Genomic DNA, 52,176 nt, shown 5'->3' on the forward strand with positions numbered 1-52,176 from the left:
CGAGGCGCGCACGATCAGCGAGGCCGTTCTGGCCCTGCCGGATGCCGCCGATCTTGCAGGGCTCACACAGGCGCTGACCAAGGCTTTCGCACCAGAACAGGAGACCGCAAGATGCCGCTGAAACCACCCGTTCCCTTTCACGAGCTTGACAATGAAACCGGCTGGGAACCCGTTCCGGGCGGCGCCCCCGGGGTCCAGCAGAAGATGCTGTCCGGCGCGCTTGACGAAGAGGCGAAGACAGGTGTGCGGACGCGGCTTATCCGGTTCCTGCCCGGCACCGTCGCGCCTGCCATCTTCGTTCATGACTATTGGGAAGAGGTCTATCTGATTTCGGGACGGCTGGTGAACGGTTGCGACGCTGCGGGCCATGGCGGCATCGCATACAACGCCCCGTCCTATGCCTGCCGCCCGCCGGGCACGGAGCATGGCCCCTTCACATCGGCGCAAGGCTGCGTGTTCTTCGAAATCCAATACTACATCGGGGCGGCGTGATGGATCTGGGTCTGGGCGGCAAGACTGTACTGATTACCGGCGGCTCAAAAGGGATCGGGCGCGCCATTGCGGCCGCGTTGCTGGCCGAGGGCGCGCAGGTGACGCTCGCGGCAAGGGATGCCGACCAGCTTGCGACGACACAGGCCGCGCTGTCGCAAGAGGCCGCGGGCCGCGTGCATGTCGTGCCTGCGGATCTTGGCACGGATGCGGGACGTATCGCGCTGATCGAAACCGTCGGCACCCCGGATATCCTGATCAACAATGCCGGTGCGATCCGCGCGGGCCGGCTGGGGGATCTGGGCATCGACGATTGGCGGCAGGATTGGGAACTGAAGGTTTTCGGCTATATCCATCTGTGCCAACTTCTGCTTCCCGCCATGGCCGCGCGCGGATCGGGCAGCATCCTCAACATCATCGGCATGGCAGGCCGTGCCAATCGTGCGGCCTATATCTCGGGCTCGTCCGCCAATGCCGCCCTCATCGCCTTTACCCAGGCGCTTGGCGCCCAGGCGCAGGCACAAGGGCTGCGGGTCCTGGGCATCAACCCCTCCCCCACCCTGACCGACCGGATGACCAGCTTCATGAAGCGCAAGGCGCAGGCCGAGCTTGGCGACGAAAGCCGTTGGCAGGACATGGTCGAGCCGGCCCGCTTTCCCTATGGCCGTCCGGCTCTTCCCGACGAAATAGCGGCGCTGGCAACCATGCTTCTGTCGCAGAAGGTGGGTTATCTCAACGGAACAGTGGTCGATATCGACGGAGGCGGGCAATGGGTGGGAACATGAGCACACTGGCAGAACATGCGGGCGGCAGGCTTCTTCTGGAGCGCAAGGATGGTGTGGCGCGGATTATCCTGAACGCACCTGACAAGTTGAACGCGATGAACCTTGCCATGTGGCTTGCGCTTGGCGATGTCTGCCTTGCGCTGGCCGCCGATGACAGCCTGCGCGTGGTCACGATAGAAGGCGCGGGCGACCGGGCCTTCGCCGTCGGCGCGGACATCTCGGAGTTCGGAACAACCCGCAACAGTGCCGAGGCCGCAGCCACCTACAACGCGGCAGTATCGCGCGCCGAGGAAGCCATCGAAGCGATGCCGGTGCCGACGATCGCCCTGATCCGCGGCTTTTGCATTGGCGGCGGGCTGGAGATTGCCATGCGCTGCGATCTTCGCCTGGCGCGCGACGACGCGCAGTTTGCCATTACCCCCGCGAAGCTGAGCCTTGGCTATGGCTATGACGGGATCGCCTTGCTGGAGCGGCGGCTTGGCCATGCGACAACGGCGGATCTGCTGTTCTCGGCCCGCAGGATGAAGGCCGACGAAGCCCTGGCCAAGGGTATCTGCGACCGTGTCTTCCCGGCCGATCGTTTTACCGACGAAGCGCGGGCCTATGTCACGACGCTGGCCGGGAATGCACCGCTGTCGATCCGTGCGGTCAAGGCGGCGCTGGTGGATCTGGCCAAGCCCCAAGCCGCGCGCGACCCAAGCCAGGCGCGCGCGCTTGCCCTGGCCTGTTTCGACAGCGCCGACTACCAGGAGGGCCAGGCCGCCTTCGCAGAAAAGCGCCCCCCGCGCTTCGAAGGGCGCTAGGCCGATGCAAGCGACCGCCCCACATGACGCCATCGGCCGCAGCGAACGCGCAACCGATACGCTTGATCTGCGGCAGGCGCGGCTCATGCAGTTGACACTTGACCGGCCCGCGACGCTTGGGGCCGGCGATCCGCTGCCGCCCTTCTGGCATTACCTCTATTTCAACCCGCAGATCCGGGCCTCGGATCTGGGCCCCGACGGGCATGAACGATTGGGCCGCTTCATCCCGGACTTCGGACTGCCGCGCCGGATGTGGGCCGGGGGCCGCGTGACCATCGACGCCCCCCTGCGCCTGGGGGAAACAGTCGAGAAAGTCTCGACCATCCGGGCCATCGACGAAAAGACCGGCCGCTCGGGCAGGTTGGTCTTCGTGACGGTGGATCACGATTTCAGCGTCAATGGCCAGCACCGGATGCGCGAGACCCAAAACATCGTCTATCGCGAACCGCAGGGGCCGGGGGCAACGCCGCCTCCCGGACAGGCCGCCCCCACGGACGCGGAATTCTCGCGCGTGGTGACGCCGGACCAGGTGATGCTGTTCCGGTATTCGGCGTTGATATTCTACGGTCATCGCATCCATTACGATGCCGATTACACCCGCCAGGTCGAGGGGTATCCGGGCCTTCTGGTGCATGGGCCGCTGACGGCAACGCTGCTTGTGGATCTGGGGCTTGCCCATCTTGCAGGCCGCAGGCTTGCCGCCTTCGACATCCGCGCGATGCAGCCGCTTTTCGCCCCCACACCCTTTACGGTCGAAGGCCGCAAGACCCAGACCGGCGCGACCCTCTGGGCCCGCACACCAGACGGGGGCACGGCGATGACCGTGATCCTCCATGCCGCAGACTGAATTGTCAGGAGAGTGCCATGAACAACCCCTTGTATGACAGGCTGATCGGACATCGCCGGGACAGCGACGCCGTTCTGCTGCATATGCCCCAGGGTGGCATCATCACCTATGCCGATATGGCGGCCCGCGCCGACCGGATTGCGGGGCTCTTGCGCGATTGCGGCGTGGTCAAGGGTGACCGGCTGGCGATGCAATGCCCGAAATCACCCGAGGCTTTGGCGCTCTATCTTGCCTGTCTTCAGTCTGGCGTGATCTTTCTGCCGCTCAACACCGCCTATACCCCGGACGAGATCGCCTATTTCCTGGGCAACGCGACACCGAAGATCGTTGTCACCGACCCCAAGGCCGAGCCCGCCCTTCTGCCGGTGGCCGAAAAGGTCGGCGCCATTCTTCTGACACTGGATGCGGCCGAGCAGGGAAGCTTTGCCGCGGCTGTCGCTGCGGCAGAACCGGTGGCGGATGTCTGCGCCTGCGACACCGACGATCTGGCCTGCTTTCTCTATACGTCGGGCACCACGGGCCGCTCGAAAGGGGCCATGCTGACCCAGGGTAATCTTCTGTCGAACGCCGAGGTCCTGACCGAAACCTGGCGCTTTACCGCCGATGACGTGCTGATCCACGCCCTTCCGATCTTTCATGCCCACGGGCTTTTCGTGGCCTGCAACGTGATCATGCTGGCCGGCGGGTCGATGATCTGGTTGCCCGGCTTCTCGGTCGAGGCGGTTCTGGCCGCCTTGCCGCAGGCAACGACGATGATGGGCGTGCCCACCTTCTACACGCGGCTTCTGGACAGTCCCGAATTCAACCGCGCCCGGGCAGGCCACATGCGGCTTTTCACCTCGGGCAGCGCGCCGCTTCTGGCCGAAACCCATGCCGCGCTGCACGCCCGCACCGGCCACGCGATCCTTGAACGCTACGGCATGACCGAAACCGGCATGAACACATCGAACCCTTATGACGGTGAACGGCGTGGCGGCACGGTGGGCTTTCCCCTCAAGGGTACGGAACTGCGTATCATGGGCGAAGACGGGCGCGAACTGCCCGCCGGCCAGACCGGGATGATCGAAGTGCGCGGGCCCAATGTCTTCAAGGGCTACTGGCAAATGCCCGACAAGACCGCGGAAGAGCTGCGCGCGGACGGCTTCTTCATGACCGGCGATCTGGGGATGATCGACAGCGACGGCTATGTGACCATCGTCGGGCGCGAAAAGGATCTGATCATCACCGGCGGCTACAACGTCTATCCGAAAGAGGTCGAGCAGCTGCTTGACCAACAGCCCGCCATCAAGGAAAGCGCCGTCATCGGTGTGCCGCATGCGGATTTCGGCGAGGGCGTTGTGGCGGTTCTCGTGCCCGAGGCGGGTGCCGCGCCGGATCTTGATGCCATTGCCGCCGAGGTGGCCCGCAAACTTGCCAATTACAAGCGCCCCAAAGCCTATGTCCTGCTGGACGAGATGCCCCGCAATACCATGGGCAAGGTTCAGAAGAACATTCTGCGGGCCGATTATGCCGAACTGCTGGAACCGGCGCCGGGTAAGAAAAAGGTCGGCGAAAAGACCCGCTAAAGCGCTGCGGCAAGCCTGTCGGCCAGCGCAAGAAGCGCGCGCTCGGATCCTTTCGGCCCGACCAGTTGCACCGCGATCGGCGGGATTGCGCCCGGGGCCGGGACCGACAGGGCCGGCAACCCTGCGATATTGGCCTGCACGGTGAAATCCGCCTGACCGACCGGGGGGCGCGCGCCATGGGCAAAGGCCGGTTCCGCGACGCAGGGCAGAAGCGCCACGCAGGACGGCGTCAGCGCCCCGGTCAGCAGGCGCGCGGCCTCGGCCAGCCGGGTCCGCACCGCTTGCGCCTTGGCCTCGGACACCTGCGCGCCGTAGTCCAGCAGCTTGCGCAAACCCGGGCTCAGCCCCGGCTCTGCCCCCAGGCATTGCGCGCCTTCAATTTCGGTCAGCAGAAAGGCATCCGCGCGCAGCGCATCAAGATCAAGCTCCGGCAGCATCCCTGGCGCGCCCATCATCGCCGCAAGCGCGCTGGCACAACGGGCATGAAAGGCCCTGACCTCGGGTGTGCAACGGCGGCACCATTCGGGGTCTATCATGCGCCATCCCGTCAATTCAGCGGATTGGCAATCGGGCGACAGCACCTGCAGCACCTCGGCAATGCCCGCGGGCGTCCGCGCGAAAATCCCAAGGGCATCGAGGCTGGGCGCAAGCGGCACCACACCGTCCAGCGGCAAGACCCCCTGCCCGACCTTCAGACCGTATACACCGCAATAGGCCGCGGGGATCCGTACCGATCCCATGGTGTCGCTGCCCAACGCGGCATCGACAAGACCGGCCGCCACCGCCGCCGCTGACCCGCCCGAGGACCCTCCGGCGCTATGGCCGGGATATGCGGGGTTCTCGCAGCGGCCGAAATGCGGATTGTCGGTCGCAGCACCAAGCGCCGCCTCGTCCATGGCAAGGCGACTGACCAGGATGGCCCCCGCATCCCGCAGCGCGGCCACAACCGGCGCGTCTGTGGCCGCGATCCGGCTTGCCCGGGCGCCGATCCCCGCGGTCCATGCCTGTCCGGCCACGGCGATATTCGCCTTGAGCCCGATCACGCGCCCCGCAAGCGGCCCTGTCTGCACGACCTGGGCCCGGTCGATCGGACCCGAGGCGGCGTAATCCTCGCAGGTATGCAAGGCCGCATCGAACCCGGCGATCCGATCGAAGACCGCGTCACGGCCGCTCATGGTTCTTGCGACGCCTTGGCTTGCTGCAGGCGCGCCGCCACACGGTGGGCGCCCGCAAGCAGATGGGCGGACATCACGCTGGATGCCCATTTCGGCGCGCGCGCCTCGATGGCTTCAATGATCTCGGCATGATGGTTCAGGCTGCGGAAAAGATCCTGTTCCGAGAACATCGAATAGGTCCGCACCACCATGCTGACGTCAAGCGCGGTGGTCATCAAGGCCGTCAATCGCGGCGACCGGGCGGCTGTCACGATCGCGCGGTGAAAGGCTTCATTCGCCTCTGTCAGCCGCTGAGAGGCGGCCTCGTCCCTGGGTGGGGTGTCGGCCTTCATTGCGGCGTGGATCCGGCGCATCTCGGCAATGTCCTCTTCGGTTGCCAGCCGCGCGGCCCGCTCGACCGAGTAGCACTCCATCAGGCGGCGGATCTCGTAGATCTGCTGCGCCTCATCCTGGGGAAAATGCGCCACCCGTGTGGTATAGCCGCTCTGCCGTTCGATGAAGCCTTCCAGAACCAGCCGTCCGATCGCCTCGCGGATCGGCGTGCGCGACAGGCCCAGATCGTCAGACAGGCGTGTCTCGGTCAGGCGCTCGCCCTCTTTGAGCTTGCCTGTCAGGATGTTCTTGCGGATGATCTGATAGGCTTGCTCGGTGGCGTTCACCCTTGAAGTGCCAGAAGATTGCATCGACATGCGCCTTTGGTATGGGTCCGGCCGAGGCCCGGACAAGATGCGTTGCACCAGTTTGGCTATTTTGTATGCGAAATGACGCGGCGGGTCAAAACCAAAGCGCCTGCTCTCGCGGCTCCCAGGCACACAAAAACTGCCAATAAAATTGACATATTCGCCCCATAACGCATGAAATCCGGCAATTCCCAAAGCCTCTGAGCCAACAGGACGTCGCCGCCATTTTTCTGGAAATGTATCCAGAAAACAGGGTATCTACGAAGGTAAGGGCGGCAATTCAAGATTCGTTGCCGGGTCTGTCAGGCCATGCCGGCCGAACCGACCCGCACAGGACTGATGATGCGCCGCCCAGATGCAGCCCCCCTTGAAGGGGCAAAGGCCTGCGCGAGGTTGACCTTGACTGGCACCCTGCAACCCGCCCTAATGCGGTCGTTTACGCGGCCTTCATGGGGTGCAGTGGCAGTCAGCCGATGCCCGCTGGACGCAAACAAACTTCTTCGACCAACGCGAGAAGAAACAGGGAGACAACAAGATGACGACTTTCACCAAATTCAAGACGCTTGCGGCGGTGTCCGCCGCAGTTCTCACGCTCGGGCATTCCGCCCCGGCCTTCGCCCAGACAGCATGGGACATGGCAACGCCATATCCCGATGCGGAATTCCATACCCGCAACATCGCCCAATTCGCGCAGGATATCACCGATGCGACCTCGGGGGGGCTGAACATCACCGTTCATTCCGGGTCGTCCCTGTTCAAGCATCCTGAAATCAAGCGCGCGGTGCAGAACCAGTTCGTACCCATTGGCGAGGTGCTGATGGCCAACCTCTTCAATGATGATCCGATTTTCGGCGCTGACAACATACCGTTCATCGCCTCGAACTATGCGGATGCCAAGACGCTGTGGGATGCACAGCGCCCGCTGGTTGAAGCCAAATTGGCCGAGGACGGCATCCGCCTTCTCTATGCGGTGCCATGGCCGGGCCAGGGCTTTTACACGAACAAGGAACTGACCGCGGGCGCTGATTTGCAGGGCATGCGGTTCCGTACCTACAACGCCACAACCGCGCGGATGGCCGAGCTTCTTGGCGCGGCGCCGACCACCATCGAAGCGGTGGAGATCCCGCAGGCATTCTCGACCGGGATCGTGGATGCGATGGTGACCTCCGGGGCGACCGGAGCCCGCACCAAGGCGTGGGACTTCACGACCCATTTCTACGACTTGCAGGCATGGCTTCCCAAGAACATGATCATCGTGAACGAAGCCGCGTTCTCGGGCCTGCCCGAAGATCAGCAGAAGGCGATCCTTGACGCGGCCGCAGCAGCCGAGACCCGTGGCTGGATGATGAGCGAGGAGGTTTCGACCGAGTCGGTGAAAGAGCTTGCGGCAAACATGACCGTACACCAGCCAAGCCAGGCGCTGAGCGCCGATCTTGCCGTGGTTGGCAATACGATGGCAACCGAATGGGCGGCAAGCGTCGGCGACGCGGGCAAGATGATCCTTGATGCCTTGAAGTGATCCATTGACCATGGCGGGCCTGGGGCTGCCCCCGGCCCGCCATGCTTTTCTTGGCCAGTGTTGCAGGACCGATGCGGGTCAGTCGGACGCATGCAAGAGGAAGACCACAGATGCTCACGCGCGCTCTTGACGCAATCTACCGGGCTGCCGGCATATTGGCAGGTGTATTCCTTGTGGCGATCTGCGTGATCGTCTCGGCGCAGATCGTGGCACGACAACTGGGCACGATCATCCCCTCCGCCGACGAATTTGCAGGCTTCTGCCTGGCCGCGACCTCTTTCCTGGGCCTTGCCTACAGCTTTCGCCACGGCAGCCACATTCGCGTGACGCTTTTCGTGCGCGGCTTCAAGGGCCTGGCCGGGCAGGCTTTGCTTTCCCTGGCGCTTGCGACCGCTGCGGGGATCACGCTGCTGCTTGCCTGGCATACCTTGGCCATGGTCTTCGAGAACTTCACCCGCGCAGAGGTGACGTCAGGTCTTGTCCCGGTGCCGCTATGGCTGCCGCAATTGGGCATGGCCGTCGGCGTCAGCCTGTTCGGAATTGCCCTTGTCGAAGACCTGATCCGCGCAGTTGCCGGCCGCAAACCCACCTTCAGCCAGTCCGAACTTCGCAACGAGGCACAAGTGATTGCCGACGACGATCCGGCACATCCAGGATGAGGGCGGCAGATCTTTCCGCGCCACACTGGCCGCCTGTCATCGCGGCAAGCCCCCGCCAGGCGACACGGGGCTTGCCCTGCAGATCCATCGCCTTTGACATCACCCTACCGGAGATATGCGCCCCATGGACCCGAATCTCGTAACTCTTTTCCTGATCGGGACCATGCTCGTGCTGCTCGCGCTGGGTATCTGGGTGGCGCTGGCGCTGATGATCGTGGGTTTTCTCGGCATTGCATTGTTTTCCGGCGCGCCTGCCGGGGCCATCATGGCAACGACGATCTGGGGCCAATCCTATTCATGGGCGCTGACCGCGCTGCCACTATTCATCTGGATGGGCGAGATACTGTATCGCACCAGCCTTGCCTCCAACATGTTCAAAGGGCTTGCCCCATGGCTGAGCGCGCTGCCGGGCAGCCTGCTGCACGTCAACGTGGCAAGCTGCGGTCTGTTTGCGGCGGTTTCGGGGTCCTCCGCAGCGACCACGGCGACAATCGGGCGGATCACCATCCCCGAACTCGAAAAGCGCAACTACGATCAAAGCATGATCGTCGGCAGCCTTGCAGGTTCTGCCACGCTGGGCTTTCTGATCCCCCCTTCGATCATCCTGATCGTCTATGGCGTGGCCGCCGAAGTCTCGATCAGCCGGCTGTTCATCGCGGGTGTTCTGCCGGGGCTGATGCTCATGCTGCTGTTCATGGGCTACATCATGGCCTGGTCGCTGTTCCACCCGGACCGCACACCACCGCCCGAGCCACGCATGCCAATCATGGAGCGTATCCGCGCGACGGCCGGCCTGTTCCCGATGCTGGGGCTGATCGTGGCTGTCATCGGCTCGATCTACGCGGGCTTTGCCACGCCCACCGAGGCGGCGGCCGTGGGCGTTGTGGGCGCGCTGATCCTGTCGGGGCTGTCAGGCTCGCTGACGCGAACCTCGTTCATCGAAAGCGTGGCGGGGGCAACACGATCAAGCTGCATGATCACGCTCATTCTGGCTGGTGCGGCCTTTCTTTCGGTTGCGATGGGGTTCACCGGGATTCCGCGCACATTGGCGGCCTGGGTCGGCTCGTTCGATCTCAGCCAAGCCGAGCTTCTGCTGGCGCTCACCCTTCTCTTCATCGTGCTGGGATGCTTTCTGGACGGGATTTCGATCGTGGTCCTTACCGCATCCGTGATCATGCCGATGGTGCAGGCCGCAGGGATCGATCTGATCTGGTTCGGGGTCTACCTCGTCGTCGTGATCGAGATGTCACAGATCACGCCGCCCGTAGGGATCAACCTGTTCATCCTGCAAGCGATGACACGCCATGACCTGCTGACGGTGGCCAAGATGGCCTTTCCCTTCTTCCTGGTTCTCGTGCTGGCAACGCTGCTCCTGATCCTTTTCCCGCAGATCGCGACCTTTCTGCCCTCGCTCATGACGCGCGGGTGATCCGCAAGGGGACATGACTGCGGTCAATTGGTCGGCCTTTTGTGCCCAGGGACACTGCCGCGCGCGGCTTTAGTCTGGACATGCCCCTTGCGGACCTCGACCCGGCACATGCTATGCACCGCAGTCACCCAAAAGGTTCAGGGTCTGAGGTCCAGCGCCTCGGTCACCTTGTGATAGGGCAAGCCCGCCCTGTCGTTCAGCGCACTGACCTGATCGGCGCTCTCGCCCTCGAAAAAGCACATGCAGCGGCCATCACCCGGCACGAAGGACGAGTGCAGATATGAAACCGGCACACCTTCGGTTCGCATGGCTTCTGCGGTGGCGATCGCAGCCTTCTGCGCGCCTGCCAGATCGCTCATGGCTATTCCCTTCAGGTCGCGTTCAACCATGTAGACAGTCATCTTTCCCTCCATGGATATGTGTGACGATACCGCGATGAGAACAGTTTTCGCCGCGGAACAGAAATGGCGATTGGTCATGGAATAATAACCGACGGTTTGGAACGAAAATGGTATTCTGGGAAGGCCACGGACAATTTTGAAAGGGTTTGGCACATGGAAATGGCGCAGATCCGATACGTTCTGGCTGCGGCAAAGCATCTGAACTTCACGCGCGCCGCAACCGAATGCAACGTCACGCAACCTGCCCTGACCAAGGGGATCAAGGCGCTGGAAGAAGAGCTTGGCGCCACGTTGTTTCACCGCGAGGGGCGGCGCATCCTGTTAAGCGAATTCGGCGGCTCGATGTTGCCGCATCTTCAGCAAATCGCAGACGAGGTGGACACCGCCCGCACGATTGCCCAGAACTTTCGTCTATTGGAAAAAGTGCCTGTTCGTCTGGGCGTCATGTCCACCTTGGGTCACTTGCGTCTGGCGCGGTTCTTGGCGCGGTTCGAAAAGATGCACAAGGGGCTGGAGTTGTCGGTCTCGGAAGGCTCGATCACGGATCTGACCGACCGGCTGAATGACGGCGAGATCGACATCGCCATCATGACCTGGACCGCCCCCCTGGCCGAGGCTTTCCGCACCCATGTCCTTTATGCGGAACGATATGTCGTCGTGTTTCCACCGGAACACAGGCTGGGCAAGCTGAACGCCGTGGGGCTGCGCGATCTGTCGGGAGAGCCTTATGTAGATCGCCTGGCCTGCGAGATGCGAGAGATGGTGATGGCGGTTTGCGAGGATCTTGATGTTGCCCTCTACGCCCGTTTCCGCTCGGAACGCGAGGACTGGGTGCAGGCGATGGTGCTGGCGGGCATCGGATTTGCCTTCATGCCTGAATATTCGGTCACCCTGCCCGGCCTGTTGCAACGCCCCCTGACCGAACCTTCTGTCGAAAGACAAGTCTGCACGGTCACTGTGCCGGGCCGTCGCCATTCCCCCGCGGTCGATGCTTTCCTGCGCGCGACACGCAGCTTTGCCTGGCCCGGATGAAAAGCGGAACCGCCAGGGAATAGCTGACCGGACAACGCCCCTGCATGTGTCAGGTCATTGCGATGCACCGACAGGACTGGTCAAGCGCGGGCATGCGCCCCTCTGCCCTGCGGCGCGATCAATCCGGCGGCTGGGCCTTTGGCATTCCAGCCTCTATCCAGCGGACAATCAGATCAATCTGGCTTGGCGGCAACGGGGTTGCAAGAAATGGCATGCGCGGGGCGCTATCGCCGCGCAACCTCTTGATCAGCTCGCTGCCGAACGGGTCACCGGCCAGGACCACAAGACCATCGACACCGCCCGCCAGGACCGCGTCGTAGCTGTCCAGACGAAGCCCCTTTGCAGCACCATGCGAAGAATGGCAGTTGATACAATTGGTTGAGAAGATTTGACTGACCTCTTCCCACCTTGCTTCTGTCAGGTCTTCGGCAAGGTCTTCGGCAAGGGCCGCCCGTATCGAAGCGGTCCAGATCGTGAGCGCTACAAGAATGAAAATGCGTGTCATGGGATGCGATCACGAACCATTTGGCCATTTGAAAAACAATAGCACATTTTGGTCCTGAAATTGTAACGCACTCAATCACGCCCGGCGGATCAGGTCATATGACCGCCCTTTTCACATCTGAATTTCCCTTAAAAGGGATAGATTCAGCGACTCAACAGGAACCATGCTATAGTCGCCTTCAGGTGTCGGACACAAAACACCGGCCCGACCAACATGGAAGGAAATATCATGAACCGTATGGTGACTTTTGCTTTTGCAGCAACTGTATTTCCGATGAGCCTTGCGGCAGCAGATGTGGATCTTGATCAGCTGCGCGAAACCATGTCGAAATACAAGGATGTAAAAGTCGCATTGGCAGAGGGCTATATCTCTCCCGACAACCACTGTGTTTCAGCCGAGGGCGAAGGTCTTCCGGCCGAATTGGGCGCGATGGGTATTCACTTCATCCAGCCTGCACTTCTTCAGATCACGGCAACCACACCCCGCGTTGACGGCAACTCTACCTATACGGACTGGATGCAGCCGTCGATCCTGATCTACGAGCCGCAAGCCGATGGATCGCTTGAACTGGTTGCGGTGGAAAACCTGGTGTTCGAAGCTGCCTGGAATGCCTCCGGCAATGGCGAACGGCCTGTTTTGAACGGCAGAAACTGGGATCACATGGCGGATGACCCGGCAACTTCGGGCGACGAGGCACATGGTTTCATGCCCCATTACGATCAGCATGTCTGGCTGTTCCGGGACAACCCGATGGGCGCGCTGATGCCGTTCAACCCGAACGTGACCTGTGAACACCACAAGATGTGACGGTCTTTGCCCATGAAAATTCCGTGCTGGCCGCCCGGATCCGGACGGCCGGCAGAGGCGGATCAACGGTCTGTGTGACCGACATGCGTGACGGCCCTGCACTGTCCTGACGGTCGCTGTGGTCTTGGCGGGACCGGCGCTGTGCATCCGCTATTTCCGCGGATTACCCATGGCCTGCTGCCAGTCGCGCGGACAGCGGGTACATTTCGCATGGCGCCGGTATTGAACGCCAAGGGGCTGACGCTGCCAGATCCTGATGGGTGTCTGCGCGGATTGAAACCGCCTTCAATCCCGACGAAGACCTCAGGTGGATATCACTTTTTCAAAACAGATATTTAAGTGATTTTCGACCTGGGAAATATCTGCTTTCCTCTTGGGAAAATTGAGAATTCTCAAACGCCTTTCCAGACTGATCGAGGCTGACAGCGGACGCATGTCCCTGAACGCGGGACTCGATTGCAAATCGAGGATTCGTCCTTTTTTAAGGGGACACAAAATCGCAACGTGTTGGATCAATCACCGCCTAAATCGTTGAATAAAGAAAAAGCGGCGCAAAACCTGTGAATGGTTTTCCGCAACTGACCGAATAGGGCCGATGCCCAGGGCGAAAGACCGGGCCTGGCTGCAGCCAAGCCCGGTTCAGCGGATCAACCCTGGGGACACAGGTCTTTGTAATCTTCCTTTTTGTTGATCATGGCAGGGCCCAAGCGAGACGTGCCTGACCCCGGTAATGGTCGTTCAACCCGTCGCTGGCTTGTAGCTTGCGCGCCCGGCTTGCGCCTTTTTCATGGCCGACATTGCCTGTTTCGCGGTCATCAGCTTCGTTGTGGCGCCGCCCGAAAACGCACCCGAACCGCCAATGATGAATGACGCCGCCGCCATGGTTTCGTCATCCGGCGCTTCGATGATTGCGACCACATCGTCCTGCCCCATGCAGAAAAACAGGTTGTGCAGCTTGGCGCCCATGGCTTCGACAAGCGGGCGTGCGCCCGCTTCGCGATCCTGGGGGGTGTCGATCATAGCCTTGATCGCCTCTGACGTGTAACGGGCCTGGAACATGTAAAACGGCATGGCATGTCCTTTCAGAAAAGTCCCAGCGGTCCAAATTGGAACGCCTGTTCTACAATAGCACATTTTTTGATTTAAATCTTATCGCAACACGTCCCGAAGCCGTCAGCCTGTTCCGGCAGCGCAGGACGCCCTGTTCCCTTCGGCGACGCGGCAGGTGTGCGCGCGCATGCAGCAGAGCATCGATTGCCCGCAATGACGGCGCAAGCGGGATGCAGTGCATCACAGCCAATGGGTGATCGCGAGCGACGCTTGGAGATGGCGAAACGGGGATCGGCTTGGCATCTTGCCAAGCGACAGAACGATCCCGCCCCTTTCAAACCGACGTGACAAACCGGCGTGATCTGACACTGCACAGGTGCAGATGCATAGGCGGTACAGATACAGGGGTGATATGGCGGTGGTGTCAGACAAATGCGAACCAGTCTCTGCAAGGACAGTGAGGCTGTCCCTTATGCCACGCCCAACTGACGCCACTCGGCCAGAGCGGCGGTTCGGTTGAGTTTGAAATTGGGTCGACTTGAGAGGCTGCGTTCATGATTGAAGTGATTGTAGACAGAAGCATGAACAGCGGCGAATTTCTGCAGACTTCGCATGCGCCGGAAGCGGAGCATGGCCCGTTCTCGTCGTCGAAAAGGCAGGTGCGAATTCTCTGCTCGATTGTTCAGCCAACGACCGGTTTCTTGCCTGTGTGCTGCGCCAATCTCCTTCAGCGCCGCTCCGTACGAGCGTAGCAGGTCCGTAACGATCACCTCGGGTCGACCGTGTTTGCGCATTGTTTTCTTTAAGAACTTCAACGCAGCTTTCTTGTCACGTGTCTTTGTGACGAAGCTTTCCAGGACTTCGCCTTCATGATCGACAGCCCGCCATAGATTATGCCGCTCTCCGTTGATTTTCATGAAAACCTCGTCCAGATGCCACCGCCATCCGCTGGATTTCATGCCGGTAATCCGCCGTTTTTGTATCTCAGACGCAAACATCGGACCGAACCGATGCCACCAGAATCTTACAGCTTCTTGGCTGACATCGATGCCGCGTTCGTGCAGCAAATCTTCCACATTGCGAAGGGACAGCGGGAACCGGACATACAGCATGACCGCCAGGCGGATGATCTCAGGGCTGGTTTTGAAGTAGCGGAATGGGGAGCGTTTTGTCATCTCGGCAAGCTATGAAACCGCCGTGCCCGTCTCAAGCTGGTTTCCTCTGACAAGACCGGCTCACGAGTGTAGCGCTAGCGTTTTTACCGCTAAGCATGCCGGTTGGACTATTTAACAAAGCCAATGGCCCGACCATAAATGCCGGGCCATGCCAATGTCAGCTCCAATGGGCGACGGAACGCTTTTCAAAACTTTCGCGGAACTGTCTTGTTGAATTGGGCATCAGTTCGCCCGTTCCCCAGTCAAGGATGACCGCGTATTTGCGCACCGCATCCATCTCGTCGATCTCGCCCTTCCGATACATGTTCGAGACGATCTCGGGATCCATCCGCGCCCAAGCAACGCGGTTTGCGCGGATATGCGCCCGAGCCTTTTCAGTAGCGGCCAGGTCGATCTCATACTCCAGCATATCGGCGTCGATCACCTTGATCACCACGCCATAATCGAGTTCGGCGCGCTTCACCGAGACATACTCGTCGATCACATCCTGGCGGACACGTTCGGGATCGCGTTCCATCGGATCGCCATAGCCGCCTCCGCCCGCGGTGGGACGGGTGAACTTATCGCCGCTCTTGATCTTGTAGTTCGAGAACACCGAGCCCAGCCACTTCTCCTCGCCGGTGTCGGCATGCTGGATCATCAGACCGTGCGGCATCGACGGCAGCCCGCCCTCGACACCCCAAACCACGGCGCGTTCCCGGTCGCAGATATAGGACATGACGGTGTTATCCGCCTCCAGCAAGGTTGACGCCTTGATCACGCCTGCACCGCCACGCCACTTTCCGGGCCCGGGACTGTCCTGCTTGATCTGGAATTCATCCGCACGTGTGGGGTTCACCCGCTCGTTGCCTTCCGAGGGTTGCGACATCAGGCCGGTACCGAAACAGGCCGTGGTCACGTCGCTACCGTCCTTGCCGTTGCGCCCGCCCCAACCGCCGGGCAGCCATTCGTAGAACATGTAGATCGGCTTGTCCGGCTTGCGCAGATCGTTGCCTCCGGCAAGCAGATATTCTAGGTTGAACGCGCAGGCGATGGCGCGTTCCGGCATGATCTGCGACCACATTTCAAAGATCGCGTTCATGATCTTCTCGAATGGCATCAGAAAGCCGGTGACGGCTACGGGCCATTCGGCGCTGACGACGCTGTTCTTGGGGGCCTTCACCTCGACCATGCGGTAGAAACCGCTGTTGAGCGGCAGGTCGGGGAAGAACGTCTTCATTCCTGCCACCACGGCTGAAAACGTGGCCCCATGCGCCGAGTTGTAGATCGACGAGATCGTCGGATGGCTGCCCTCGAAATCATAGATGATCTGATCACCCTTGATGGTCATCTTGATGTGGATCGGGATCATCCCCTCGCCCGCGCCAGGATCGCGGTCGATGTAATCCACGGCTTCCCAGGTGCCGTCCGGCAGATCAGCGATGCGCTGTCGCACCGCGCGTTCCACATAGTCCTGCACCGCGCCCATGCCCTGGGTGACCTGATCACGGCCATATTTGCCGACCAATCGCTGAAGTTCGCGTTCGGCCACCTGCGTCGCCTGCGCCTGCGAGTGGATGTCACCGATGATGGAGGCGGGATCGCGTGTGTTGGCCGCGATCATGTTCGCCACATCCGCGCAGAACTTGCCCTTGTGGAACAGCCGGATCGGCGTGATCCGCACCGCTTCGCCGAACATCTCGTGCGCGGCGACATTGAACGACCCTGGAACGGACCCGCCAAGGTCAGACCAGTGCCCGTTGGACTGCGAGAAACCGATCAGCGTTTCCTCGTCGAAGATCGGGCGGATCAGGCGCACGTCGCTGAAATGCGTGCCGCCCGCATAAGGATCGTTGATCGCGTAGACATCGCCCGGGTACATGTCGCCCTTGAAGACGCGGATCACGTCCTTGCAGGTATAGTGCAGCGTTCCCACGTGCACGGCGATGTCCGAATTACCCTGGGCCACGCAGTTGCCATCGGCATCGTGCAGACCGTTCGAGAAGTCGCGGTTGTAGATCACGAAGGAATAGCAGGTTCGCAGCATCTGCTCTGCCATCTGGTCTACAGACGTGATGAAGGAGTTCTTGAGAACCTCGAATGTGACCGGGTCCAGATCCTGTTTGGCTGTACTGTTCATGTCTCAGTCCTTCACGCGGATAAGAATGTTCATGTATTGATCGACCTTGGCCGTCGCCTTGGGGGGCACGACGACGGTCGAGTCGATTTGCTCGACGATCGCGGGACCGGTGAACTCGGCCCCTGCCCTCATCTGCGCGCGGTCATAGATCGCGGCCTCGCATTTTTCGCCCTTGAACCAGACGGCGCGCGTGCCTGACGGCTCAGGTGCATGCTTGACCACCTCGAAGGACGGCAGCTTGGCCTTCTGGACCACGCCGGTGGCCTTGACGCCGACGCGGAAGATGCTGACGGGTGCATCCTCGCGGCGGAAATTGTATTCGCGCTCATGCTCGTTGTGAAAGCCGTGCACCAGGTCCTTGGTGCTGGTGATCTGTGAGGGTGCAGACACGGACAGCGAACGCCACTGGCCCTGATACATCATCTCGACCGATCGTTGCAGGACGGTGTCTTCGGGCGCGACACCTTCATGGCGAAGCCGGGCCACCGCTTCTTTCTCGATCTTGGAAAAAGCGGCTTCCAGGTCTTCGGCCGTCGTGGTGGCGGCGTCCGCCATGAAGCTGTCGGAAAAATCGTGCTGGATATCGACCAGCAGGCATCCCATGGCCGATGTCACGCCGGGGTTCGGCGGCACGATCACAACCGGAATCGACAGCTCCTTCGCCACCGCGGCACCATGCAGGGCCCCCGCGCCGCCAAACGCGATCAGAGCAAAATCCCTTGGGTCATGTCCTCGGCTGATCGACAGAAGGCGTACCGCGTTTGCCATGTTGGCATTGGCAACGTCGATGATCGCCTCGGCCGCCTCGTGAAGCTCCATGCCGAAAGGCTCTGCCACGGTTTCGCGAACGGCCTTTTCGGCCAGCGCAGGATCAAGCGTGATGTCACCCCCGGCCAAGCTGTAGCCAAGCCGGCCAAGCACCACGTTCGCATCGCTGTTGGTCGCCACCTCGTTGCCGTTCGAATAGCAGGCCGGCCCCGGATAGGCCCCGGCTGACTGCGGCCCGTTGCGCAGCGATCCGCCTTCATCCTTCCAGGCAAGCGATCCCCCGCCGGCCCCGATGGTCAGCACCTCGATGCTGGGAAACCGGATCGGGTAGCCATATTCGATATACCAGTCCTTGGTCACCGTAGACTCGCCCCGGTATGTCAGCGACACATCCGTGCTGGTCCCTCCCATGTCGAAACCGATGGAATTCTCATAGCCGCACAGGTTGCCGATGAAGCGGCTAGCGATGGCCCCTGCGGCGATGCCGGACCCCGCAAGACGCGCCGCGAAATCCTTGACACTTGCAGGCGTCATCACCCCGCCACCCGAATGCAGCAGCAGAAGGTCGCGATTGTATCCTCCCTCCGCCAGCTTGTCGCTGAGCCGCGAGACATAATCGACCACCACCGGCGACACCACGGCGTTGACCATCGTTGTCGAGAAACGCTCATGTTCGAATATCTCGGGCATGATCTCGGACGAGATCGAGATGTGAACATCAGGCATGACCTCGCGCAGGATCGCGCGCATGCGCACCTCGTTCTCGCCGTTGACATAGGCGTTGATGAAGCACACCGCCACAGCCTTGACGTCGCGCTTTTTCAGGATCGCAGCGACACGGCGCGCCTCGTTCTCGTCAAGCTCCTGGATGATCTTTCCCGCCGCATCTACCCGTTCCTTGACGGTCAGACGGTCCCTGCGGGGGATATATGGTTTGGCGACATCCTTGTAGGTGTCCCACAGGTCTTCCTTGTTGGAACGGCGTATCTCGACGACATCGCGGAAGCCTTCAGTGCAGACCATGGCCACGCGCGGCAGCTTACGGGTAATCAGCGCATTGGTGGCAACCGTGGTCCCGTGCGAGAACATCGTCACCTCGGACAGATCCACCTGTGCGTCAGATACGCCCGTCATGATGGCGCGCATGGGGTCATCCGGTGTTGACGGTGTCTTTTCGATCCGGATCTGGCCGGTATCCTCGTCCATGATGCAAACGTCGGTAAAGGTGCCACCGACATCCACTGCGACTCTCGTCTTCGTCATCTGCTGTTCCTATCCTTTTTTGACGCCCGCCGGATGTGCGAGAGGCACACCCATCCGCCTGCAAAACAGATGCCGGAGGTTCATCGAGCCTTGTTCATTCAGCGGCGCGACGTGCCGCCGCCAATCGCCTTTTCTTGCGTGTTTCGGACGGCGTGCAGCCGAACCTGTTGCGGTAGTGCTTGCAGAACTGGGCATGATCGTAAAAGCCCCACTTGTGCGCGATCTGCGCCATCGTGGAGGTGTCATGCACCATCTCCAGCGTCTCGTGACAGCGGGTCAGGCGCTTGTCGCGGATGTAGCCGGCGACCGAGCAATCATTCTCGGCGAACAGCCCCTGAAGATAACGCAGGGATATGCCGCAAGATTCCGCAACCATCAGGGGACCCAGGTTCGGGTTCGCCAGATTGTCGCGGATGAATTGTTCAGCACGCTGAAGATGCGCAGCACGGATGGTCGACACCGAACTGTCAAGGATGCGGTCATCGCTGCGCATGGACAGGCAAAGCAGGTCCAGCAGATGTTGCCCGGCCATTTCCCGCGCGGCGTCGTTGATGGCATCGATGCTCTCGATGGTGTTGCGCACGGCGCCGACAAAATAGGACCCGATCCCGGATCTGGCATCGAAGGTCAGCGCGCTTAACCGTTCAGTAGGTCCGAGGCGCGCCTGCACGCTGGCCGTGGGCACCTTCAGCACCCAAAGCTTGTTGCGCTGGCTATGAGAAAATTCGTAAGGCATGTCGCCCTGTTCGACCAGGAAACCGCCAGGTCCGCAGCTGGTCTGACGCGACGCCTGGTGAAAATGCACCTCGGCGGCATGCGGGATCGTGATCAGCAGACTGTTGTCTTTTTCCTCTTTGAAATGGCTCTTGTTGCGTCTGTACATGACGCTGTCGCATTCCATCTCGGACAGCCCCATGACCCCGAGTCCCCAGGATTTCAGAGAGCCCCTGAACCGAACCGCATCCCGGCATGCGACGGACAGCGGGAAATAGGTCTCCGAGATTGTCCGGGACCAGACCTTGTTCTTGTCGACGGCATCACACTGGTCGGTAGAAAAATACATCCTTTCCTCCTGTCGGACGGTTTTTTCGCACACACCGGCCTTTGTACCTTGGGTTCAACTCTACCCCATGCCCCGAGGTGAAATAGGCGATTTGCGCACAAAAGTTTGGATCGCGCGTTCGCTACTGGCTGGCGTTCTGCAGAAACTCCACTTCGATGAAGGCGAATCCGAAATCGTTCCCGCTGAGCACGTCATGCTCCACGCCAAGATCTCGGAAATAAGGCACCCCGGCCTTCAGCTCTGATCGGGTGATGGCGCCATTCGCGTCCCTGATCTCCAGAACGCCATCCTGAATCGGCACGACAACATAGTCATAGGCGTGCCTGTGCCAGCCGGTGTTGTCGCCACGCTTGGGAAAATACCATTGGGTCACACGGGTCCGTTCGTTTTCGATCAGCACCGTCGGAACCGCGGAACCCGTTTTGGCTGCATCACACATTGCTTGTCGTTTCCCCATCCAGGACTTTCGCCAACCGCGCCCGCGATCGCGTCGAAAGGCATCGCCAAAGTCCAAGCATTGCTTGAACTGGATCCATGCTAGCCATCCAAATGCCTGCCGTCGAATGTTTTGGTGGCAGCTTACCAGACGAATGTTCGTTCATCAGAGCGACAGGGAATAGCGGCACCGGGCCTGTCGGCTAAGGTCAGGTCTGTCCGCAAAGGGCGGCGCACTGCCGCCCGATTTCTCAGGCGAGCAGTGCAATGACGACAGGCAGCGTGATTGCGGAAAAAGCCGTACCATAGAGCACCGTGCGCGCGGCCAGTGGAACGCTGATGCCTTCCGCCCGCGCCATGACATAGACATTCGCGGCCGGGGGCAGCGCCCCCATGATGATGGCCGTCGCGACCCACACCGGATCGAAGCCGGACACCACCATAAAGGCCAGCGCCACGGCAAGCGGATGACCGATCAGCTTGATCGCAAGGCAGGCGCCAAGCCGTGTCCCCACCTGTCCGCCCCGGTTACGCGCCAGCGTCAGGCCAAGCGAAAACAGGGCCGCAGGTGCCGCGGCATGCTGGAAGCCGGTCAGCGGCGTGTCCAGAAAGTCAGGCAGCGTCCAACCCGTTCTGGCAAACAGCAACGCTGCCAGCGTGGCAAGGATGAAAGGATGGGTTACGACCTTTTTCAGAGACTGCAAGATTCGCAGCATCCCGCGAGAACCGCTGGCGATCATTGCGGGCCATATCGTGAAGATCAGCAGAACATCAGCGCAAAAGACAAAAGCCGCAGGCGCACCGGCCGCCGGACCAAGAACCGCCACCGTCAGCGCCGGCCCCATGTAGCCGATATTCGAATAGCTGGCCGCCAGGCCGAATACCGCGGGATGATCATCGGTCCTGTTCGCGCGCCCGATCAGCCAGCCCAGCAGAAACATCAGCCCGGTCATGGCGGTGGTCACGGCCAGAAAGCCAAGCAGGCTTGCGGCACCGGGTGGAACAACCCGCACGGATTGAAACAGCAAGGCGGGCAAGGCCAGGTAAAAGATGAACGCATCCAGCCAACGCTGCTGCTCGGCGCCGTGGCGCAGCAGGATCTGGGCTGCAACACCGGCAAGGATATAAAGGAAAAAGGGCGCGATCAGCCCAAGCCCGACAATCATGGAGCGGCTCTGGGCAAGCCGGAGATCGGGCGGCGCGGGTCTGTGCAACGGATGATCATGGCGCAAGTCTATCGTCGATGCGCCGCCACGGCACAAGTGCGGTCAAATCAGAATTGCAACTTGGGCGACAGGAAGGCCGAGGTAAAATAGGACTTCAGCGCCTTCATCGCCGGCGTCAGCGCTATGGCACGGCTGAAAGCCAGGCCCACATCCATCGTGGGAACCTCGACATCTGTTGACACGGTTTCGATGCGCCGCCCCTCCAGCGACCAGGGTCGGTAGACCATGTCGGACAGGATCGTGACGCCCTGCCCGTTGGCGACAAGCGAGCGCACGGCCTCGACCGAAGAGGTGCGCAGCTTGATATTCGGATGAGCGTTGTGGCGGTTCCAGTATTTCATGCTGGAATGCGCCGCCTCGTCCACCGTCAGCATCACATATGGCTCCTTGGCGATCCGGTTCAGCGACACCTCGCCGCCATCGCAGAAAGCATGACCCGCAGGCACCCAGACGCGCCGGGGCGATTTCAGCAGCGTCACCGTCTCGATACCCTCGCGGTGAATATTGGAGGTCAGCGCGACAGCCATGTCGATCTGGCCGCGCAACAACTGCTCCTCGATGCTTTGGCGGTTCAACTCGACGATGCGGATGTCGATGCGCGGATAAAGCTGGGCCAACCGCCCCAGATGATAGGGCAGGAAATAACCGATCACCGTATAACTGGCCGCGACCGTCAGCGTGCCAGCGATATCCGAGGTGCCACGTTCGATCTGATGCGCGGCATCCACTTTTTCCAGAATATCACGAGCCACCTGCAGGAATTCGCGGCCAGCCTTGGTCAATTCCATGCCCTGCGCCCGCCGCTCGAACAGCGTGACGCCTAGAATTGCCTCAAGTTCGCGCACGGATCCAGTGACGGAAGATTGCGAAATAGACAGCAGCTTGGCCGCGCGACTGACCTGTCCAGTCTCGGCGGTGGCAACAAAGTACTTCAAGTGTTTGAAATTCATCAGCTATCCCGGATCTTCAGCCACAGACGTCGCACGTTATCGGAAAAATCGATAATGCATCAATGAAAAAATGAAATATCAATTTTGTTCCGAGATGCGATGGTATGTCGAAACCAACAGAAGGACGTGACCATGAAAGAAGCAGTCGATCTGAATTGCGACATGGGCGAGGGTTTCGGCCAGTGGGTTCTGGGCGACGCGCCGGACGATGAAATCATGCAGATCATCAGTTCGGCCAATATCGCCGCAGGTTTCCATGCTGGCGACCCCAACTCGATGGACCGCGTCGTCAAACTTGCACAGGCGCATGGTGTGGGTCTGGGGGCGCATCCGGGTTATGCGGATCTGCAGGGCTTCGGACGTCGCTACATCAAGACGGATCCGGCAGAACTGCTGAACGATATCGTCTACCAGATCGGGGCCATCCGCGAATTCGGGCGTCGGCACGGCGCACCGTTGCAGCATGTCAAGCTGCATGGCGCGCTTTACATGGAAGCGGCGGTGAACGAGGACCTGTCACAAATGCTGGTCGACACGCTTCAGACCACCAGCCCCGACTCGCTGCTGTTCTGCATGGGCATCTCCAAGACCTATGCCGCGGCAAAGCGGGCCGGCCACCCGGTGATCCGCGAATTCTATGCCGACCGGGACTACGACAATTCGGGCTCCATCGTGTTCCGGCGTCAGGTCGGCCGTCCCGACCCCGCGCAGATCGCTGAAAAATGCGTGAAAGCCTGCAAAACGGGCAAGGTCACCACGGTCGAAGGCGACGAGATCGACATCGCGTTCGAATCCATCTGCTTTCATTCGGACACGCCGGGTGCACTGGTCATGGGACAGGCCATCCGCGCCGGCCTTCAGGACGCGGGCATCCGGATCGCCACCGCGGCGGAAATCGCGAAAACGCTCTGATCACATCACCCAAGCAGGAGACCAACATGGCACAGGTTCTTTCCCCCGTTCCCGGCACATTCTACACCCAGGCGGCACCGGGCGAGCCACTGTTCAAGAAGCCCGGCGATCCTGTCGCAGAAGGGGACATCATCGGTTTGATCGAGGTGATGAAGACTTTTATCGACGTCAAGGCCGAGACCTCGGGCACCTTCAAAGGCTATCTGGCGGAGGATGGCGCGGCGATCAGCGCAGGTGAGCCCCTGGCAGAGATCGGGGCCTGAGACATGCCCATCGAACGCTTGCTGATCGCCAACCGTGGTGAAATCGCGGTGCGGATCATCCGCGCGGCAAAGGCAATGGGAATCCATACCATCCAGGCCCATTCCGAAGCCGACGCCGATATGCTGGCGGTGCGCATGGCGGACGAATCCATCTGCATAGGACCTGCGCCGGCGGCTCAGTCCTATCTTAACGTCGATGCTGTGGTCGCGGCGGCCAAGGCCTCGCGGGCAGATGCCGTTCACCCCGGTTACGGCTTCATGGCAGAGAACGCAGGCTTTGTGCGCGCGCTGGATGCCGCGGGCATCACCTTTGTGGGCCCCTCAGCCGATACCATCGACAGGATGGGTGACAAGGTGGCGGCGCGTCAGGCCGCCGAAGCGGCCGGTGTGCCCGTTGTCCCCGGCTCGAAAGGACGGCTGGACACCGTGGAGGACGCGGTGAACGTGGCTGCCACCCTTGGCTATCCGGTGATGATCAAGGCCGCCGCGGGTGGTGGCGGCAAAGGCATACGCATCGCGCAGACTGAAGAGGAACTGCGCAAGATGGCCCCCCAAGCCCAGGCCGAGGCCAATGCGGCCTTCGGGGATGGCGGGCTTTATCTGGAGCGCGCGATCAACGCGCCCCGCCATATCGAAGTGCAGATCATGGGCGACGGAACCGATGCCGTCCACTATTTCGAGCGTGAATGCTCCATGCAGCGGCGGCGCCAGAAGGTCTGGGAAGAGGCTGGTGCGGCCTGTCTGGACGAAAAGACCCGCGCCCATCTGTGCGATACGGCCGTGGCACTGGCCAAGGCCGTGAACTACGTGGGCGCAGGCACGCTGGAATATCTTTACGACAGCAACACCGGAGAGTTCTTCTTCATCGAGATGAACACCCGCATCCAGGTGGAGCATCCCGTAACAGAGATGCTGACCGGTACCGACCTTGTGCAAGAGATGATCCACGTGGCCGGCGGCGGCAGATTGCGCCAGTCGCAACAGGACATCACCCGGACGGGCCACGCCATCGAGGTGCGGCTGAACGCCGAGGATCCGATGATGCAGTTCCTGCCCTTCCCCGGACAGGTCAGTGGCCTGCGCATCCCCGAGGGCGACGGCATCCGGTTCGATCATTTTCTCTATGACGGCTACCAGGTCCCACCATTCTACGACTCACTTCTGGGCAAGCTGATTGTGCATGGCAAGGACCGCGACACCGCGATCGCCCTGATGATCACCGCGCTGGAGGGGCTTGAGATCGGCGGGCTAAAAACGACCAAAGCCCTGCATCTGGCGCTGGCGCGCGACGCATCCGTGCAGGCGGACGAATTTCATACTCAATGGCTCGAACCCTGGCTGGCTGCGGGCAATCTCAAACCTTCCCACTAATCACAGGAGGCAAATCGTGAAGACACGCTATACCTACGGTGGCGACGAGCACATCTATGTCGAGATGGACGATGAAATGTCGCTGGACGCGTTTTTCAAATCCCTCTCGATGAGCAACGCTGTGCGTGACGCCAAGATCAAGGGCGTGACAGAAATCTGTCCCGCGAACGCATCCTTTCAGGTCCGTTTCGACCCTGACGTCATCCACCCTGACGAGATGATGAAGAAGGTCAAGGAACTGGAACACAGGGCAGAGGACGCTGAAAAGCGGCTCAAGACCCGGATCATCGAAATCCCGGTCTACTACCAGGATCCCTGGACGCATGAGACACTGATGCGCTTTCGCGAACGCCACCAGGACCCATCCGGCACGGATCTGGACTATGCGGCCAGGATCAACGGCTTCGACAGCGTGGAAGCCTTCATCGAGGCGCACCATTCGCAGCCCTGGTTCGTGTCGATGGTGGGTTTCGTGGCCGGCCTGCCTTTTCTCTACCAGTTGGTCGAGCGCGAAAAACAACTCCAGGTTCCCAAATACCTGCGGCCGCGCACGGACACGCCGAAGTTGACGGTGGGCTATGGTGGATGTTTTTCCTGCATCTATTCGGTGCGGGGCGCGGGCGGCTACCAGATGTTCGGCGTGACCCCGATGCCGATCTTCGATCCCGAGCAGAAGCAAAGCTATCTGAGCGATTTCATGGTGTTCTTCAAACCCGGCGACATTGTGAAGTGGAAACCGATCGACCGAGCCGAATACGATCGCATCCTGGCCGAGGTCGAGGCAGATACCTACGTGCCGCGCATCGCCGAGGTCGATTTCGATCTTGATGCCTTCAACGCGGACATGCCCGGTACAAACGCCAAGCTGATGGAGGCGCTCAATGTCGCTTAAAGTCATACAACCCGGCCTGTCCACTTCTATCCAGGACCTTGGCCGTCCGGGATATTTCCACCTTGGCATTCCGATCGGCGGGGCGATGGACCGCTTCGCGTTGCGCGTCGCCAACATGCTGGTGGGCAACCCCGAAGGCGCAGCGGGGCTGGAGGTCGTGTTCATGGGTCCCACCCTGACATTCGAAAAGGATGTTCTGGTGGCCGTGACGGGCGCGGACCTGCCACCCAAGGTCGACGGCGTGGTGCAAGAGGGCTGGACCGCATTCGAGGTGAAGGCCGGCCAGACGCTGAGCTTCGATTTCCTCAAGTCCGGCGCGCGGGCCTATATCGCCATCAGCGGCGGGATCGACACGCCCCCTGCCCTTGGCAGCCGCTCGACCTATCCGATCGGTGCCCTTGGCGGCATCGAGGGGCGCAACATCAAGGCGGGGGACGTAATTCCGCTGGGTGAGGCGGACATGATCGAACCAGGGCTGAGCGTTCCTGCGAACCTGCGCCGCCTGCCCGGGAAACCCGCGGAACTTCGCGTTTTGCCGGGGCTTTACTGGCACCGCCTGACCCCCGCCGCGCAGGACGGTTTCTTTGCCGATGACTGGGCTGTCGCGCTTGAGGCGGACCGCATGGGATATCGTTTCAAGGGCGGCAAACCGCTGGAGTTCGTGGCGCGCGAACAGCCCTTTGGCGCGGGCGCCGATCCGTCCAACATCGTGGATGGCTGCTATTCCTATGGCTCGATCCAAGTGCCGGGCGGGCTGGAGCCGATCGTGCTGCACCGTGACGCGGTGTCGGGGGGCGGCTATTTCACGCTGGGGGCGATCATCTCGGCGGATATGGACCTGATCGGACAGTTGCAGCCGCACACCCCGGTCAAGTTCCGAAAGGTCGACATGGCCGAGGCCCTGGCGGCCCGCGCCGAGCGCAAGAACATGCTGGCCGCTGTCCGCGCGCACTTGGGCTGACGGCCGCAAACACCTTTTCCGGTTGCCCGCGTCATCTGCGGGCGCCGGACCGGGGCCACAGGCGGCACGCGCTGACGCGATGCCGTCTTGCACGGCAATGGCCTTTGCGGTCTCATGGCATAGGCCAGAGTCATATCGGGGCCGATCTTGCCTAGCTCAAGGGATACAAACACCCCCATGCCCGCCGATGCGCGCCATTCCCACAAACACGCGGCACCACCGCAAGTGAAACGGCGCGTCCTGCGGGTGCGGGGCACCGATGTCACCCTTCTGGAAGAAGTTCGGAAGATGGCCGTCGCGGACCTAGGATTTGACATCCAGCATGAATCGCTCGACTTCCTGACCTGTCAGCATCGGGCGGCCATGGACCCGTTGAACTACGACATATACGAACAGTGCTTTCACAACCTTGATATTGTCTGGTACTGGGGCGCTCTGCAGCCGATCGACACGCGACGCATCAGGCAATGGGACAATATCGGAGATCTCGCCAAGGCCGGGGGCATCAGCAAATACACCTGGCATGGCCATGGCGACGCCCCGGTGCGCAAGCTTTATGTCCAGCCCGACGGCACACTGGGTCAGCAGCCCATGCAGATGATCAGCATGTTGCCGACCGCCCACAACGTGGACAGTTTCGGCTTTGATCGCCGCCTTTTTGGCGATGAGGGGCCCGAAGGCTCAAGCTGGGCCTGGCTTCTGGACCGGCGCGCGCGCGGGCGTATCGCCCTGGTCGACGAGCCTGCGATCGGCATCTTCGACGTGGCGCTGGCCGCCGAGGCGAACGGCGATCTGACGTTCCAGGATATCGGCAACATGACAGTCGACGAGATCGACAGCCTCATGGCCCTGCTGGAAACGCTGCGGCAACAGGGGTTCTTTGTCGGCAGCTGGGTCTCGCCCGACCAGGCAGAGGCGCTTGTGCGCGCCGACAGGGTATCGGTGCAGAGCATGTGGTCGCCGTCCTATGGCAATCTTGGCGCGATGCAGGGTGTCTTTTGCGAAAGTTTCCCCCGCGAAGGGTACCGCGCCTGGCATGGCGGCGCCTCGCTGGCGCGGCATCTGAGCGGTAGCCAGCTGGACATGGCCTATGACTATCTGAACTGGTGGCTGGCCGGCCCGGCAGGCGCCCTGATGGCGCGGCAAGGACATTACATGACCAACGCCGAAGGGGTGCGCGAATATCTCAGCCCCGAGGAATGGGGATATTGGTATGACGGGGATATCGCCCGTTGCGATCTGAAAGGTCCCGATGGCAGGATCGTGGTCAGGACGGGCCAGCGGCGCCCCGGCGGAGCCTACCGTGAACGGGTCAGCCGTATCGCGCTGTGGAACACGGTGATGGACGAATACAATTACGCCGCACGCGCCTGGAACCGCTTCATCGCATCATTGGGAACGGCGTCGCAATGACCGCACAGCCCAACACCGCTGGGCAGGAGCCCCTCTACGAAACCATCAGCCGGGTCTTGCGGCACAATATCGTGTCCGGCCGCTTGCCTGATGGTCTTGTGCTGATCGAAGGCCCCATCGCCAAGATGATGCAGACCAGCCGCGCGCCTGTTCAGGCTTCTTTGCGGAGGCTTAATGCCGAAGGCCTGATCCACAGGTTCCGGGGTCGCGGTTACCTGGTCGGTCAGGCTTCACGAAACCTGACCCCTATCCGCAAGGCGCTTGATGAATTCGATTTCGACATTCCACCCGCCTCGCGTTCTGCGCTGGCAGTTCGCGGCACATGGCTGAGGGTCTATGACAAGGTCGAGGCAGAGATCGCCGCCTGCCAGATCTTTGGTGAATTCAGGGTGATCGAAACCGAACTGGCAAACCATCTTGGCGTCAGCCGCACGGTGGCGCGCGATGTGCTGAGCCGTCTGAACGAGCGCGGGCTGATCCGCAAGGGGGCCACCTCGCACTGGCTTGCCGGGCCGCTAACTGCCCGAACGCTGCGCGAGAAATTCGAATTGCGCAGCATCATGGAACCTGCGGCCCTGCGGCTGGCGACCGATTTCATCGAACATGCCCAGATCGCGCGGATCTCTGACCAGATCGAGAGCGGCAAGGCCAAGGACGCGGCCGAGCTTGAGGATGCGCTGATGCGCTACTGCCTGGGTCGGGCCCCCAACAGCGCGCTGGTAGAAATCATCAACAACAACCGTCTGCTTCTGTCCGCGATGGACAAGGCCCTCAGCGATCTCGGCCTGCCGGTGGACACGGTCGCGCTGGATCAATACGGAACTCTTTTTCATCTGATCGGATCACGCCAGATCAATGCTTCGACCGAGTATCTGCGAGAGCATTTGCGCATCCTGTCCTACAAAAGCCTGGCCCGGCTCAAGATCGTCGCACTGATCCCCGAGAGCGAGTCGATCCCGAAATACCTGACCAGAGTGTAAAAATGACTTTTGCATTCGATGGTCGTTAGTTTTTTCGCAAAATAACCCAATAACCACGGCATATTTCGACTTTTAGTGGAATTTTTAGGAGATAACTCTGAAAAGATGACTCTTGCTATGAAAGTCAATTAGTCATTTCATACGTTATACATTTTGTGATGGGGCGCTTTCAATGCGACCCGATGCGGGCCACACAGCTCGACCGCGGCCTGCCTTCACAACAAAAAGAGGGCCCTATGACGCAAAGCGACCCCATATTCCGGTTAGAGGGTGTAACGCGCAGATATGGTAATCTGACCGCGCTCGACAGCATCGACTTCATAGCCGAGGACAACAGCTACGTCGCGCTTCTGGGGCCATCAGGATCGGGCAAGACCTCATTGCTGCGCGTGATCGCCGGATTTGAAACGCCTGACACAGGCCGCATCTGGTTTCAGGGGCGCGACATCACCGATCTGCCCGCGCATGAGCGCGGGATCGGTTTCGTATTCCAGAACTTTGCCCTGTTTCCGCATCTGACGATTTTCGAAAACGTGGCCTTTGGCTTGCGCCACGGCGCAACCAAGGTGCCGGACGCCGAGATCACCGAACGCGTCAGGGCCTCGATCGAGATGGTGGGCCTGTCCGGCCTGGAAGACCGCAACCCCGATCAGATTTCAGGCGGGCAGAAACAGCGCGTGGCACTGGCGCGCTCGCTCGTGATGCAGCCCAAGCTGGTACTGCTGGACGAACCGCTGGGCGCGCTTGACGCAAACCTGCGCGAAAGAATGCAGATGGAACTGCGTGCGATCCGCGAAAGGCTGGACGTGACCTTCCTGCATGTGACCGGCAGCGAGACCGAAGCGCTGGCGATGGGCGACAAGGTTGCGGTCCTGGATGCGGGGCGGATCGTTCAGTACGGCACGCCGGACGCGATCTATGACAGTCCTGTGATCTCGGATGTGGCGCTGTTTCTCAACCGCTTCAACCTGTTCGAGGGAACACTTAAGGACGGCACGTTCCACGGTTCTTTCGGGGCGTTGCCCGTCGCCGCAGCGCGGCCCAACGAAACCGACGTCTATGCAATCCGCTATGACCGGACGCAGATTTTCGACGCGGACGCGACCGACCTGCCGGGCCCGGCGCTGCCGGTACGCTACCTTGCAAGCGAATATCTGGGGTCCTCCATCATCTTTCTGTTCGAAACCGCGGATCACAAGACGGTCGAGGTCGATCACCACCTCAGCCTGGGCGAACCACGCGATCTGAACGTCGGACAGAATTACGTTCTTTCATGGGATCCCGCACAGGCGATCGTATTCGGCAAGGAGTCCGCAAGATGAATGCCGCAAGCACCAACAGGCAAAAGACAAACACGTTCCGGCTGCTTGCACCCGGCGTGGTCTGGATGATCCTGTTCCTGGTCGCACCGATCATGATGATCGTCTATGTCTCGTTCTGGACGCAGACGACCTTTGCGATCAACTCCACCCTGACCTTGGACAGCTGGCGTAACTTTTTCGCCTCCGAGGCCTATGTCGGAGCGCTCTGGACCACGATCCGGCTGTGGTTGATCGTCCTGACCCTGACCTTCGTGATCGGCTATCCCGCCGCCCTTTACGTGGGCCTTCTGGTCAAGAGCAAGACGGTCTCGACCGTGCTGCTTGTGCTTTGCGTGATCCCTTTCTGGACCTCGTTCCTGATCCGGGTGCTTGCATGGCGGCCCATGCTGGGCAAGGAAGGGGCCATCAACATCATCCTGCAGAAAATCGGCCTGATCGACACACCGATCGAGGTGCTGCTGTTTTCCGAACTCTCCGTCATCATCGGAATGACGCAGATCTACGTCGTCTTCATGGTGGGCCCCATCGCCTTCATGCTGGGCCGGATCGACCGCAACATCATCGAGGCCGCGCGCGACCTGGGTGCAGGGTTCGGGCGCATCTTCTGGAAGATCATCTTTCCGCTCAGCCTGCCCGGTGTTGTCGTCGGAGCCATCTTCGTCAGCGTGATGGTGCTGGGCGAATTCGCAACCTCCGGCGCGCTGTCCGGGCGCAAGGTGAACCTGCTGGGCAACATCATCGTGACCCAGGTGGGATCGCTGAAATGGGCCATGGCATCGGTTGTCGGGGTGATCCTGACCATCCTGCTGGGCATCGTCGTTGCAGGCTTCCTGCGCATCGTCGATCTGAAACGGGAGATTTGAGTGATGGAATCCAAGGTTCTGAAACCCATTCTTGCCGTCTATGTCGGCCTGTTCATCCTGTTCCTCTATGGTCCCTTCATCGTGCTGGGCATCCTGTCCTTCCAGCAGGGTCCCGAAGGCGGGCCGCAGTTTCCGATCATCGAATGGTCCACCTACTGGTACCGGCACCTGTTCGGTCTGACCCCGCCATCCCGGATCGCCCCTCTGCCCGTCGGTGAGGCGCTGGTGCGTTCACTGACACTGGCCTTCATGACCATGGTTACCGCCACCGTTCTGGGCGTCATGGCCGCGCAGGCCTTCCGCAAACGGTTCCGTGGCGCGGGCGTTGTATTCTACCTGATCGTTCTGGGCATGATGGTGCCGGGCGTCCTGACCGGCCTTGGCACCTCGCTTCTGGCCAATAACGTCGTCGGGATCGAGCGTCACTGGTGGAGCACCGCCTTCCTGGCGCATGTGGTCTATACCTTCCCCTTCGCTTTTCTTGTGATGCTGGCGATCCTCAACCGCTTTGACGGCTCTGTCGAGGAAGCGTCCTGGTCGCTGGGTGTCTCGCCCATAACGACGTTTCGCAAGGTGACCTTCCCGCTGATCTTTCCGGGGGTCCTGTCGGCAATGCTCTTTGCCTTTACCCTCAGCTTCGACGAATTCCCGCGCACTCTGTTCGCCTCTGGCCGCGATCAGACATTGCCGCTGGCGATCTATGGCACCTTCTCGGTCGAGATCCACCCGAACATCTTTGCCTTTGGCGTGATGACGACCCTGTTCTCCTTCGCGCTGCTGTCGGTCTACGGGATCCTCATGGGTCTGAGCGTGCGGCGGGCAAAGAAAATGGCCATGCAGGAAGACATCGCATGAATACGGTCATCGTCACAGGCGCGGGATCGGGTATCGGCCTTGCCGTTGCCACCAAGCTTGCCGGGCTGGGCTACAACGTGGTCGTCAATGACTTCAACGAAAGCGCCGCACAAGAGGCGGCCGCCAGGATCGGCGGCCTCGCGGTACAGGGCGATGTATCGCAAGAGGCGGACGTGGCCCGCATGCTCGAGGTCTGCATCGCCGCATTTGGGGCCCCGACCCACCTGGTCAACAACGCAGGCCACGTGCACCAGTCGCGTTTTGTCGATCTGGACCCTGCCGAATTCGATCGGATGATCGCAGTTCATCTGCGCGGCACCTTCCTGTGCACCCGCGCGGTCCTGCCCCACATGATTGCTCGGAAATCGGGATGCGTGGTGAACATGGCATCCCAACTCGGCCAGATCGGGGGGGTGGAACTGGTCCACTACTCCGCGGCGAAGGCAGGCATCATCGGCATGACCAAGGCGCTGGCCCGCGAGGTGTCGAAACAGGGCGTACGGGTCAACGCGGTCGCGCCCGGCCCGATCAACACGCCGCTGGTGCGTGCACTGTCGCAGGAGTGGCGCGCCGCAAAGGCGGCAGAGCTTCCGCTGGGCCACTTCGGAGAACCCGAGGATGTGGCCGAAACCGTTGCATTTCTGTGTTCAGACGCGGCGCGCATCTATGTGGGCCAGACCCTGTCACCAAATTCGGGAGACGTAATGCTATGACATCAGTTGCACTGATCACGGGTGCCGGGATCGGCATCGGGCGCGCCACCGCCAAGGCCCTAGCGGCGCGCGGTGATCATGTTGTGGTCACCGACGTTCTTGAGGATGACGGCCGCAGCGTCGTGCAGGAAATCCGCAAGGCCGGGGGCGAGGCGGAGTTCCAGCATCTGGACGTGCGCGACACCGATCGTGCCAATGCCGTGGTCAAGGATATCGAAACCCGTTTCGGCAGGATCGACACGATTGTTGCCAATGCAGGTATAGCGCATCGTGTCCCGCTTGAGCAGCTGACCGATGAAAAATGGGATCATACCTTCGACATCGATCTCAAGGGGATGCTGCGCGTCATCCGGCCTGCGGCGCCGGGCATGAAGGCGCGCGGCAGCGGCGCGATCATCTGCCTGTCTTCGATCATGGGTGTCGCCTATGGTTGGGACGAGCATGTGCACTACTCCTCGGCCAAGGCCGGCGTGGTCGGCCTGGTGCGCGGCCTTGCTGTCGAATTAGGCCGCAATGGCGTGCGGGTAAACGGCGTGGCGCCGGGATACATCCGCACCGCACAGCTTTTGTCCGAGAAACACTCCCTTGGACCCGAGGGCGCCAAGACAGTCGGCGATATCGTGCCACTGGGCCGCATCGGGCTACCGGATGACATAGCGGATGTCGTCGCATTCCTCGCGTCGGACTCCGCAAGGTATCTGACGGGTCAGGTCATTACCGTGGACGGTGGGCTTATGGTCGGGCGCTACTGAACACGCAAGGAAGGGCAACCTTCCGGAAAACCAAGGACGAAACGACCTCAACAAGGAGAAGACAAGTGACACACTCAAATTTCTCAAGGCGGAACTTTCTAAAGACCACTGCGGGTAGCGCCGCGCTGGCGGCAGGCGGGATGCCATTCCTTGGCGCACAGCAGGTCTTTGCCGCAAACCTGGCAAACCAGGAACTGCGGACCGTGGGTCTGTCGGTGACCGTTCAGGAACGTATCCTGAACGACTTCAAGGAAAAATCCGGTGTCGGCTCGGTCAACGGCAAGGCGGATATCTTCCCCAACACGCAAACCGAAATCCTGTCCGGTTCGGACGCCTACGATTGCTGGGAAATCATCGGCGAACGTCTTGCCGCAATGGTTGCCACGGACAAGCTGGCGCCCGTCGCTGCTGCCGATCTGAAGAACTGGGCCGGCATTCGTGAAACCTTCACCAAACCGTCGGACCGCTGGGCGCTGAACCAGCAGATCGTCGGCCAGATCTGGGAGGACGAAAGCCAGACGCGCCTGAACATGGTGCCGACGGTCTACAACTACGACTCCATCGGCTATCGCCCCGACCTCGTGGATGCAGAAGAAGCCTCCAACTGGTCCGCGCTGTTCGATCCCAAGTTCAAGGGCAAGACCGGCCTGAACGTCGACCCGCTAATTGCATTCGGCCAGGCGGTTCTGGCGATGAACGAGCTGGGCCTTCTGGAAGTGCCCAACCCGGGCAACCCGGATGCGGCGGCTATCGAAGAGGCGGCCAAATTCCTGATTTCCAAGAAGAAAGAGGGTCAGTTCCGCGCACTTTGGGGCGACTTCGGCGAACTGGTGAACCTGCTGGCTTCCGGCGAGATGGTGATCGCGGACGCTTGGCAGCCTGCGGTGATGGCGGTCAAGGCGCAGGGGGTCCAGTGCTCCTATGCGACGATGAAGAGCGGCTATCGCGGCTGGTCGATCGGGATTTCCCCGCTCAAGACCTCGCCGAACCTTGAAGCTGTCACGGCCTATGCCGACTACTGGCTGTCCGGCCCGCCCGCCATTGCCGTGTCCGAGCAGGGCTACTACTCGCCCACCACGAACGTCAAGAACGTGATGGATCCCGACAAATATGCCTTCTGGTACGAGGGCAAGCCCTGGGTCGGCGCGACCGAGCGCGGCATCAAGGAAGGCGATCTGCGCGATGGCGGCTCGCTGGAAGAGCGGGCAGCGAACGTGGCTTACTGGCACCAGTGGCCGGACGAGTACGACCTGCTTATCCGCAAGTGGGACGAATTCCTTTCTGCGTAAATCACCATTGGTTCAGCCGGGTCCCCGGCTGAACCACCCCTTCCCTTTTCCCAGGAACAGGACGCATTTCCCTTGGCCTACGATCTTCAGCTCACACATGTCTACAAGACCTATGACAATGGAACACCGGCCGTCATCGACTTCAATCTGGACGTCGAGAAAGGGGAATTCATCGCATTCCTTGGGCCATCGGGCTGTGGCAAATCCACGACCCTGCGGATGATTTCCGGGTTCGAGACGGTCACATCAGGCGATCTGATGATCCGCGGCAAGCGGGTGAACGACCAACTCCCCGAGAAACGCCCCACCTCGATGATCTTTCAGAACTATGCGCTTTTCCCGCATATGAACGTGCGCCAGAACGTACTGTTCGGCCTTGAGGTCAAGAACATGCCGCGCGCCGACGCCAACCGCAAAGTTGACCAGATTCTCGACAAGCTTGGCCTGAGCGGGATTGCCGAAATGCCCACCGCGCGCCTGTCGGGCGGACAGCGCCAGCGCATCGCGCTTGCCCGTTCTCTTGTGGTGGAACCGGATATCCTGCTGCTGGACGAACCGCTTGGCGCGCTTGACGCGAACCTGCGCAAGAGCATTCAGAATGAATTGAAACTTCTGCAGCGCGATCTTGGGATCACCTTCGTCTTCGTGACCCATGCCCAATCCGAGGCGCTTGCGCTGTCCGACCGTATCGTGGTGATGAACGCCGGTCGCATCGAACAGGTCAGCCCCCCGCGCGAGCTTTACACCCGCCCCAGCAGCCAGTTTGTCGCCCGCTTCATCGGCTCGAATACGATCCTGCCCGGAACCGTCAAGGCACGGCAGGATGGCAATGTCATACTGGAAACAGCTTTCGGCCCGCTGGGTGGCGCGAACCGTGCCGGGATCGACGCCCATGAGGGCCGCGAAATGAGCATCATCCTGCCCGCCGAGGCGGTGGACCTGGTTCCCGCCGATGTACCCGAAGACGAGATGCGCGCGAACTTTGGCTCGAACACTATCCCCTGCACCATCGAAAGGCTGCAGATCGTGGGTCATATCATGCACATGATCGTCAGCTTCGTCGACGGCAGGAAGATCAATGTCGAAGGACATGTGGACAAGTACCGCGATCGACTGAAGGCCGGAGGACGCGCGTTTGTCGCGTGGAAATCCGCAAATGCCACCGTGATCGACCACTAGGGGAAAATCGATGTCGCACATCACGGCACAGGCAATATCTGAAGGGCTGCGATCGGGGAAACTCGATCCGGTCACCTTGACCGAAGAGGTCTATGATCGGCTGGAGCAGCACGCCGACAACGCGATCTTCATCGAAACCACCCGTGACAGGGCGATGGCCGAGGCGCAGGCCTCCCGCCTGCGGTTCAAGATAGGCCTACCGGCTAGCCCGCTGGACGGTGTTCCGGTGGCATGGAAGGATCTTTTCGACCTGAAAGGCCGCATCACAACTGCCGGGGCCACGGTCACCAGGACAGATCCCCCCGCGACCGCGGATGCGCCGGTCATCGCGACGGCCCACAGGGCTGGCATGATCACGACAGGCACGGTGAACATGACGGAATTCGCCTATTCCGGCATCGGTCTGAACCCGCATTACGGCACGCCGCGCAACGTTCATGCGCCGGTCGGGCAAAGACGCAGCCCCGGCGGGTCATCCTCGGCCTCGGGCGTGGTCGTCTCGGCGGGCATCGTCCCCATCTCGATGGGATCGGACACCGGGGGTTCGGTCCGCATACCGGCCTCTTTCAACGGCGTGGTGGGTTACAAGACCTCGGCAGGACGCTATCCGATGGACGGCGTCTATCCCCTTGCCAAATCTCTGGACACGATCGGCCCGCTGGCCCACACGGTCGCCGATTGCGCGCTGTTCGACGCGGTGCTGCGCGGAAAGGACACCCCCGAGGCGCAGGCCGCGCGACCCGACACATTGTCCTTCGTCATTCCGGACGAGATCCTGCTGGATGGGCTCGCGCCCTCGGTTGCGGCCAATTTCGACGCCACCGTGGCAAGGCTTGAAGCCGCCGGGGCGCGGATCATGCGCATCTCGCTACCCGAACTTTCGGAGCTGACCGATCTGATAGCACACCACGGTTTTCTGGCCGGCGCGGAAGCCCTTGTGCTGCATCTGGACCGGGTGCGCGGTCCTGCTGCCGCACAGATGGATGCTCGCGTCGTGCGCCGCATCAGGCTGGCCGAAAGCATGAGCGCGGTTGACGTGCTGATGCTGCAACAGGCCCGGATGCGCACCATGGCCTCGACCGCGGCCCGGATCGGCGCCTCGATCGTGCTTTGCCCGACAACGGCCACCACGGCGATGGAGATCGGCCCGCTGGAAGCGGATCAGGAGGTTTTTTTCCGCCACAACGGCCTGACACTCCGCAACACCTCATTGGGCAACTTCCTGGATTGGTGCGGCGTTTCCATTCCCAACGGCACCGATGCCGATGGCATGCCGACAGGCTTCCTGCTGTCAGCCCCGACAGGCCAGGATACGGCCCTGCTGGCAGCGGCACTGGGCTGCGAAGAGATCGTCCGCGGCTAGCGCCGCCCCGAAACTGACTGACACAACGAAGAGGAGACCGAAAAATGACCAAGAAAATCTACTGTGCCTTCGGCACCGATATCGACTCTGTCGCGGGCCAGATTGGCTCGTATGGCGGCGGAGATTCACCCAACGACATCCAGCGCGGCATCTTCGCGACCGAAGTCGGTGTGCCGCGCCTGCTGCGCCTGTTCAAGAAATACGAGATGCGGACGTCCTTCTTCATCCCCGGCCATTCCCTCGAGACATTTCCGAAAGAGATGGACATGATCGTCGAGGCTGGCCACGAGATCGGCGCGCATGGCTATCTGCACGAGAACCCTGTGGCCATGACCCCCTCGCAGGAGGAAGACGTTCTGGTCAAGTCCATCGAACTCATCAAGAAACTGACCGGCGAGGCGCCCAAGGGCTATGTTGCACCCTGGTGGGAAATGTCCAACGTCACCGCGTCCTTGCTGGGCAAATACGGCTTTTCCTATGACCACAGCCAAAGCTACCGTGACTTCCAGCCGTTCTACGCCCGCGTCGGCGACGAATGGAATGTGATCGACTATTCCAAGACCGCCGGGGAATGGATGCATCCGCTCAAGCACGGCAAGGAGATCGACCTAGTCGATATCGGCGCGAACTGGTATGTCGACGACCTGCCGCCGATGATGTTCATCAAGAACGCCCCCAATAGCCACGGCTTTGTCAGCCCGCGCGATATCGAGCAGATGTGGAAGGACCAGTTCGACTGGGTCTACCGCGAGATGGATTACGGCGTGTTCCCGATCACCATTCACCCCGACGTCGCCGGCCGTCCGCAGGTTCTGCTGATGCTGGAGCGTCTGATCGACTACATCAACGGTCACTCGGGCGTCGAATGGGTGGATTTCAACACCATCGCGGATGACTTCCGCAAGCGCTTCCCCTTCGACAGCGACAAGCGCCCCGAAGTGATCTGAACCGGCAAAGGGGGCAGCGCCAGTGCGCTGCCCCTCTGCCACTGGACGAGGTTGTCAGATGTGCAATGCATGCGGGTTCCCGACACGTCCCGGCCACTGGACCGACGCTGGCGCGGATAACGCGGGCGACAGATTGCGCCTGCAATTGCGCCGGGCCCAGGTTCTGAACAAACTTCTCAAAGGCTATGGCTTCACCGCGCGCCCCCCCGGACACGCGCCCGGATTTGCGCTGTCTTCCTTTTCCGGGCGCACGACGATCCTACCCGACCTGGAAGCCGTCTGGCAGGAAGCCGCGCAGCAACTGGGCCATCCGATCGACCCGCTTGACCCGCGGTTCACAGCCCCGGCCGACCCCGCCACATGATGCCCGCGCCTGACGACGGCCGCCTGCGGCTGACGATTCTTGGCGGCTACCTGGGATCCGGCAAGACGACATGGCTGCGCCACCAGCTTTTCGAGGGCGCCTTCGGCAAGGCGCATATTCTTGTCAACGAAGCGGCCGAGACGCCTGTGGACGATACGCTGTTGTCGTCGCAAGCCGCTGGCCTGACCATGCTGTCAGGCGGCTGCGCCTGCTGCACGGGTAAGGATGACCTTGTCGCCGCCCTGCGTACCTTGTGTGACCTGCGTAGCCGCCAGCGCCCTGAGGAACGCGACACGGGCCAGATCGTTCTTGAAACCAGTGGCCTTGCCGATCCGGCCGCCATTCTCGACGCCATCCGCCAGGACAGCGTGCTGGTGCACCATATCCGCGTGGCCGAGATCATCGTACTGGTGGACGCCATGAACGCGGCTGAACAGTTGCGCACTGAATACCTGGGACGAGCCCAGATCGAAGCCGCGGACAGGATCATCCTGACCAAGGTTGACGCTGTTCCCGACACTGTGCTTGCCACCGTTGTTGCGACCGTACGCCATCTCAATCCGGGTGCCTCGGTCGAGGCAGCCGTAAAAGGTCAGCCCTTCAGCCTGCCTGACTTGCCCGCCGTGCCCCCCTATGATCTGCCACGGCTGGCGGATGGCGGCGCACCGATCCAGCCGACGAAAATCGACATTCCAGACGATGTGGACTGGGCGACGTTTTCCGTTTGGCTATCGGCCCTTCTCTACGCGCGCGGCGATGATCTGGTCCGCGTCAAGGGCGTCTTTGAAACCCCCGCTGGCCCATTGCTGCTGCAGGCGGTGCGCAAGTCCGTCCAGCCGCCCGAACTACTTCCACCCGAGGCAGCCCATCGCCAGAACCAGATCGTTTTCATCGGACGCGGGTACAATGGCGATGATCTGCGCCGATCGCTGGCGTATTTCACGCACGGCTAGGGTCAAGGAGTTGGCGCCAATTGAACCAAGTCAAGCAGCCCAACAAAACCTGATCGCGCCTGAACTCGCGCTGTGAGTTTTCTATAGGGTGCTGCCAGACGAATTCGAACCAGTCTCCGAATGGACCGTGACGCCGCCCTTTGCCGCGTTTGCAAACAAAACCAACGCCGAACCGGAAGGTGAATGGCGGCTGCGCCATTGACTTTCATGGCGGTAGGAGTACCGTTCTCTAGACCAATCGGTCTATTTCAGAAACCTCAAGGGAGGACATGTCATGCGAATTTCTAAAGAAAGCGTTGATATCAAGATGCAAATTCCAGGCGCCGTTATCCGTCAACATCGTGATTTCGGGGATGCAACAGGTCTTGGAAAGATCAGCGGGGAGTATTTCACTCTTTCTGCTGGCGTCGACACCACACCGCTATTCCAGGGTTTGGAGGGAAACCTCTGCCAGTCGCCGCATTGGGGTTATGTCCTGAAGGGTCAACTGACCACGATTGATGCCGCAGGTACTGAAGAAACCGTCAGCGCCGATGATCTTTTCTATTGGCCACCGGGTCACAACGTTAAAGTCGATGCCGATGCAGAGATAATCATGTTCAGCCCGCAACACGAACATAGCCAAGTGATCGATCATATGATTGAAATGACGAAAGGATAGCACCTTCCTCGCGGATCCGGCCTGGCGATTGATCAACCCTAGAAAAGCACATGAACTCTAAAGCAACACAGGACGCAGTGAGTGTTGCGCCTATTCATGCAACCAAACAAAGGCTGATCGATGCCGGGCTCCGGTTGCTTCTCAAGCATGGTTATAACGATCTTGGCATCCAGGCACTGCTTGCAGAAACACGGATTCCGAAAGGATCGTTCTATCATCATTTCAAAGATAAAGAGGATTTTGCGCTACAAGTTGTCGACCACTACATGACGCAAGTTCACGCCGGGCTTGATGTCAGCCTGCTGGATCCGAAACGGCCACCGCTGATGCGTGTGAGGGACTTTTTCGACATGATACAGAATTCCTATCGTGAAGAAGGCTACATGGGCTGTCTGCTGGGGGGGCTTGGTCAGGAACTGTCCGGGGTCAGTGACCTGTTTCGAAATAAGATCGCTGATTGCTTTGCTGCTATTGCCGAACGCGTCGCTGGCTGCCTTGAAGAGGCGCGCAAGCAAGGCGACATTCCGGCCGACAGCAAAGTCGAAGAAATGGCAAATCTGCTGGTCGATTGCTGGGAAGGGGCCGCCCTGCGTAGCCGCCTTCAGAAAAGTCCAACCTCGCTCGACACCATGCTGAATTTCTACTTTCACGCGGTATCCAACGACCGGCCCCCGCAAGGCAAGATGCCGGCAGACAAGGCGCACAAGCCCGGTTAGCACGCGCCAGACTCCTGCCATCGTCCTGTGCTCACCTGCCACAATGGCGAACGTAAGAGCGAGATCTTAAGTCGCATTGCGCCTGTCTGATAGGATAGATTGGTTGTATTTGCCGCCTAAAGAACAACGGAGCCAATAGTGGACGCGCTCTCACCCTTGATGCTCGGATTCCTGGGAAGTCTCGTCGCGGGCTTGATGACTGCTGTTGGCGCCACTCCAGTCCTATTCGGAAGGACACCGAGCCGAGGGCTTCGGGACATGTCACTTGGCTTCGCAGCCGGTGTAATGCTGTCCGCTTCGTTCTTCTCTCTCATCATACCTGCAATCGATGCGGCCGAAGAGCGGTATGGTCCAGGCGTGATCCCTGCAGGTATCGCTGTAGTGGGAATTCTAGCGGGCATGGCGATCGTCGCTTGGGTCAACGAGAAGCTTCCACACCAGCATTTTACGATCGGAAGGGAGGGTCCTGACAACGCTGCGCTCCGCCAGATCTGGCTTTTCATAATCGCGATAACGATCCACAATTTTCCTGAGGGCCTCGCTGTTGGAGTAGGGTTTGGGGCGCATGGCCTGTCTGGCGGGATGCCATTGGCGATCGGTATTGGCCTGCAGAACCTGCCTGAAGGCCTTGCAGTTGCGGTAGCTTTGTTAGGTGAAGGATATGGCAGGATTCATGCCTGGAGCATCGCTGCGCTTACCGGGCTGGTTGAGCCAATCGGCGGCGTTATCGGAGCAGCGGTAATCTCGTTTTCGGAGCCGTTTCTGCCATGGGGGCTGGCGTTTGCAGCCGGAGCAATGCTCTACGTGATTAGTCACGAGATTATTCCAGAAACGCACCGAAGCGGGCATCAGAACAAGGCTACCCTCGGTCTGGCTATTGGCCTGGTACTGATGCTCTTTCTCGATGTTTGGTTGGCGTAGATTAAGGTCGCTTGCGCGCATTGAAGCATTTTTCGCCAAAGCACACGTTCAATCATCGAGGTCTCGAGGTCTGCTTGCGGACAAAACGGTCGCCACGCCAACCCAAGACAGTCGAAGTGGTATCAGCCTCCGCCCAATAGCGCGTTTCCCGCCATTCCTAAAGCAAAGCCAGCCAAAGCAGCGAGCGAAGGGATTTGGTGGTGTTTTTGGTGCGCCTTCACAGCGATGTCCTGAAACAAAAGATAAAAGATGCCACCAGCTGCCGCCATCATGATCCCGCCAGTAATTGCAGGTAGTTCAGCAAAGAAGAGAAAACCGGCTACAACAGCCAATGGCCCGATGCCCGCAAGCGCGAAGAAGAACGCCATGACGCGGCGCCGCGCATGGCGACCGCCTGCTGCCAGTTCGCGCCAAGCATTAAATGCTTCTGGAAGGTTCTGTGCGCCAATCAGAAGGGCCAGTAGGGCAGCCTCCGATGATCGGCTGGCCATGATCGCACCAAGTGAAACCGCTTCGGGTACGAAATCAGTAAGCATTGCAAGGAACTGTGCGTTGCTATTGGCATGTTGCCGTCGCAAGCGGTCCAAAAGGGCGAAAGCAATGCCGCCGAAAAAGAATGCGCCAAGGGCACCCCAGAGTGGCAAGAGCTTCAGGCCCTCTGGTACCAACACAAAGGCAACAGCAGCCAATAGAATGCCGCCACCAAATGCCATGACGCTATGGCGAACCTCTTGCTCTAACCAACGTGGTTGAATTCGTTCGATACTCGCCAAGTACCCCCCGACCGGGATCATTAGCCCAGCGAAACCGCCGTACAGCAGGGCGAGGTAGAAATCATTCATCAGAGGCGTGCTTTGTGCGGCTCGTTGTTACTGCTGTCTGGTTCGTGACTACACTTCAACTCGCTACCGTTTCCAGAGGTTGCTAAGTCTGTGGGCATATAGCAATGCTATGTTTGAACGCTTTGGATCAGAGCGGACCTTCGCCACAAAGTGCATGGAGGTCCGCTAAGGGCACAGAGCGGACTTTTGCTGCAGTGTGGGCTAAGGTCAGCGATGCGGACAAACAAACCTATCGACAGTAGTCTAACGAGATCGGTGACCCTCCCTTGCTCAAGCCATTTTGCTCTGAAAGGCGCTGCAGAACTGCTTCAGTCAGTCAAAAACGGCGCGGGCACCATGAGTTTGTTGGTCTGGCTCGCAAGGTATCCAGCCTCGGCACTTTTGGCCAGATAAGCCTGCCAAGCGGGATCTGCCGCCAGTTGTGCGCGGCGGGCTTCACGGTCCGCCGCGTCGCGATAGGCCCAAATATGCACGAATGAATTGACGTCGCCGGTTTCTGTCTGGGCGAAGATGATGGGCGTTCCCAGAATACGCAGCTGCGCGGCATAGCCATGTTCGGCATAGAGCGCGAGATGCTTCTTGATCGTGCCAGGGCGGCAGACATAAGTACGATGGTCATAAATCATTGCTGCTTCCTTTAGTTTACAGAGATTTTTGGTTCGATACGCACAGATCGCGGGCGTGTTTTCAGTGGTTTTATACCTCGATTAAACCGCCACAGGGTTGTGCATCGGTTATTTGAAGTTGGCCTGATCAAGGGTTTTCCCGTCAAGCAATGAATGCGGAGCCGGCCGCTGCAAGCGCCGAGATGGCAACCGATCCCTGCATGAACCACTCGTAAAGCATCTCGACCTGACGAAGTTCTGGTCATACCAAGACGCTGCGGGACCGCCCTGCCCCTCTCAATTCGTTTTTCGTGCTGCGGTTAATGCCGATCTCTCAGCCGCCCCACCCGCCAAGGATCAGCAGCACCACACTCACCAGCCCGGCCGAGGTGGAGGCATAAATTCCGTTCCAGCGGATGCCCAGGATGGCCGGTTCCTGCTCTATGGCGCGGCTCGTGATGCGCACCGCTGCCGACAGCGGTGAGATGCCCACCGAAAGAGTCCAGCCGGTCAGCGCCATCAGCGCCAGATGTATCGGCACGAACTCCAGCCCCGGAAGGTTTGGCAGCACCCCCATCAGGACAGAGACGGTGACGATGGAATTGATCCCGAGGAACGAGAGCGCGAAGATGGTGACGAAACCTGCCACCATCACTGGCCCCTCGCCCAGACCCAGCGCCACGATTTTGCTGCCCAGAGCCTCGACGTCGATCAGCGGCAGGATCAGGATGGCGATGGCCCCCGAGGCGGCGAAAATAACCATTTCCGAGCGGAAGTTCGGCAGTTTCGGCAAAGTCTCGGTCGCCAGGGCACGGGCGGCGGCAAGAATGGGCCGCGCCTGCCCGCTGCCGTGGCGCTGGACCGTCTGCCAGACCAGCACGATGGCGGGGATCGACACGAGGATGGCGGTGATCATCCGCACGTCGAGCCACCCGCCCACCGCCATGCCTACCGCCGGGATCGTGGCGATCAGCCCAACCAGCGGCAAGAGCGGCCGCACCCATGGCTGCGCAGCGGGCGGCGCCGCCGGGCGGTGATAGCTGAGGCGGTCCAGAAGCCAGCCAATGCCCAGCAGCACCGCCGCCGCACCGGCGCCATAAGGCAGCAACTCAAGCCACGCGAGTCCCGGCAGCGCCGCAAGCACGATCGGCATAGAGATCGAGGTGGGCGACCACAACGGCACGGTGCAAAAGCCGCGAAGCATCGCCAGCGACATCCGGCGCAGGCGGATATCGGCCACGCGGTCGCCGCTCTCGCCCCGGCCCTGGGCCACGCCCTGCGCGATCATCGTGCCCAACAGGCTGAGCGTACCGAGGTTCAGCAGAACCCCCATCAGCATGCCGCCGAACGTCAGCACCGAATAGCGCCGGCCGGGCGGCTGTGACAACAGAACAGTACCGGAGCGGCGGATCAACGGCGATTGCGCCGCAGTGTCCTGCAGCAACGCCAGCATGGCCACAAAAAAAGCAAAGAAAAGCGCCTGATCCAGCGCGCGGTGCAGCGCGTCGATGCTGATCCAGCCCAGAAGCGGCAGCGCCACCCCCAGCCCTACGGCGACTAAGGCAAGAATACGCGCAACGCTAACCAGCAAGAACCATTGCGGAAGGATGAACCCGAGGATGAAGGCCATGCCGCCCGGTATCCATGTCCATGTGGCGCCCGTCACCTCGTGGATGCCCACGGTCAGTGCCATCACCACCAGCGACAGGCTGGCCAAACCGTTGCGAGGCGCCACATCCTGAGGCAAGGGGGGCGCGGCTGGGGGCATCGGTCGGTCACGGTCCGGTCACAGGGGCTTGGGCAGTGGCCGGGCGAAACGGTCATCAACCAAGGCGGTGGTGGCACCAGCATATTCCGCCGCCATGCACGCGGCAAGAGTCGCGACGGGCAGCACGGCACCGGTACAGACGATATCCTCGGCCCGGGCGGCCATGTTCATGTCATAAAAGGGTGCTGTCAGACAAATTCGAACCAGTCTCTGCTTGGACAGTAACACTGTTCTTATGCCGCGCAAAGACCGCGCCACTCGGCCAGAGCGGCGGCGCGGTTGAGCTTGAAATTGGGTCGAGTTGAGAGGCTGCGGTCCTGATTGAAGCGATTGTAGACAGAAGCATGAACAGCGGCGAATTTCTGCAGACTTCGCATGCGCCTGAAACGCAACATCGCCCTCTTCCGTCGTCGGAATGGCAAAAGCGAATTTTCAGCCCAGTTGTTCGCCCACCGACCGGTTCCTTGACGATCTGCTGCACCGATCTGCTTCAGCGCCGCGCCATACGATCGCAACCGGTCCGTGACGATAACCTCTGGGCGACCATGCTTACGCATTGCTTTCTTTAGGAATTTCAACACCGCTGTCTTATCACGCGTCCTCGTCACAAAGCTTTCCAGGACCTCGCCTTCGTGATCCACGGCCTGCCAAAGGTAGCGCCGCTCATCTTTGAACTTCACAAAAACCTCGCCCAGATGCCACCGCCAGCAGCTGGATTTCATCCCCTCAATCCGTCTCTTTTTGATCTCTGCGGCGAACATTGGGCCGAACCGATGCCACCAGAAACGGACAGTCTCGTGGCTCACGTCGACGCCACGCTCATGGAGCAAGTCTTCCACATTGCGAAGGGACAGCGGGAACCGGACATACAGCATCACAGCAAGACGGATGATCTCCAGACTGGTTTTGAAGTAGCGGAATGGGGAGCGTTTTGTCATCTCGGCAAGCTATGAAACCGCCGTGCCCGTCTCAAGCTGGTTTCCTCTGACAAGGCCGTTTTGCGTCTCCCACGTGTTTCAGGCCTTTTGCCCGACCCTGAGCGAAGCCCGGGAGTTTCGTACACTTCTCGAGAAGCACGCGCACAACTCGGTCTTCGTTCTGTCAAACGAGATGTTCAGCGTGGGCTTGAGGCGCAAGTTCTGAAGGCATCGGCTGCGCTTGGTCGAAAAATCAGGCTGAATACGCTGCCGAAGGGATGTTTGATATATGTCAATTCAGGAATGTAATTCTTGTGCTTGTCTTCATGATGATCCAAGAGGCCGTCCCCTTTGCGTGTATGACGCGACGACTTCGGCTTAAAGCCAGTCCTTCGAGGAGAGGTTTCCCGTGCGCGAACCGAAGCAATCGAACCGAAACGTAAAAGCGATTTTTCGCAACACAAGGCTGGCAATTGCCGCAATCGCCCTGTGCGGGTTAGCGGCATGCGATGGTGTCATCGTGGCAAGCCCTCGCCCCGGACCACCAGTCGTTCTGGGAGTTCCCGACACATGTTTCGAAATTCGCGACCCGGCGCTGCGCGCAACGGTGATGACGCGACTTGAACCCGTTTTCCGAGGCCCGCGGCGTGGTGGCCGCCGAGTAGCATTGCGCGAATACCTTCGCACGCACAGATACCGCGTTTACGACTGCGGCGACCTCTGGCACGTGGTTTTCGTTGCGACGCTTTCTTCGGCCGAACCCGACTACGTCATCTTTCGAAAAGACGGCGTGGTCATAAGACAGACGTTCTGACAAAGCTGTTCACCGCACATCCCGGATTGATCCAGCTTTATGCAGGCAGCTTTTCTGTTTTGTCATATGTTGAGGCTATGCAACCGCCCTGCCCTGCTGAAGCTGGCATCCTCTGGCAGTACAGTCCATTGTGCCCTACGAACTGGAAGTTCAGCTTGGGGCAAAGTGAATACCGGGGAAAGCTGTGGCCACCTTCGTATTCTAACCCTTGATGTCGGGTCGACACTGGCAAGACACTTTCGACTTGCGCCAGATACATCCGTGCGCGCTCATGATGCATGCGCATGCGATTCGCGGGATGTGAGATCGATCTCGACCGACACCTGTTCCTGTCGGGGGGCGAAGTCGTACGCCTTGAACCACAGGTCTACGACCTGGTTGTTCTGCTTGCGCGCAATCCAGGCAGACTCGTCACGCGTGAAGAGGTAATCGAAACCGTGTGGGATGGCCGCGTCGTAAGCGACTCCACGATAGACGCCCGTGTCGCCGCGGCGCGACGCGCGCTTGGGGACGATGGGCGGCAACAGAGCGTCATCGCCACAGTTCCAAGGCGGGGTCTTCGTTTTCTCGCCGAGGTCGAGGTCGCGGATCGCGAAGCTGGCGAGACGGCAGCTGCAGGACGCGAGCCGCTGGTGCCTGACGGCCGATCGATCGCCGTATTGCCCTTTGACGATCTGTCGGATCCTTCAGGGCAGTCGCTGTTCGCCGACGGCGTCGTGGACGACATCATCACCGAACTCTGCCGTTATCCGGACTTGCGAGTGATCGCCCGGCATTCAAGCTTCGCCTTTCGAGACCAGCAGATCGATGCGCGACGGGCGGGCGAGGCGCTTGACGTGCGGTTCGTTCTCGAAGGCGGGATCCAGCGCGCTGCCGACAGACTTCGGATCACGGTCCGCCTGATCGATGCGGCGAGCGGCGCACAGTCCTGGGCCGAGCGGTATGATCGGGATATCGCCGACGTCTTTGCCCTTCAGACAGAGATCGCCCAACTGGTCGCCGGCACGGTCGGCGCCAGCCTCCACGACATCGAACAGTCGCGTCTGGTATCGGCCGACCCCGCCACGCTTGGAGCCTACGAACTGACGCAACGGGCATGGGCCAAGATTCTGTCGACAGATCGCGGCGCGCTCGCCGAAGCGCGGGAACTTGCACACCAGGCAATCTCTCTCGACCCGGCCTACGGCCGACCCTGGGCCATGGTCGCCTGGACATACGTGCAGGACCGATTCAATGGCTATGCCGAAGATCTCGATCTGTGGGCGGAGCGCGCGTTCGAGGCGTCGTCGAAGGCCGTCGCGCTGGATGGGCAGGATCCATATGCAAGCGTGGCTTTTGCGATGGCTCTTCTGCACCTGCGTCAGCATGAGCGGGCGCTGGCCGAGCTCGACAGGTCAATCAGGCTCTGCCCGAGCTACGCCGAGCTTCACGCGCAGAGAGGTAACGTGCTTGGGTTCATGGCTCGGACAGTTGAGGCAGTGGAGAGCGCCGATGAGGCCCTTCGCCTGAACCCCAGAGGTCCCGGGCATCACCACTTGATGCGTGGGCGCGCTTTGCTGGTCACAGAAGACAACGACGAGGCGCGCCGATCATTGGAGACGGCGGCAGCGTTGCGTCCGCAGATGCCACAGATCCATTTCTCGCTTGCCGTGGCATATGCGCGGCTCGGCAGACCGGAGGACGCCCGGCGCGAGGTGGCAGAGATACTGGAACGTTCGCCCGATATCACCCGCCGCTATCAGGAGCAGATGCTTCCCTACTTGCGACCGCGCGATCTTGCCGCACAACTTGATATACTGACGGGGCTTGGGCTTCCGGATTGAACCGCAGCGACGCGCAACGATGGTCGGGACATAAGGTCGGATACCCGACGACGCCCGGCAAGCGTAACATGTCAACTCGGTGCCGTTCATGGCAGGTCGACACGCAAGGCAAGGACTGCTCCGCCCCGCATCGTTGACCTTGGCCCACACGGCAGCGAAAGTCCGCTCTCGGCCCAAAGCTGACATTTAAACCGAACGTCGCGAAAGTCAGATGCAGCGCGTTGCAGCCGTTGCTTGATACGTGCAAGGTATCGCATAGACTCGCGCCGAATTTGCCAGCACGCCTGCGCACGTTCAAGCACGAGATGTGCGGGGCTGCTCAAAAGCTATGCCCCGCCAAACGCAGAGTATGAGGAAACATGGGAGCGCTGACCTCAGGTCTTCAAGGGTTCAGCGCCGTGTGGTGCCGGCAGACGCCTGCCGTGCGTGGCATCCTGCTGATGTGCCTGTCGACTGTGGCCTTTTCGATCATGCACGGGTTGGTGCGCTTCGTCTCGGAAGTACTGCCGCCCTTTCAGATCGCCTTCTTTCGCAACGTCTTCGGTTTGGCATTTCTGCTACCGCTCTTGATGCGCTCTCGATTTGCAATACTGCGCACAAAGAGGATCGGTTTGCATGCGCTGCGGGGCGTCATCAATATCGTCGCGATGCTCATGTTCTTTACCGCGCTGTCGATCTCGCCAATTGCAAAGGTTACGGCGCTCAGCTTCACCGCACCGATCTTCATGGCCATTCTGGCGGTCCTCGTGCTGGGAGAGCGTTTTCGCATCTACAGATGGCTGGCGATCCTGTTCGGCTTCTTGGGCATGCTTATCATCCTGCGGCCGGGTCTGGTCGCGATAGATACCGGCGCATTACTGGTCACCTGCTCGGCTGCGCTATGGGCCGTGGCGATGGTCCTGATCAAGATTTTGTCGCGCACGGAGTCAAGTTTGACCATCGTCGCCTACATGGGGATCTTCCTCGGGATATTTTCGATCTTTCCGGCGCTTTGGGTTTGGCAGCCCTTCGGTCTGCAAACGCTGGGCTGGATGATACTGATCGGTCTCTTCGGCTCGATCGCACAAATGTCGCTCAGCCAGTCCTTGAAGGAAACCGATCCCACTGCACTGATGCCGTTCGATTTCCTCAAGCTGATATGGACAGCATTGATCGGAGCGTGGTTTTTCGGCGAAATTCCGGATATTTACACTATGATCGGGGCAACCGTCATCTTTTCGTCGGGCCTTTTCATCGCATGGCGCGAACGGCAGACGAAGCAAACCGCTTCATCTCACACCGCGCCCTTGGCGTAGCGCTAGCGTCCGCGACAGGCCAAAATGGATGGGGACGGCCAGTTGAACATATCGGCTCTTTACGCACAACGTATGACAGCTTGAGCAGCCCAGAGCGGAGGTTCATTCGATTGCGTCAATCCAGCCTCATGCCTTGCGCCGCCGCGCATTCTTCGAGAAGCCACTCATAGACGGCGCGAACAGCTTTCCGACGCCCGGCGCGCGCGTTGACCACAAGGTAGTACCCACCGAAATCAATCTCCACATCGGCGAGTTCGACCAAAGCGCCCGACTGGCGTTCCGGTTCGGCGAGGTTCTTATCCATGAGCACGGGTCCAAGACCGGCCACAGCCGACTGGATCGCAAGAATTGCACTAAGAGGATGGGGCAGTTTTAGGTCCAGTGCGTCATCAAGTCCTGCCTGCTGGAACCATTCGGGCCAGAGGCGGAACGTCGCTTCTTCGATCAGAGGGCCAGTTGCAAGGGCCCGAAGATCTACCTTCCCATTGGACATTGGAGCGAAGCCCGGCGCCGCGTATGCCCGAACGGCAGATCTAAAAAGCAGATGGTATCCCTCCGCCGGTTTACCGCGCACGTATCTCAGTCCCATGTCGAAGTCATGAGCATCGATATCCATGACCTGTGTTGTCACGGATAGCTTGAGATCGATTTCGGGATGTCTGGCCCTGAGGTTTGCAAGCCTTGGGATCAGCCATTTTTGGGCGACGGTATTCTCTGTTGTGAGCGTCACGGTGCCCTGCGGAGGAATCGAGAGCGCCTCGGTTGCGTGGGCTATCTGATCGAAAGCAGGCGTGATCTCGGAGAGGTATGTGCGACCTTGTTCTGTCAAGGCGACGCCTGTGTTCTGTGCTTGAAAAAGATGAACGTTGAGACGCTTCTCCAAGCCTCGAACATGTCGGGAGATAGCGGAGTGAGACACGTTCAACTCTTCAGCGGCCTTGGTGAAACTTCCCAGTCGCCCGGCCGCCTCGAAAGCGCGCAGAGCGTTCAAAGGGGGTAAAATTCGTCGCATTCTTCTTTGTGACTTTTTGGAACAAGCGGAGTCAAGAAATGGTGTTTGAGCAAATTGGGGACAGCGGTGCAGATTTGGAGCGAGACAAACCCAGGAGTACGCCATGCAATCGATCGATCAACGAGACTTTGAAGTTTGCCGGGCGCGGGCCATTCGGGCGCACGCTGGCATCAATGACGTCGTGAACAGGTGTCTTACTGCACTCCATATCGTCATCCAATTTTTCGACACTCCTCACCAAATATCCCCTCGGCTTTGTCGGGACGCTGGGCTGAACGAACTGGACATCGAGCGGGACCGCATCGCCAAGTCACCACTGATCCGCTAAGGCAAAATCGAGCTTGGTGTGCCAACCAAATTCCTATTGTGCCTTTGGCAGTCTTCCAGCAACCGTCACAGGCGGGCGTTGTCATCACGGCGAAACGCTAACTTCGGTCATTCGCGTGAAGCAAGTCGATTGGCCTTTTGGTTCGCAAATCAGACCTCACCAAATCCTTTGGGGAACGTCTTCTTTTCGCACATGACGGGTTTTGGTGGAAACTGCGGCGAACGACCGGTCCGAGCCCGAAGCGACTGGGTCGAAGTATTTGACTTTGCAGGAAGCGTATTATCAACTTCACGAGAATGCGGAGGGTCTTGGCATGGTCGAAGTCGGCTGGATTACA

The 52,176-nt window shown here is 60.4% G+C and carries 54 protein-coding genes (1 of these 54 only partly in view); 36 read left to right on the forward strand and 18 right to left on the reverse strand.

The annotated features are described in order from the left end of the window. The 6 genes in view from ACFQ3C_RS16340 to ACFQ3C_RS16365 are tightly spaced (at most 17 nt apart) and all read left to right on the forward strand, a layout consistent with a single transcriptional unit that may run on beyond the window. A protein-coding gene (locus ACFQ3C_RS16340) for an MmgE/PrpD family protein (protein WP_380793997.1) crosses the window boundary here: on the forward strand, positions 1-121 show its end. It extends 1,256 nt beyond the left edge of the window; the window shows 121 of its 1,377 coding nt (coding positions 1,257-1,377); its start codon lies off the left edge, out of view; its stop codon occupies positions 119-121. Continuing rightward, positions 112-492, forward strand: a complete 381-nt coding sequence (locus tag ACFQ3C_RS16345; protein WP_380793999.1) for a cupin domain-containing protein — start codon at positions 112-114, stop codon at positions 490-492. Before ACFQ3C_RS16340 ends, ACFQ3C_RS16345 begins: the two co-directional genes overlap by 10 nt. Further along, positions 492-1,274 (forward strand): short-chain dehydrogenase/reductase, encoded by a 783-nt coding sequence (locus ACFQ3C_RS16350; protein WP_380794003.1) that lies wholly within the window; start codon positions 492-494, stop codon positions 1,272-1,274. Before ACFQ3C_RS16345 ends, ACFQ3C_RS16350 begins: the two co-directional genes overlap by 1 nt. Then, entirely contained in the window at positions 1,271-2,077 is an 807-nt protein-coding gene (locus ACFQ3C_RS16355) for an enoyl-CoA hydratase (protein ID WP_380794005.1), read from the forward strand. Before ACFQ3C_RS16350 ends, ACFQ3C_RS16355 begins: the two co-directional genes overlap by 4 nt. Positions 2,078-2,081: 4 nt before the next feature. Next, the gene (locus ACFQ3C_RS16360; protein ID WP_380794007.1) at positions 2,082-2,924 is read left to right on the forward strand and encodes an FAS1-like dehydratase domain-containing protein; all 843 of its coding nucleotides are present in this window, start codon (positions 2,082-2,084) and stop codon (positions 2,922-2,924) included. Between the two features lie 17 nt (positions 2,925-2,941). Then, positions 2,942-4,489 carry a malonate--CoA ligase gene (locus ACFQ3C_RS16365; protein WP_380794009.1) on the forward strand — a complete coding sequence of 516 codons (1,548 nt, stop codon included), beginning with the start codon at positions 2,942-2,944 and terminating at the stop codon, positions 4,487-4,489. On the opposite strand, the gene ACFQ3C_RS16370 is transcribed toward ACFQ3C_RS16365, so the two are convergent. Then, positions 4,486-5,664, reverse strand: a complete 1,179-nt coding sequence (locus tag ACFQ3C_RS16370) for an amidase family protein (RefSeq protein WP_380794011.1) — start codon at positions 5,662-5,664, stop codon at positions 4,486-4,488. The genes ACFQ3C_RS16365 and ACFQ3C_RS16370 overlap by 4 nt on opposite strands. Then, positions 5,661-6,353, reverse strand: coding sequence for a GntR family transcriptional regulator (locus tag ACFQ3C_RS16375; RefSeq protein WP_380794013.1), 693 nt, complete (start codon positions 6,351-6,353; stop codon positions 5,661-5,663). The genes ACFQ3C_RS16370 and ACFQ3C_RS16375 overlap by 4 nt, the downstream gene beginning before the upstream one ends. 526 nt (positions 6,354-6,879) lie before the next feature. Between ACFQ3C_RS16375 and ACFQ3C_RS16380 the strand changes: the two genes are divergently transcribed. The 3 genes from ACFQ3C_RS16380 to ACFQ3C_RS16390 all read left to right on the forward strand — a co-directional run bounded on the left by ACFQ3C_RS16380 (position 6,880) and on the right by ACFQ3C_RS16390 (position 9,951). Next, entirely contained in the window at positions 6,880-7,863 is a 984-nt protein-coding gene (locus ACFQ3C_RS16380) for a TRAP transporter substrate-binding protein (RefSeq protein WP_380794015.1), read from the forward strand. Positions 7,864-7,973: 110 nt separating this feature from the next. Continuing rightward, a complete protein-coding gene (locus ACFQ3C_RS16385; RefSeq protein WP_380794017.1) occupies positions 7,974-8,522 on the forward strand; it encodes a TRAP transporter small permease in 549 nt (182 codons plus the stop codon). A gap of 124 nt (positions 8,523-8,646) precedes the next feature. Beyond that, the gene (locus tag ACFQ3C_RS16390) at positions 8,647-9,951 is read left to right on the forward strand and encodes a TRAP transporter large permease (RefSeq protein ID WP_380794019.1); all 1,305 of its coding nucleotides are present in this window, start codon (positions 8,647-8,649) and stop codon (positions 9,949-9,951) included. A 137-nt stretch (positions 9,952-10,088) separates the two neighbouring features. On the opposite strand, the gene ACFQ3C_RS16395 is transcribed toward ACFQ3C_RS16390, so the two are convergent. Next, a complete protein-coding gene (locus ACFQ3C_RS16395; RefSeq protein ID WP_380794021.1) occupies positions 10,089-10,352 on the reverse strand; it encodes a DUF4242 domain-containing protein in 264 nt (87 codons plus the stop codon). Positions 10,353-10,511: 159 nt separating this feature from the next. Between ACFQ3C_RS16395 and ACFQ3C_RS16400 the strand changes: the two genes are divergently transcribed. Continuing rightward, positions 10,512-11,384: a LysR family transcriptional regulator gene (locus tag ACFQ3C_RS16400; RefSeq protein WP_380794023.1), complete on the forward strand. Its 873-nt coding sequence runs from the start codon at positions 10,512-10,514 to the stop codon at positions 11,382-11,384. Positions 11,385-11,502: 118 nt separating this feature from the next. Here the strand turns inward: ACFQ3C_RS16400 and ACFQ3C_RS16405 are convergent, their stop codons facing one another. Continuing rightward, positions 11,503-11,889 (reverse strand): c-type cytochrome domain-containing protein, encoded by a 387-nt coding sequence (locus ACFQ3C_RS16405; RefSeq protein WP_380794025.1) that lies wholly within the window; start codon positions 11,887-11,889, stop codon positions 11,503-11,505. Between the two features lie 228 nt (positions 11,890-12,117). On the opposite strand from ACFQ3C_RS16405, the gene ACFQ3C_RS16410 reads away from it, so the two are divergent. After that, the gene (locus ACFQ3C_RS16410; protein ID WP_380794027.1) at positions 12,118-12,696 is read left to right on the forward strand and encodes a hypothetical protein; all 579 of its coding nucleotides are present in this window, start codon (positions 12,118-12,120) and stop codon (positions 12,694-12,696) included. A 738-nt stretch (positions 12,697-13,434) separates the two neighbouring features. Here the strand turns inward: ACFQ3C_RS16410 and ACFQ3C_RS16415 are convergent. The 8 genes from ACFQ3C_RS16415 to ACFQ3C_RS16450 form a co-directional block, all read right to left on the reverse strand. Beyond that, a complete protein-coding gene (locus ACFQ3C_RS16415) occupies positions 13,435-13,767 on the reverse strand; it encodes a GYD domain-containing protein (RefSeq protein ID WP_380794029.1) in 333 nt (110 codons plus the stop codon). Positions 13,768-14,216: 449 nt separating this feature from the next. After that, on the reverse strand, positions 14,217-14,921 hold the full coding sequence (locus ACFQ3C_RS16420; RefSeq protein WP_380794031.1) for an IS6 family transposase: 705 nt from the start codon (positions 14,919-14,921) through the stop codon (positions 14,217-14,219). A gap of 157 nt (positions 14,922-15,078) precedes the next feature. Beyond that, complete coding sequence (locus ACFQ3C_RS16425) at positions 15,079-17,040, reverse strand: hydantoinase B/oxoprolinase family protein (protein WP_380794033.1); 1,962 nt, start codon at positions 17,038-17,040, stop codon at positions 15,079-15,081. A gap of 3 nt (positions 17,041-17,043) precedes the next feature. Continuing rightward, on the reverse strand, positions 17,044-19,071 hold the full coding sequence (locus tag ACFQ3C_RS16430) for a hydantoinase/oxoprolinase family protein (RefSeq protein ID WP_380794035.1): 2,028 nt from the start codon (positions 19,069-19,071) through the stop codon (positions 17,044-17,046). A gap of 94 nt (positions 19,072-19,165) precedes the next feature. After that, positions 19,166-20,134 (reverse strand): AraC-like ligand-binding domain-containing protein, encoded by a 969-nt coding sequence (locus ACFQ3C_RS16435; protein WP_380794037.1) that lies wholly within the window; start codon positions 20,132-20,134, stop codon positions 19,166-19,168. A gap of 121 nt (positions 20,135-20,255) precedes the next feature. Further along, positions 20,256-20,534 carry a cupin gene (locus tag ACFQ3C_RS16440; RefSeq protein ID WP_380794039.1) on the reverse strand — a complete coding sequence of 93 codons (279 nt, stop codon included), beginning with the start codon at positions 20,532-20,534 and terminating at the stop codon, positions 20,256-20,258. Between the two features lie 286 nt (positions 20,535-20,820). Beyond that, on the reverse strand, positions 20,821-21,735 hold the full coding sequence (locus ACFQ3C_RS16445; RefSeq protein ID WP_380794041.1) for an AEC family transporter: 915 nt from the start codon (positions 21,733-21,735) through the stop codon (positions 20,821-20,823). Positions 21,736-21,842: 107 nt separating this feature from the next. Beyond that, complete coding sequence (locus tag ACFQ3C_RS16450; protein WP_380794043.1) at positions 21,843-22,745, reverse strand: LysR family transcriptional regulator; 903 nt, start codon at positions 22,743-22,745, stop codon at positions 21,843-21,845. A gap of 132 nt (positions 22,746-22,877) precedes the next feature. Between ACFQ3C_RS16450 and ACFQ3C_RS16455 the strand changes: the two genes are divergently transcribed. From ACFQ3C_RS16455 to ACFQ3C_RS16555, 21 genes are all read left to right on the forward strand, one after another. Continuing rightward, positions 22,878-23,657: a 5-oxoprolinase subunit PxpA gene (locus ACFQ3C_RS16455; protein ID WP_380794045.1), complete on the forward strand. Its 780-nt coding sequence runs from the start codon at positions 22,878-22,880 to the stop codon at positions 23,655-23,657. A gap of 26 nt (positions 23,658-23,683) precedes the next feature. Continuing rightward, the gene (locus ACFQ3C_RS16460; RefSeq protein ID WP_068289977.1) at positions 23,684-23,920 is read left to right on the forward strand and encodes an acetyl-CoA carboxylase; all 237 of its coding nucleotides are present in this window, start codon (positions 23,684-23,686) and stop codon (positions 23,918-23,920) included. 3 nt (positions 23,921-23,923) lie between these two features. After that, positions 23,924-25,291 (forward strand): acetyl-CoA carboxylase biotin carboxylase subunit, encoded by a 1,368-nt coding sequence (locus ACFQ3C_RS16465; protein ID WP_380794048.1) that lies wholly within the window; start codon positions 23,924-23,926, stop codon positions 25,289-25,291. Between the two features lie 16 nt (positions 25,292-25,307). Continuing rightward, complete coding sequence (locus tag ACFQ3C_RS16470) at positions 25,308-26,183, forward strand: 5-oxoprolinase subunit B family protein (protein WP_380794050.1); 876 nt, start codon at positions 25,308-25,310, stop codon at positions 26,181-26,183. Further along, entirely contained in the window at positions 26,173-27,144 is a 972-nt protein-coding gene (locus ACFQ3C_RS16475) for a 5-oxoprolinase subunit C family protein (protein WP_380794052.1), read from the forward strand. Before ACFQ3C_RS16470 ends, ACFQ3C_RS16475 begins: the two co-directional genes overlap by 11 nt. Before the next feature lie 177 nt (positions 27,145-27,321). After that, on the forward strand, positions 27,322-28,557 hold the full coding sequence (locus ACFQ3C_RS16480) for an ABC transporter substrate-binding protein (RefSeq protein WP_380794054.1): 1,236 nt from the start codon (positions 27,322-27,324) through the stop codon (positions 28,555-28,557). Further along, positions 28,554-29,537, forward strand: coding sequence for a GntR family transcriptional regulator (locus ACFQ3C_RS16485; RefSeq protein WP_380794056.1), 984 nt, complete (start codon positions 28,554-28,556; stop codon positions 29,535-29,537). The genes ACFQ3C_RS16480 and ACFQ3C_RS16485 overlap by 4 nt, the downstream gene beginning before the upstream one ends. A gap of 236 nt (positions 29,538-29,773) precedes the next feature. Next, a complete protein-coding gene (locus ACFQ3C_RS16490) occupies positions 29,774-30,859 on the forward strand; it encodes an ABC transporter ATP-binding protein (RefSeq protein ID WP_380794058.1) in 1,086 nt (361 codons plus the stop codon). Continuing rightward, a complete protein-coding gene (locus tag ACFQ3C_RS16495) occupies positions 30,856-31,722 on the forward strand; it encodes an ABC transporter permease (RefSeq protein ID WP_380794060.1) in 867 nt (288 codons plus the stop codon). The genes ACFQ3C_RS16490 and ACFQ3C_RS16495 overlap by 4 nt, the downstream gene beginning before the upstream one ends. A gap of 3 nt (positions 31,723-31,725) precedes the next feature. After that, entirely contained in the window at positions 31,726-32,577 is an 852-nt protein-coding gene (locus tag ACFQ3C_RS16500; RefSeq protein WP_380794063.1) for an ABC transporter permease, read from the forward strand. Further along, positions 32,574-33,290, forward strand: a complete 717-nt coding sequence (locus ACFQ3C_RS16505) for an SDR family NAD(P)-dependent oxidoreductase (protein WP_380794065.1) — start codon at positions 32,574-32,576, stop codon at positions 33,288-33,290. The genes ACFQ3C_RS16500 and ACFQ3C_RS16505 overlap by 4 nt, the downstream gene beginning before the upstream one ends. Next, entirely contained in the window at positions 33,287-34,042 is a 756-nt protein-coding gene (locus ACFQ3C_RS16510; protein WP_380794067.1) for an SDR family NAD(P)-dependent oxidoreductase, read from the forward strand. The genes ACFQ3C_RS16505 and ACFQ3C_RS16510 overlap by 4 nt, the downstream gene beginning before the upstream one ends. Before the next feature lie 65 nt (positions 34,043-34,107). Continuing rightward, complete coding sequence (locus ACFQ3C_RS16515; RefSeq protein ID WP_380794070.1) at positions 34,108-35,331, forward strand: ABC transporter substrate-binding protein; 1,224 nt, start codon at positions 34,108-34,110, stop codon at positions 35,329-35,331. Between the two features lie 72 nt (positions 35,332-35,403). Then, the gene (locus ACFQ3C_RS16520; RefSeq protein WP_380794072.1) at positions 35,404-36,510 is read left to right on the forward strand and encodes an ABC transporter ATP-binding protein; all 1,107 of its coding nucleotides are present in this window, start codon (positions 35,404-35,406) and stop codon (positions 36,508-36,510) included. Between the two features lie 10 nt (positions 36,511-36,520). After that, positions 36,521-37,873 carry an amidase gene (locus ACFQ3C_RS16525; RefSeq protein WP_380794074.1) on the forward strand — a complete coding sequence of 451 codons (1,353 nt, stop codon included), beginning with the start codon at positions 36,521-36,523 and terminating at the stop codon, positions 37,871-37,873. A gap of 44 nt (positions 37,874-37,917) precedes the next feature. Beyond that, the gene (locus ACFQ3C_RS16530) at positions 37,918-38,820 is read left to right on the forward strand and encodes a polysaccharide deacetylase family protein (RefSeq protein ID WP_375571158.1); all 903 of its coding nucleotides are present in this window, start codon (positions 37,918-37,920) and stop codon (positions 38,818-38,820) included. Between the two features lie 58 nt (positions 38,821-38,878). Then, the gene (locus tag ACFQ3C_RS16535) at positions 38,879-39,184 is read left to right on the forward strand and encodes a hypothetical protein (RefSeq protein ID WP_380794077.1); all 306 of its coding nucleotides are present in this window, start codon (positions 38,879-38,881) and stop codon (positions 39,182-39,184) included. Continuing rightward, the gene (locus ACFQ3C_RS16540; RefSeq protein WP_380794079.1) at positions 39,184-40,137 is read left to right on the forward strand and encodes a CobW family GTP-binding protein; all 954 of its coding nucleotides are present in this window, start codon (positions 39,184-39,186) and stop codon (positions 40,135-40,137) included. Before ACFQ3C_RS16535 ends, ACFQ3C_RS16540 begins: the two co-directional genes overlap by 1 nt. Positions 40,138-40,411: 274 nt before the next feature. Next, positions 40,412-40,798 (forward strand): hypothetical protein, encoded by a 387-nt coding sequence (locus ACFQ3C_RS16545; protein WP_380794081.1) that lies wholly within the window; start codon positions 40,412-40,414, stop codon positions 40,796-40,798. A 50-nt stretch (positions 40,799-40,848) separates the two neighbouring features. Continuing rightward, complete coding sequence (locus ACFQ3C_RS16550) at positions 40,849-41,514, forward strand: TetR/AcrR family transcriptional regulator (protein WP_380794082.1); 666 nt, start codon at positions 40,849-40,851, stop codon at positions 41,512-41,514. 138 nt (positions 41,515-41,652) lie between these two features. Further along, positions 41,653-42,435, forward strand: coding sequence for a ZIP family metal transporter (locus tag ACFQ3C_RS16555; RefSeq protein ID WP_380794083.1), 783 nt, complete (start codon positions 41,653-41,655; stop codon positions 42,433-42,435). Between the two features lie 122 nt (positions 42,436-42,557). On the opposite strand, the gene ACFQ3C_RS16560 is transcribed toward ACFQ3C_RS16555, so the two are convergent. The 5 genes from ACFQ3C_RS16560 to ACFQ3C_RS16580 form a co-directional block, all read right to left on the reverse strand. After that, on the reverse strand, positions 42,558-43,277 hold the full coding sequence (locus tag ACFQ3C_RS16560; protein ID WP_380794084.1) for a ZIP family metal transporter: 720 nt from the start codon (positions 43,275-43,277) through the stop codon (positions 42,558-42,560). A 308-nt stretch (positions 43,278-43,585) separates the two neighbouring features. Next, on the reverse strand, positions 43,586-43,903 hold the full coding sequence (locus ACFQ3C_RS16565) for an NIPSNAP family protein (RefSeq protein ID WP_380794086.1): 318 nt from the start codon (positions 43,901-43,903) through the stop codon (positions 43,586-43,588). Positions 43,904-44,216: 313 nt separating this feature from the next. Then, the gene (locus tag ACFQ3C_RS16570) at positions 44,217-45,617 is read right to left on the reverse strand and encodes a hypothetical protein (RefSeq protein ID WP_380794088.1); all 1,401 of its coding nucleotides are present in this window, start codon (positions 45,615-45,617) and stop codon (positions 44,217-44,219) included. Positions 45,618-45,668: 51 nt separating this feature from the next. Continuing rightward, positions 45,669-45,821: a hypothetical protein gene (locus ACFQ3C_RS16575; RefSeq protein WP_380794090.1), complete on the reverse strand. Its 153-nt coding sequence runs from the start codon at positions 45,819-45,821 to the stop codon at positions 45,669-45,671. A 62-nt stretch (positions 45,822-45,883) separates the two neighbouring features. Next, on the reverse strand, positions 45,884-46,588 hold the full coding sequence (locus tag ACFQ3C_RS16580; RefSeq protein WP_380794091.1) for an IS6 family transposase: 705 nt from the start codon (positions 46,586-46,588) through the stop codon (positions 45,884-45,886). A 388-nt stretch (positions 46,589-46,976) separates the two neighbouring features. On the opposite strand from ACFQ3C_RS16580, the gene ACFQ3C_RS16585 reads away from it, so the two are divergent. From ACFQ3C_RS16585 to ACFQ3C_RS16595, 3 genes are all read left to right on the forward strand, one after another. Then, a complete protein-coding gene (locus ACFQ3C_RS16585) occupies positions 46,977-47,381 on the forward strand; it encodes a hypothetical protein (RefSeq protein WP_380794092.1) in 405 nt (134 codons plus the stop codon). Between the two features lie 278 nt (positions 47,382-47,659). After that, a complete protein-coding gene (locus ACFQ3C_RS16590) occupies positions 47,660-49,204 on the forward strand; it encodes a winged helix-turn-helix domain-containing tetratricopeptide repeat protein (RefSeq protein ID WP_380794094.1) in 1,545 nt (514 codons plus the stop codon). 359 nt (positions 49,205-49,563) lie between these two features. Beyond that, positions 49,564-50,499: a DMT family transporter gene (locus ACFQ3C_RS16595; RefSeq protein WP_380794097.1), complete on the forward strand. Its 936-nt coding sequence runs from the start codon at positions 49,564-49,566 to the stop codon at positions 50,497-50,499. Between the two features lie 115 nt (positions 50,500-50,614). Here ACFQ3C_RS16595 and ACFQ3C_RS16600 read toward each other — a convergent pair whose 3' ends face one another. After that, positions 50,615-51,490, reverse strand: a complete 876-nt coding sequence (locus tag ACFQ3C_RS16600; RefSeq protein WP_380794100.1) for a LysR substrate-binding domain-containing protein — start codon at positions 51,488-51,490, stop codon at positions 50,615-50,617. A gap of 124 nt (positions 51,491-51,614) precedes the next feature. On the opposite strand from ACFQ3C_RS16600, the gene ACFQ3C_RS16605 reads away from it, so the two are divergent. Next, a complete protein-coding gene (locus ACFQ3C_RS16605) occupies positions 51,615-51,839 on the forward strand; it encodes a hypothetical protein (RefSeq protein WP_380794103.1) in 225 nt (74 codons plus the stop codon). The last annotated feature ends 337 nt before the right edge of the window (positions 51,840-52,176 follow it).

Origin of the sequence: Seohaeicola saemankumensis (assembly GCF_042678485.1) — a bacterium.
GTDB classification, from domain to species: domain Bacteria; phylum Pseudomonadota; class Alphaproteobacteria; order Rhodobacterales; family Rhodobacteraceae; genus Seohaeicola; species Seohaeicola saemankumensis.

What these genes read in the sequence shown, in the direction of transcription:
- ACFQ3C_RS16345 (WP_380793999.1), top strand. Translation starts at nt 112, where the DNA reads ATGCCGCTGAAACCACCCGTTCCCTTTCACGAGCTTGACAATGAAACC.
- ACFQ3C_RS16350 (WP_380794003.1), top strand. Translation starts at nt 492, where the DNA reads ATGGATCTGGGTCTGGGCGGCAAGACTGTACTGATTACCGGCGGCTCA.
- ACFQ3C_RS16355 (WP_380794005.1), top strand. Translation starts at nt 1,271, where the DNA reads ATGAGCACACTGGCAGAACATGCGGGCGGCAGGCTTCTTCTGGAGCGC.
- ACFQ3C_RS16360 (WP_380794007.1), top strand. Translation starts at nt 2,082, where the DNA reads ATGCAAGCGACCGCCCCACATGACGCCATCGGCCGCAGCGAACGCGCA.
- ACFQ3C_RS16365 (WP_380794009.1), top strand. Translation starts at nt 2,942, where the DNA reads ATGAACAACCCCTTGTATGACAGGCTGATCGGACATCGCCGGGACAGC.
- ACFQ3C_RS16370 (WP_380794011.1), bottom strand. Translation starts at nt 5,664, where the DNA reads ATGAGCGGCCGTGACGCGGTCTTCGATCGGATCGCCGGGTTCGATGCG.
- ACFQ3C_RS16375 (WP_380794013.1), bottom strand. Translation starts at nt 6,353, where the DNA reads ATGTCGATGCAATCTTCTGGCACTTCAAGGGTGAACGCCACCGAGCAA.
- ACFQ3C_RS16380 (WP_380794015.1), top strand. Translation starts at nt 6,880, where the DNA reads ATGACGACTTTCACCAAATTCAAGACGCTTGCGGCGGTGTCCGCCGCA.
- ACFQ3C_RS16385 (WP_380794017.1), top strand. Translation starts at nt 7,974, where the DNA reads ATGCTCACGCGCGCTCTTGACGCAATCTACCGGGCTGCCGGCATATTG.
- ACFQ3C_RS16390 (WP_380794019.1), top strand. Translation starts at nt 8,647, where the DNA reads ATGGACCCGAATCTCGTAACTCTTTTCCTGATCGGGACCATGCTCGTG.
- ACFQ3C_RS16395 (WP_380794021.1), bottom strand. Translation starts at nt 10,352, where the DNA reads ATGACTGTCTACATGGTTGAACGCGACCTGAAGGGAATAGCCATGAGC.
- ACFQ3C_RS16400 (WP_380794023.1), top strand. Translation starts at nt 10,512, where the DNA reads ATGGCGCAGATCCGATACGTTCTGGCTGCGGCAAAGCATCTGAACTTC.
- ACFQ3C_RS16405 (WP_380794025.1), bottom strand. Translation starts at nt 11,889, where the DNA reads ATGACACGCATTTTCATTCTTGTAGCGCTCACGATCTGGACCGCTTCG.
- ACFQ3C_RS16410 (WP_380794027.1), top strand. Translation starts at nt 12,118, where the DNA reads ATGAACCGTATGGTGACTTTTGCTTTTGCAGCAACTGTATTTCCGATG.
- ACFQ3C_RS16415 (WP_380794029.1), bottom strand. Translation starts at nt 13,767, where the DNA reads ATGCCGTTTTACATGTTCCAGGCCCGTTACACGTCAGAGGCGATCAAG.
- ACFQ3C_RS16420 (WP_380794031.1), bottom strand. Translation starts at nt 14,921, where the DNA reads ATGACAAAACGCTCCCCATTCCGCTACTTCAAAACCAGCCCTGAGATC.
- ACFQ3C_RS16425 (WP_380794033.1), bottom strand. Translation starts at nt 17,040, where the DNA reads ATGAACAGTACAGCCAAACAGGATCTGGACCCGGTCACATTCGAGGTT.
- ACFQ3C_RS16430 (WP_380794035.1), bottom strand. Translation starts at nt 19,071, where the DNA reads ATGACGAAGACGAGAGTCGCAGTGGATGTCGGTGGCACCTTTACCGAC.
- ACFQ3C_RS16435 (WP_380794037.1), bottom strand. Translation starts at nt 20,134, where the DNA reads ATGTATTTTTCTACCGACCAGTGTGATGCCGTCGACAAGAACAAGGTC.
- ACFQ3C_RS16445 (WP_380794041.1), bottom strand. Translation starts at nt 21,735, where the DNA reads ATGATTGTCGGGCTTGGGCTGATCGCGCCCTTTTTCCTTTATATCCTT.
- ACFQ3C_RS16450 (WP_380794043.1), bottom strand. Translation starts at nt 22,745, where the DNA reads ATGAATTTCAAACACTTGAAGTACTTTGTTGCCACCGCCGAGACTGGA.
- ACFQ3C_RS16455 (WP_380794045.1), top strand. Translation starts at nt 22,878, where the DNA reads ATGAAAGAAGCAGTCGATCTGAATTGCGACATGGGCGAGGGTTTCGGC.
- ACFQ3C_RS16460 (WP_068289977.1), top strand. Translation starts at nt 23,684, where the DNA reads ATGGCACAGGTTCTTTCCCCCGTTCCCGGCACATTCTACACCCAGGCG.
- ACFQ3C_RS16465 (WP_380794048.1), top strand. Translation starts at nt 23,924, where the DNA reads ATGCCCATCGAACGCTTGCTGATCGCCAACCGTGGTGAAATCGCGGTG.
- ACFQ3C_RS16475 (WP_380794052.1), top strand. Translation starts at nt 26,173, where the DNA reads ATGTCGCTTAAAGTCATACAACCCGGCCTGTCCACTTCTATCCAGGAC.
- ACFQ3C_RS16480 (WP_380794054.1), top strand. Translation starts at nt 27,322, where the DNA reads ATGCCCGCCGATGCGCGCCATTCCCACAAACACGCGGCACCACCGCAA.
- ACFQ3C_RS16485 (WP_380794056.1), top strand. Translation starts at nt 28,554, where the DNA reads ATGACCGCACAGCCCAACACCGCTGGGCAGGAGCCCCTCTACGAAACC.
- ACFQ3C_RS16490 (WP_380794058.1), top strand. Translation starts at nt 29,774, where the DNA reads ATGACGCAAAGCGACCCCATATTCCGGTTAGAGGGTGTAACGCGCAGA.
- ACFQ3C_RS16495 (WP_380794060.1), top strand. Translation starts at nt 30,856, where the DNA reads ATGAATGCCGCAAGCACCAACAGGCAAAAGACAAACACGTTCCGGCTG.
- ACFQ3C_RS16500 (WP_380794063.1), top strand. Translation starts at nt 31,726, where the DNA reads ATGGAATCCAAGGTTCTGAAACCCATTCTTGCCGTCTATGTCGGCCTG.
- ACFQ3C_RS16505 (WP_380794065.1), top strand. Translation starts at nt 32,574, where the DNA reads ATGAATACGGTCATCGTCACAGGCGCGGGATCGGGTATCGGCCTTGCC.
- ACFQ3C_RS16510 (WP_380794067.1), top strand. Translation starts at nt 33,287, where the DNA reads ATGACATCAGTTGCACTGATCACGGGTGCCGGGATCGGCATCGGGCGC.
- ACFQ3C_RS16525 (WP_380794074.1), top strand. Translation starts at nt 36,521, where the DNA reads ATGTCGCACATCACGGCACAGGCAATATCTGAAGGGCTGCGATCGGGG.
- ACFQ3C_RS16530 (WP_375571158.1), top strand. Translation starts at nt 37,918, where the DNA reads ATGACCAAGAAAATCTACTGTGCCTTCGGCACCGATATCGACTCTGTC.
- ACFQ3C_RS16535 (WP_380794077.1), top strand. Translation starts at nt 38,879, where the DNA reads ATGTGCAATGCATGCGGGTTCCCGACACGTCCCGGCCACTGGACCGAC.
- ACFQ3C_RS16540 (WP_380794079.1), top strand. Translation starts at nt 39,184, where the DNA reads ATGCCCGCGCCTGACGACGGCCGCCTGCGGCTGACGATTCTTGGCGGC.
- ACFQ3C_RS16545 (WP_380794081.1), top strand. Translation starts at nt 40,412, where the DNA reads ATGCGAATTTCTAAAGAAAGCGTTGATATCAAGATGCAAATTCCAGGC.
- ACFQ3C_RS16550 (WP_380794082.1), top strand. Translation starts at nt 40,849, where the DNA reads ATGAACTCTAAAGCAACACAGGACGCAGTGAGTGTTGCGCCTATTCAT.
- ACFQ3C_RS16560 (WP_380794084.1), bottom strand. Translation starts at nt 43,277, where the DNA reads ATGAATGATTTCTACCTCGCCCTGCTGTACGGCGGTTTCGCTGGGCTA.
- ACFQ3C_RS16565 (WP_380794086.1), bottom strand. Translation starts at nt 43,903, where the DNA reads ATGATTTATGACCATCGTACTTATGTCTGCCGCCCTGGCACGATCAAG.
- ACFQ3C_RS16575 (WP_380794090.1), bottom strand. Translation starts at nt 45,821, where the DNA reads ATGAACATGGCCGCCCGGGCCGAGGATATCGTCTGTACCGGTGCCGTG.
- ACFQ3C_RS16580 (WP_380794091.1), bottom strand. Translation starts at nt 46,588, where the DNA reads ATGACAAAACGCTCCCCATTCCGCTACTTCAAAACCAGTCTGGAGATC.
- ACFQ3C_RS16590 (WP_380794094.1), top strand. Translation starts at nt 47,660, where the DNA reads ATGCGCATGCGATTCGCGGGATGTGAGATCGATCTCGACCGACACCTG.
- ACFQ3C_RS16595 (WP_380794097.1), top strand. Translation starts at nt 49,564, where the DNA reads ATGGGAGCGCTGACCTCAGGTCTTCAAGGGTTCAGCGCCGTGTGGTGC.
- ACFQ3C_RS16605 (WP_380794103.1), top strand. Translation starts at nt 51,615, where the DNA reads ATGCAATCGATCGATCAACGAGACTTTGAAGTTTGCCGGGCGCGGGCC.